40 protein-coding genes (1 of these 40 running past the window's edge) are annotated in these 57671 nt (G+C 60.1%); 15 read left to right on the forward strand and 25 right to left on the reverse strand.

Features of this window, described 5'->3' with window-relative positions; translation table 11 throughout:
- The 6 genes from IP79_RS05825 to IP79_RS05850 all read right to left on the reverse strand — a co-directional run.
- On the reverse strand, positions 1-551 hold a 551-nt coding region (locus tag IP79_RS05825), incomplete at its 3' end, for a hypothetical protein (RefSeq protein WP_156318137.1).
- Positions 552-1282: 731 nt separating this feature from the next.
- Positions 1283-1945 (reverse strand): hypothetical protein, encoded by a 663-nt coding sequence (locus IP79_RS15750; protein ID WP_233994100.1) that lies wholly within the window; start codon positions 1943-1945, stop codon positions 1283-1285.
- A gap of 251 nt (positions 1946-2196) precedes the next feature.
- On the reverse strand, positions 2197-2919 hold the full coding sequence (locus IP79_RS05835) for a hypothetical protein (RefSeq protein WP_054118348.1): 723 nt from the start codon (positions 2917-2919) through the stop codon (positions 2197-2199).
- Positions 2920-2983: 64 nt separating this feature from the next.
- Positions 2984-3748, reverse strand: a complete 765-nt coding sequence (locus tag IP79_RS05840) for a hypothetical protein (protein ID WP_054118349.1) — start codon at positions 3746-3748, stop codon at positions 2984-2986.
- A 214-nt stretch (positions 3749-3962) separates the two neighbouring features.
- Positions 3963-4868 carry a hypothetical protein gene (locus IP79_RS05845; RefSeq protein ID WP_054118350.1) on the reverse strand — a complete coding sequence of 302 codons (906 nt, stop codon included), beginning with the start codon at positions 4866-4868 and terminating at the stop codon, positions 3963-3965.
- A 100-nt stretch (positions 4869-4968) separates the two neighbouring features.
- A complete protein-coding gene (locus tag IP79_RS05850; RefSeq protein WP_054118351.1) occupies positions 4969-5910 on the reverse strand; it encodes an exonuclease domain-containing protein in 942 nt (313 codons plus the stop codon).
- A gap of 853 nt (positions 5911-6763) precedes the next feature.
- On the opposite strand from IP79_RS05850, the gene IP79_RS05855 reads away from it, so the two are divergent.
- Both IP79_RS05855 and IP79_RS05860 read left to right on the forward strand, forming a co-directional pair.
- Complete coding sequence (locus tag IP79_RS05855) at positions 6764-7765, forward strand: hypothetical protein (protein ID WP_054118352.1); 1002 nt, start codon at positions 6764-6766, stop codon at positions 7763-7765.
- A 5-nt stretch (positions 7766-7770) separates the two neighbouring features.
- Entirely contained in the window at positions 7771-10662 is a 2892-nt protein-coding gene (locus IP79_RS05860; protein ID WP_054118353.1) for a tyrosine-type recombinase/integrase, read from the forward strand.
- A 490-nt stretch (positions 10663-11152) separates the two neighbouring features.
- Here IP79_RS05860 and IP79_RS05865 read toward each other — a convergent pair whose 3' ends face one another.
- The 14 genes from IP79_RS05865 to IP79_RS05930 all read right to left on the reverse strand — a co-directional run bounded on the left by IP79_RS05865 (position 11153) and on the right by IP79_RS05930 (position 39905).
- Positions 11153-11956: an HNH endonuclease gene (locus tag IP79_RS05865; RefSeq protein WP_054118354.1), complete on the reverse strand. Its 804-nt coding sequence runs from the start codon at positions 11954-11956 to the stop codon at positions 11153-11155.
- A gap of 6 nt (positions 11957-11962) precedes the next feature.
- Positions 11963-14644, reverse strand: coding sequence for an ATP-binding domain-containing protein (locus IP79_RS05870; protein ID WP_054118355.1), 2682 nt, complete (start codon positions 14642-14644; stop codon positions 11963-11965).
- Between the two features lies 1 nt (position 14645).
- Positions 14646-15152: a hypothetical protein gene (locus tag IP79_RS05875; protein WP_054118356.1), complete on the reverse strand. Its 507-nt coding sequence runs from the start codon at positions 15150-15152 to the stop codon at positions 14646-14648.
- Positions 15153-15174: 22 nt separating this feature from the next.
- Positions 15175-19125, reverse strand: coding sequence for an Eco57I restriction-modification methylase domain-containing protein (locus IP79_RS05880; protein WP_054118357.1), 3951 nt, complete (start codon positions 19123-19125; stop codon positions 15175-15177).
- Positions 19125-21926 carry a DEAD/DEAH box helicase gene (locus IP79_RS05885; RefSeq protein WP_054118358.1) on the reverse strand — a complete coding sequence of 934 codons (2802 nt, stop codon included), beginning with the start codon at positions 21924-21926 and terminating at the stop codon, positions 19125-19127. The genes IP79_RS05880 and IP79_RS05885 overlap by 1 nt, the downstream gene beginning before the upstream one ends.
- Entirely contained in the window at positions 21923-27037 is a 5115-nt protein-coding gene (locus tag IP79_RS05890) for a DEAD/DEAH box helicase (protein ID WP_054118359.1), read from the reverse strand. The genes IP79_RS05885 and IP79_RS05890 overlap by 4 nt, the downstream gene beginning before the upstream one ends.
- A 69-nt stretch (positions 27038-27106) precedes the next feature.
- Entirely contained in the window at positions 27107-28084 is a 978-nt protein-coding gene (locus IP79_RS05895; RefSeq protein ID WP_054118360.1) for a helix-turn-helix transcriptional regulator, read from the reverse strand.
- A 9-nt stretch (positions 28085-28093) separates the two neighbouring features.
- Entirely contained in the window at positions 28094-29425 is a 1332-nt protein-coding gene (locus tag IP79_RS05900; protein ID WP_054118361.1) for an McrC family protein, read from the reverse strand.
- Complete coding sequence (locus IP79_RS05905; RefSeq protein ID WP_054118362.1) at positions 29422-30165, reverse strand: PGN_0703 family putative restriction endonuclease; 744 nt, start codon at positions 30163-30165, stop codon at positions 29422-29424. Before IP79_RS05905 ends, IP79_RS05900 begins: the two co-directional genes overlap by 4 nt.
- Positions 30162-33464 carry an AAA family ATPase gene (locus IP79_RS15755; RefSeq protein WP_233994101.1) on the reverse strand — a complete coding sequence of 1101 codons (3303 nt, stop codon included), beginning with the start codon at positions 33462-33464 and terminating at the stop codon, positions 30162-30164. Before IP79_RS15755 ends, IP79_RS05905 begins: the two co-directional genes overlap by 4 nt.
- Positions 33461-36904 (reverse strand): TM0106 family RecB-like putative nuclease, encoded by a 3444-nt coding sequence (locus tag IP79_RS05915; RefSeq protein WP_054118364.1) that lies wholly within the window; start codon positions 36902-36904, stop codon positions 33461-33463. The genes IP79_RS15755 and IP79_RS05915 overlap by 4 nt, the downstream gene beginning before the upstream one ends.
- A 136-nt stretch (positions 36905-37040) precedes the next feature.
- Entirely contained in the window at positions 37041-37667 is a 627-nt protein-coding gene (locus tag IP79_RS05920) for a hypothetical protein (RefSeq protein ID WP_054118385.1), read from the reverse strand.
- 14 nt (positions 37668-37681) lie between these two features.
- Complete coding sequence (locus IP79_RS05925; RefSeq protein WP_054118365.1) at positions 37682-39163, reverse strand: DUF2779 domain-containing protein; 1482 nt, start codon at positions 39161-39163, stop codon at positions 37682-37684.
- A gap of 40 nt (positions 39164-39203) precedes the next feature.
- Positions 39204-39905: a HEPN domain-containing protein gene (locus tag IP79_RS05930; RefSeq protein WP_054118366.1), complete on the reverse strand. Its 702-nt coding sequence runs from the start codon at positions 39903-39905 to the stop codon at positions 39204-39206.
- Between the two features lie 315 nt (positions 39906-40220).
- On the opposite strand from IP79_RS05930, the gene IP79_RS05935 reads away from it, so the two are divergent.
- From IP79_RS05935 to IP79_RS05960, 6 genes are all read left to right on the forward strand, one after another.
- Entirely contained in the window at positions 40221-40679 is a 459-nt protein-coding gene (locus tag IP79_RS05935; RefSeq protein ID WP_054118367.1) for a YbjN domain-containing protein, read from the forward strand.
- Between the two features lie 156 nt (positions 40680-40835).
- Complete coding sequence (locus tag IP79_RS05940) at positions 40836-41765, forward strand: AbaSI family restriction endonuclease (RefSeq protein ID WP_054118368.1); 930 nt, start codon at positions 40836-40838, stop codon at positions 41763-41765.
- A gap of 103 nt (positions 41766-41868) precedes the next feature.
- The gene (locus tag IP79_RS05945) at positions 41869-42801 is read left to right on the forward strand and encodes an ADP-ribosylglycohydrolase family protein (protein ID WP_054118369.1); all 933 of its coding nucleotides are present in this window, start codon (positions 41869-41871) and stop codon (positions 42799-42801) included.
- A 193-nt stretch (positions 42802-42994) separates the two neighbouring features.
- On the forward strand, positions 42995-43564 hold the full coding sequence (locus IP79_RS05950; RefSeq protein WP_054118370.1) for a cyclin-dependent kinase inhibitor 3 family protein: 570 nt from the start codon (positions 42995-42997) through the stop codon (positions 43562-43564).
- 159 nt (positions 43565-43723) lie between these two features.
- On the forward strand, positions 43724-44569 hold the full coding sequence (locus tag IP79_RS05955) for a hypothetical protein (RefSeq protein WP_054118371.1): 846 nt from the start codon (positions 43724-43726) through the stop codon (positions 44567-44569).
- Between the two features lie 353 nt (positions 44570-44922).
- On the forward strand, positions 44923-45732 hold the full coding sequence (locus IP79_RS05960; RefSeq protein WP_054118372.1) for a hypothetical protein: 810 nt from the start codon (positions 44923-44925) through the stop codon (positions 45730-45732).
- Between the two features lie 639 nt (positions 45733-46371).
- On the opposite strand, the gene IP79_RS05965 is transcribed toward IP79_RS05960, so the two are convergent.
- Positions 46372-47121 carry an NYN domain-containing protein gene (locus tag IP79_RS05965; RefSeq protein WP_054118373.1) on the reverse strand — a complete coding sequence of 250 codons (750 nt, stop codon included), beginning with the start codon at positions 47119-47121 and terminating at the stop codon, positions 46372-46374.
- 151 nt (positions 47122-47272) lie between these two features.
- Here IP79_RS05965 and parS point away from each other — a divergent pair, with 151 nt between their 5' ends.
- Positions 47273-47797, forward strand: a complete 525-nt coding sequence (gene parS, locus IP79_RS05970) for an antitoxin Xre/MbcA/ParS toxin-binding domain-containing protein (protein ID WP_197273754.1) — start codon at positions 47273-47275, stop codon at positions 47795-47797.
- Positions 47794-48279, forward strand: a complete 486-nt coding sequence (locus IP79_RS05975) for an RES family NAD+ phosphorylase (RefSeq protein ID WP_054118374.1) — start codon at positions 47794-47796, stop codon at positions 48277-48279. The genes parS and IP79_RS05975 overlap by 4 nt, the downstream gene beginning before the upstream one ends.
- Positions 48280-48367: 88 nt before the next feature.
- On the opposite strand, the gene IP79_RS05980 is transcribed toward IP79_RS05975, so the two are convergent.
- A complete protein-coding gene (locus IP79_RS05980; protein WP_054118375.1) occupies positions 48368-49642 on the reverse strand; it encodes an Hsp70 family protein in 1275 nt (424 codons plus the stop codon).
- Positions 49643-49828: 186 nt separating this feature from the next.
- Here IP79_RS05980 and IP79_RS05985 point away from each other — a divergent pair, with 186 nt between their 5' ends.
- The 3 genes from IP79_RS05985 to IP79_RS05995 are packed head-to-tail and all read left to right on the forward strand — an operon-like array spanning position 49829 to position 51577.
- The gene (locus IP79_RS05985; protein WP_054118376.1) at positions 49829-50701 is read left to right on the forward strand and encodes an ABC transporter substrate-binding protein; all 873 of its coding nucleotides are present in this window, start codon (positions 49829-49831) and stop codon (positions 50699-50701) included.
- A complete protein-coding gene (locus IP79_RS05990; protein WP_054118377.1) occupies positions 50698-51333 on the forward strand; it encodes a methyltransferase domain-containing protein in 636 nt (211 codons plus the stop codon). The genes IP79_RS05985 and IP79_RS05990 overlap by 4 nt, the downstream gene beginning before the upstream one ends.
- Before the next feature lie 31 nt (positions 51334-51364).
- Positions 51365-51577, forward strand: a complete 213-nt coding sequence (locus IP79_RS05995; RefSeq protein WP_054118378.1) for a DUF2805 domain-containing protein — start codon at positions 51365-51367, stop codon at positions 51575-51577.
- Positions 51578-52392: 815 nt separating this feature from the next.
- Here the strand turns inward: IP79_RS05995 and IP79_RS06000 are convergent.
- The gene (locus IP79_RS06000) at positions 52393-53268 is read right to left on the reverse strand and encodes a helix-turn-helix domain-containing protein (protein ID WP_082337045.1); all 876 of its coding nucleotides are present in this window, start codon (positions 53266-53268) and stop codon (positions 52393-52395) included.
- 63 nt (positions 53269-53331) lie between these two features.
- On the opposite strand from IP79_RS06000, the gene IP79_RS06005 reads away from it, so the two are divergent.
- Together IP79_RS06005 and IP79_RS06010 are read left to right on the forward strand one after the other, a co-directional pair.
- On the forward strand, positions 53332-54402 hold the full coding sequence (locus IP79_RS06005; protein ID WP_082337046.1) for an amidohydrolase family protein: 1071 nt from the start codon (positions 53332-53334) through the stop codon (positions 54400-54402).
- Between the two features lie 73 nt (positions 54403-54475).
- Entirely contained in the window at positions 54476-55162 is a 687-nt protein-coding gene (locus IP79_RS06010; protein ID WP_156318143.1) for a hypothetical protein, read from the forward strand.
- Between the two features lie 799 nt (positions 55163-55961).
- Here the strand turns inward: IP79_RS06010 and IP79_RS15425 are convergent.
- Together IP79_RS15425 and IP79_RS06020 are read right to left on the reverse strand one after the other, a co-directional pair.
- Positions 55962-56114 (reverse strand): hypothetical protein, encoded by a 153-nt coding sequence (locus IP79_RS15425; RefSeq protein ID WP_156318145.1) that lies wholly within the window; start codon positions 56112-56114, stop codon positions 55962-55964.
- Positions 56115-56288: 174 nt separating this feature from the next.
- Positions 56289-57671: the 3' end of a M16 family metallopeptidase gene (locus IP79_RS06020; RefSeq protein WP_054118383.1), read on the reverse strand. Its footprint extends 1509 nt past the window's final position; the window shows 1383 of its 2892 coding nt (coding positions 1510-2892); its start codon lies beyond the right edge, outside the window; its stop codon occupies positions 56289-56291.

The raw sequence follows: 57671 nt of genomic DNA on the forward strand, positions 1-57671 counted from the left end.
GGGGGGGGGGGGAGCCTCTGCCGCAAGGCTTCGGGCACAGGCTTGGTATTTTCATCGATTTGCCGGCGCGTGAACAGCGCCACGAGCTTATCGTCGACGACCGCAAAATGATCTCGACGCAGAGCGATGACCCCCTCGTTGCGAAGGATGACGACCGAATTGACCTGATCCTCAATCGCCACAATCCTACCGATAGGCTGACTGTCCACGCTGCGAACAAGCCGACCCGCCGCAATATATTCGTCACGTCGGGCAGCCTCCTTGCGCTGCTGCTCTTCGACCATCTCGACCAGCTCTTCCTTCGTGGCGCTGATTTCCAAAGTATCGCCCGAACGCAAAAGTGATCTCGCTGTAATCAATGCGACCGCGGTGCCCGTGTTCAGCAATACCGCCTCTCCCTGCACTTCGTCGATCGTGCCGACCGGCTCTCCGTCGGCACCCAGAACCCTCTCGCCCGCAGCAAGGGGCGGGTCGCCTGCAGCCCATGACGGTGCAGCAAAAACAAGGAATGCGATCGTGAAGGCGGAGCTCGGAATTGTGAACAGTGTCATGACGTGCCTGACGTTGAATTGCGGCGAGGTTCTGAAGGTGACATGAAAGCGACCGTTTCCGTGCCATGCCGCCTCAATTTAAGGAAGTCAGAGCGGGTGGCAATGCCAGCGAGGTATCTCAGCGCAATGATGCTTCACTCTGCCGATTTCCCATGCTCACATCGCCCGCATGCGACTTTCAGGGCATTTCGCTATGGTAGACGACACTGCAATGCGCGCGCGCACGTCCCCAAAAATCGAGATTGCTGACGGCTAGGCTGGCATCATCGTGCCAGCCCCGCCCTTCACCTTACCACCCAGCTTCGGTCGTAAGCGGTGCCGATCGGCGATCTCAACAGCAGCGTGGCGGCTTTTGGCAGAACTGGCCGTTCAACTCGGCGGTCGTCATTGGCCGGGTCTGTGTCGACAACTGCCGTCGATGCGTGCGGGGTTGAAAGGTGGCAATATGCTTCTTGTTGCCCCATCGATACAGTTGCTAATCAGCCCGCTGGAAGTGGCGGAAGAACCTATGCGAAGCTGCAAAGAAAAGGCCGTATTTGAACGTCGCACGGCAGCAGTCCTGTAATGTCAGCCGGAAAGCTGCCAAACAGTCGCCGTTTAAAGTTTCGGATGCCGAGAGGCGTCGGAAAATCGACGATGTCCGAACCCGCGGATCGCATGCGATGCGTTGTAGGGATCTTCTCCTCATCAAGACAGTCGGGATCGAGGGAGTCGCTGCAGGCGCGCTGCCGCTATCCAGCCAATCTGACATCCACACGATCCGTCACCTCGGTCATCGCGTCGCGAAAAAACGAGGCGAATGGCACGAGCAGTTCCGATTCCTTGCGTCCATTGAGAAAGGCAAAGACGTCGTCCCACTCTACCTGCATGGAGACAATCATCGGCTCCCGCTCGATGCCCCATCGTTTAGGCCAGTCCAACGCATAAAATTTGGCAATCTCGAGGTCCAACGTCCAGCTGACACCCTGCGCAACCTCGTCGATGCTGCCGGTCCCTCCCCGATATACAGTAAGGGGGAATTCCATTGCCTCGAACTTCTTTTCCTCTTCGGAGGTCATCAGGGTCGGTCCCCAGGCTTCGGCGAACTCATCAATGTTCCAATAGATATCGATGTCATCGTCGTGCGCGACCTTGCTCACGAAGGACCCGCACCGCATCCCACCCAAATATGGTTCGCTTTCCCAAGCTTGTCGCAGTGCGCCGCTGGCCATCGCCCGGTTCAGTGGAAGCTCGAACTGCCATGCTTGGATGAGATCGGAAGTGAGACAGCAGCGCGCCCAATCATTGAGGCGCAAGAAGATTGAGACGCCATCGTCAAAGTCCTTGTTCCAGCCCTTTGCGCCGCGCCTTGCAGGACGTTCGAAGTCCTTCCATTGTTCGCTGATCTTGAACACGCCTGAAACTCCATCTTGCTTGCTTGGAAGGCCGGCCGGTTTTCCTTACCATTGCCAACCGCCGTGCTGCCGGTTTAGGCATTGATTCTAAAGAAAGTGCGACCGCGATTGCGGCAGGCTGATGCGACGCAGACCTCTAACGGGGCCGGACGGGTTGGGTTGGAAACTTCACCTGCCTACTTCGGTTCTGTTAATGGCGGCGATGAAGGGGAATGGTGGGGATGCTGATCAACGAACAGCACCCCCGCCCATTACGCTAGGTCTATCGGCTCGTCAGCAAACCGCAGGCGCAGAAGATGTTCGCTGAAGGCCCGTGAGCCTTCGACGGCCGCCATTTCGCCCCAGAATTGCCAGCGATCGAGACGATCCGCGAGCCAGGCGAACAGGCGATCACGCGCGTAATCGTCTGGAAACGCGATTGTCCACAGCACCCGTGTGAGCGGGATGTTGTTGCCCATCTCGAACCCGATCAGCTTCAAGCCGGGCTTTCCCGCAACCGGCTCTCGGACAAAGCGGTAACGCAGCGCCCTGCCCATGGCCTCCCGCATTTCCATCACCTGCTCGCGCCGTTCGCGGGTTATACCGCGATCAAGCCCGTTCCAGCTCGCGGCGAAGTCGATCGGAGCAATATCGGGGGCGTCGACCGGACGCGTGGCGGCCAGCATTCGCACTGCAGCCTCGCCTTCTATGGTAACGTGAGAGTTATCGAGGAGGCCTTGGCCATAGAGCCACGATTTGTAGTGGCGCCCCCCCTCCCAGCTTTCACCGAACAGGTCTAAAACCCACTCCTCATACCCAACCGTGCGGTTCATCTCGGCATGCAGGACGCTGAGCAGCACATCGCAGCCCCGATCGACCGAACCTATTCCGCTTCCTGGCATGCCGAGGCGATGCACCCAGAAGTAGTGTCGCAAGCTTGGCCATACGCCGCCCTCTTCATCGATCAGCCCATCGACGTCTGGGTCCACTCGCATCCAATGGCCCCATGGAAGATCAGGGTGGCGGTGGGAAGCATAGCCGCGCGGATCAGGTCTCCAGTTATGCTTCATGGCTACCTCCCTTGCGAGGAAGCAGCGCTTTGGATTTGGAATGAAGGGTAAGCGGCACGCCTCGGTCGGGAGCGCCCTCGCCATCGATGCCAGGCGCCTGATCGTCGAGTGCCCAGAGCTTATCAGCAAGGTGCACGACCTGATCTGCGACATAGCCGATGTCGCGGTATACGCGCGGGCCGACCTCCCGGTTCTTGTCGTTGCGAAAGTTTCCTTTGGGCAGAAGGTCGCCGTCCTTGTCGCAGGTAAAGCCGAACCACCAGGCGTCGGGAGAACCTGCCGCATCGCTGTCCGATGCCATAGGCGCGCTTTGCTGCACCCGCGTAACATGGCGCACGTGACAGATCTGGAGCGCAGGCGGGCCGTTTTGATTACACAGCGCCGCATAATCGATCCCCTCGTGCGGCCGTATGCCAAGCTCGGGCGGGATCGCATCGTGCTCATAACCCCACAGCGGATGCGACGATCCGATGGCAACATAACCGGCCAGTGTTCCGTCCTTTTGGCGCAGGATCAGGCAGGCGTAGCCGGTGGCGGCGTCTGTCCACGCCACTCTGTCAGGCTCATCTTTCCACGGCCCCTCCCCATAAGGTCGGCGTTCCGAGATGTTGAGGATCTGCTCGGGGTGGATTTCGTGGTCACCGAGGGTCAGGCGTTGGGGCAACGCGATCGCGGTAGATGGGCGATTGCTGGGCACCAGACTGCGGCATGTGCTGCTGGCACGGCCGCGACGCGGTTTGGTAGATTTGGGCATTGTAGGTTTCCTTTGGATACAAAAAAGCCGCAGCGTCCGGAATGGACTTGCGGCGGATTGGCTCCCTGATTGCGGGAGCCGAATGGGTGGCGCTTGATGCTACGGCGACGGGCATGCGCAACGCGTCCGGGCGGTCAGCGTGGTGATCAGGTCATGGGGTTCTCCTTATTTTGGGTAGGGTCAGGTCGAGGATATGGAGAATTGCCGCAGCGTTTCACTCAGCCCGGTGCACCACACCCTTCAACTTTGAGGCGGCAACCTGATCGCGGGACCAAGGGGCAAAGCTATTGCGGACGAACCGGCTGGCGGGCACCGCCCTCCCCGCTGCCTCCGCCAGAACCTCAAGGCTGCGAGGCGGATGACAGGCGATCACCCCTTGCGCATGCAGATGCCGAAGGGCGACAACACATGTCGTCAGCACGTCGGCGAGGCACTGGTCACGCACCTCTAGCCACTTACCCTTCTCGACCAGCGGGCCGATGTCCTTGCTCGGTGAAGGCTTGCACGGGATGTGCGTGCCCATCGCGTATTCGGGCAGATGCACTGGCTTCGCCTTGCCAGTTACCGCTTGGCACAGGTCAAGCCGCGCATAGGCATAGGGGTTGAGGTCACGCAGCTGATGGGGAAGCTGCAAGCCCAGTTCGCCCGCACATTTCCGTAGCACCGCCAGATCCTTGAACTCCCCGGCCCAGGTTGTGCAGATCGCATCAGGGTATTGAGACAACGCATCGAAAAAGCGACTGACGAGTCCCTGCTCATCAGCTTCATCGTTGGCAATGACAACGCATTCCTCGATCGCCGGCAAATCGGCCTGCGGGTCAAATCGCAGCACCATCCATGACGCAGCCGCGACCCGGTGAAACGGCCAGCGCAGATCAGTGCGACCGCCCTTTCCTTCGCTGACGGTATACCCGGCATAAGCACTGCGATCATACGCATATTCGAAATCGCAAACGATCAGGCGCAGCGGTCGGTGCTGCTCAGGCCCACTGCTTTTGGGCCGGGAGACAAACATGGCCGCATCACGCTCAAGCGCTGCTGCCAATGCGCTTTCGTCGGCGGTCGAAACCGGATCGGCAAGCATGCCAGTTACATTGGCGGTGTCGTTGAAACTGTTCACTTCTATTCTCCTCAAAACGCATCAAGCCCGCACTAGGCGGGCCTGATGGGGTGATTGGTTGTTGGATGTTTGGGTTATGGGATGACCGGCGGTGCGCCGATCAACGGTGGCGCTCATGTGCGCCGATCGGCACGCATCGCGGTTCGGGCAAACCACGACGGCTGAACCACACTTGCTCGGCCTCGACATCTTTGGGGTCCAGCTGTCGCCACCAATACCGGCGCTTCAAACCGGGATCCCAGCGATAGCCTCGCTGCGCCAGCAAGGCCTTCTTGCTGAACGGGATACCAATCGCTTCGATCTTGATGCTGGTCCGGCCGCTGGCTGCTAGCAAACGTTGCAAGTGGGTTGGCGTGGCCAGAGCAGTGCGATCATCAGCACTGATCTGACCAAGAGCGCCTTGCCCTTCACGTTCGGACCCGGATTGCAGGAGCAGCCAAAACAGCGACCAGACATCGCCTGCGGCCCGGTGCGCCCGAGAGAACCAACCATGCTGTTGGAGTAGATACTGCTGACCTCGTCCATCGAGCCCAAGCCCAAGCCAGTCGATCTCCTGGCAGGAACACGCCCAGGCACGCCCCGCTAGCTGCGGCCAACGTTGCTCGATCCAAGCCGCATCAAACGCTGCATTATGCGCGACGATCAGGTCGGACCGGTCCAATAATCGCGCCACGGCCTCGTCATCGATTTTCTTCCCGGACAAATCCGCGTCCCGCAATCCCGTCAAATGGACAATCTGCGGATCGAGCGGAAAGCCCGGATCTTCCAGCCAAGAGTAGATCGGGAAATGCCCCAAAAGCTTCCCATCCTCCGCAACCCAAAGCAGCTTGATCGCCACTTCGATGATCGCGCCAGTTTCTGGGTAAAGAGAGGTGGTCTCCAGATCGACCAGGGCCACGCATTGGCCTTCGGGAGGGCTGCCCTCCCCCATCATTTTAGAATAGGGCTGCGGAAGCGTCCGCAGGACTCTGTAATCGGGATTGTCAGTAAGCCGGTCAGCGAAAGCTTCGCTGACCGGATCGAGGTGGTGTGCATTCAACATAGATTTACTCCAGTTTCGGTTATCGAAACCGGCAGGGCGAAGGCCAAGCCGTTAAGCCCAACACTTCCTTTTCCTCCCACCTTGCCGATTTCACGGCAGGTTTCCTTTTCCCTTTTTGCCTTCATACGACGTCGAACTCGCCAGCTGCGACCATGAGCTGGCGATGTCGGTTCGTGCTTTTCAGCGCCGAACGGGACGAAACGGCAGAAAAAATTCCAACGGCTGTCAACACTGCTCAATTTTGAGGGTTTAGGACCTCATAAAACTCTCGTTTTGGCCGGCTTTATGGGGGATCGCGGTAATCACTTGTCCTTTTTATGCCTTTGTTAAGCCTGAACCGCCACTTCTGTGCTCTCTCCCAGAGGATTTGAAGTGACTGAAAATGCCTCAAATTGAGATCACGTCATCAGATAAATGCAAGGCCAGTTCTGCCGAGCGCAGCAACGCTCGAATTCTCCGCGGGTGGGGGCAAGCCTATGCTCGGCAGAACCAGATGCTTCCCTATGCCGGCACCAGCCTTACCGCAGCGGAGATAGAGGGGCTGCGCCAACATCTCGATGCCCGTGCGGTCCGCGCGACCCACTCTGAAATCACGTCAGCTGCACTCTTGTCGGCGGTTCTTACAACAGGGCGATCTGCGGGGTCCTTCGCTGGCATTCCAGTCCTATGCGAACCCGAAAGTATGCCAAGCACACCCTGCCTTGCAATTGGCTCGCAGTGGGTGTGGTGGCTAAAGCCCGGCCGACCAAGTAGTCAGCAGAAATTCCCCGAGGACCAAGAACCAGCACACGCAAAAAGGGGCGATCTTATCGCCCTGCCCTGTTCGGTGCGAACACGGCGTCTCCTTGAACAAATGGCCTCTCCGCCGACACCAGGCCAGCCGCTGTTTCCCTGGAATTCGGACGAGGCGCACGACGCTGCACATAAGGAAATCCGCAAGGCCGCAATTCGGAGCTCCTTGCGCCTCGCTGAAGGCTGGTTGTTTCAGCGGCTGAGCGAAATGGAGAATGGCGATACCGCGATAGCTGCAATCATCACTGGTAACGTCCCGCTCATTGCCAAGACGGTCATCCACTACACGTCTGTATCTGCTTCAAAGGCGGTGACCATCCTTGGCAAGGCATTGGACGGCTTCGACATCGTCGAACCACTTCTGAACTTCGATGACGAGCAACACTACGGAAGCCGATATGCGCCGCGGATTGGCGATGTTTCCGACCTTCTGGCGCAAATTCGTGCACCGCTTTTGATACGTCGCAAGCTCCGCAAAAAGCCGATCGTCGCGATGCATAACGCAATGACGCTTTACACCGTCCTGTTTTATCTGATCGCGACATGCGCACGGCCCACACGCGCGTTGTTGCCTTCGTTGGATCGGATTGATCCTCTCACAGGCTACCAAATGCTGGACGACAAGCCCACCAAAGGCCAATTTAAAACCCGTCTCATATGGGTTAGCGAGGAATGCCTGGAACAACTGGGCTTCTACCAATCTCATATGCGGACGATGCATGAACGCCATCCGCAGCTCGTGCCCGATGATCATGATGGCTCGCCTTACCTGATTGCGGATGACGGATCGCTTCAGGTTCTGGACCGAGCCCTGTTGCGCAAAACCTTCCGCGGAAAGGGTTGGCCCTACCCCCCGAACTTTGCCCGCCACTTTGCCAGATCCGCTCTGATTGGAACCGTTAGCAGCGAAACACTCCATGCCTTTTTTGGTCACTGGCACCAGGGGACTGAACCATGGAGCAAAACGGCGGGCCTTGACCCTCTAGCCTATCGCGCCGAGCTGAAACGAGCGATCACCGCACTCTGTCAATGTTGCGGCCTTGAGCCCCAGCGAGGACTATAACGACCGTGGCACTGCATGAACGGCTCCATCTACGGGGAGCTGAAAAAAATCTGCTCGACCTTGGTCAGATCGTCGAGCTCAAGCGTGCTGACCTCTTCGAACGCGTGCTAATCAATCGGCTTTCCGCATTTGAGCAGCCTTATGATGAGTTCAACGCCAAATGCTATGCATTCGCGAGCGCAGTCTTGTTCGGTGCACTGCTCGACAAGCGGGTCTGGCAAGAATTCTTCCGCGCGGCCTGCGCGCCTGTCATAGACTTTCGATCGACGCCTCGTGAGCGTGTCGGAAAAGAAACGCACATCCGAATTGCCGATCAGATCTGGATAAATTTTTCGTTGCCCGAAAAAAACGGCAAGGCTCACGAACGTCGTTGGGTCGCCGATCCACTAACGCATCTGATATTGCTCAAAATCCAATCGGCCGGTCCACAAAACTTCAAGCTCAAACCGGATGTGCTAGAGAAAAACACCGAGTTTGAGAACGATCATGTCCTTGAGAGCTGGTGGGGGGCGCCTGAAAGTCGAACGAGATATAAGCGGAAGGACAGAGGCTCAACAGCTGAAGCTGATCGTGCAACGCCCTTTGATCATGTGGAAGTCATCGCTCAGGCGTTTGGCGCCGAAACATGGCATCCTGACCGCCGAAAAGCACTGGCCAAGAGCTTTTTCGCTGCTGCAAAAGTCAAGTGGCGCACAAGAATGCCCGGCTTCCTCATCGAGAGCCTTCTAGCCGCCGGCCAAAGCACAAGCCTGCCAGAGCCGCACTGGGAGCGGTTGATGGGCAAGGCTGCGGTGCCATTGAACCGTCCGAAGAAAAATCTTCCGAATACACGGCGATGGCCTGCAAATGACCCTATCCTACGTCTGATGGATGATGTGCTACCTCAATCACGTGCAAGCCGTCCGACGGAATTCAAGAAAGCAGCACAAGCCCTTCAAAATGCGTCGATGAGAAACGACCTGCTTCCCGTTGAACGTCATGTTCTTACGTGGGCTGCGGCTCGCCTTGATCCGTCGATTGACCCCCGACAACGCAGGAAAGGCCTTGCTCCGTCCACAATCCGGCAACGCGCGTCTGTCTTGCTTTCCATGCTGCGCACAAGCTTCGGTAGCGACGACCCGTGGCTCTGCAACCCAAGGGATTTGGCTAAGGCCCTTTCCGACGGTGTCGAAGAAAGAGGAGGGAGCGACACAACATGGAACCACATGGCGTGCTTTCTCGACTGGCAGAACCGATCGCTCGGCTCATTCGCACTGACGATCGAGGACCGTGCGGTGAGGGAAGCTAACGTCCCTCGAGCCCAGGTCGTTACGGCGGAGGAGTATGCACTCATTTTGGACAGCTTCGACCGACAAAAGCCGGAAGGGGCGACTTCACGCATCCTCGTTATCTTGGGGTTCCGCGCAGGGCTGAGGTGGCTGGAAGCCATTCACTTGAATATCAATGATCTGGTGTTCACCGCGTCATGCGCCGAGCTTCATGTCAGAGACAACGAAGGAGCTAGGACAAAAACGCTCGCAGGACGGCGGGTTGTGCCATTGCATTGTCTGCTGGAGCAGCCTGAACTCGATGAGGTCAAAGCATGGTGGCTACACCGACGAACCGAAGTCATGGTGTTGATGGGCAGAGTGCATCGACCGCGCAATCGGCAGCTATTTCCGATAACCGATACCGATTTCTATCGTCGGATTAAGCGAGACGTTGAGCACGAAATCAAGCGGTTCACTGGAAACACAGGCGCCGTGTTCCATGATCTTCGCCATAGCTTCGGCTCCTATTTGATTGCGACGCTTGCGCTCCCTTTTGATGTGCCGGATGAAGAGCTGGTTCTTCCTATCGATAGATCAGTAGTTTCCCACGAGCGGAGAGGTCGGATCGCGGACACGCTGCTTGGAAAGGACAGGCTCGGGCTGAACGCGCTTCATGCTGCGGGAGCTCTGCTGGGGCATTCGGGCGAGCGTTCGACCCTCGTGTCATACTTTCACCTGCATGACTGGCTCGCTGGGAACTATGTCTCGCGCTCCGAGACCATGCGCGCCATCCCGACGAGGCTCGCGGCAAGGTTGTTGAGGATTAGCGATGAAGCAGCTGCCCAGGCCTCAAGCCGGAAGAGAAAACAGAAAGAACATGGGCAGACTGTCCGGCGTAAGCGGGGCCGGCCTGCGCAAAGCGATCATGCTCTAGATGCTATCATGCTAGGCGAACTTATCGAAAGGGGAGAGGCGGCCTTCAGCCCATCTCTTGGAGCGAAAGTCCGTGCCCCACTGTTGCCCGGAAACGGCGAGCCTAGCTGCGAAGTGCTGGCCGCATTTCTGTGCGCTTCCACACAAGACGAACGGGATCTCATCCGCCAGCACCCAACGCTGACCACCCTCTATGGCAAGCGCTTAGCTCGGGAACTGGACGACATTGTTGCAATGACCACTAGGGGTCGTAACGGGAAATCAAGTCTTCGGTTTATGGAAATCGACCTCACCGACCGCCAAAGGTCAGTGCGTCAGCTGACGGATGACGAGCATGCCGTCCTTGCGAAACTTTATCACGGGTTTCGACACCTTGATCCTCCGGTCATGGATCTGATCAGCCAATGTTTTCTGGCAGGTTATGACCGTGTGCGCGGCTATATCACGGTTCCGCAAACGGCCTGTGCCAAAATGATCACTGCGCTGCGCAAAGCCGGATTGTCGGCCGCTGAGATCAATGTCGAACCTCGTGCCCGGACCACACTCATTCGTATTGGAACAGCCGGTAGAATGCATCGTGGCTATGTCTGGGGCATTCTGTTCGCTTGTGCAGCCCATAAGGCATCGGCATCGATCATTAACGGCTCAAACGACATAGCATCACCCTCTCCGGGCAAAATCAATCCACAATCAAAATCTCATCTCTCCAATTAATCAGTCGATTACCATTTCCATCACTCCCTATTTGTTCTTTTAATGTTCTCATTCTATAAATAGGTGAGAAACCACTATTGGAGAACCTCTAATGAAGAGATCGAAGTCGAAAATCGCCAGTGCCAGCCAAAGATCAGCGGCTCCCACAGCCACACACTTGGGCACAGTCCTATATGACGCTGAGATATTGAGGAATCTCCTCAACGTTCTCGCTGACGGTGATGGTCTCGCTTCAAACCGGCGGATATCGGCGCTGGCTTTGGCCAGCCTAAAGTGTCTTGATGACATAGAAGAAGCGGTGAATGCCGCGCTGTCCCAGCCCGCTGAACCGGGCCCGAATGCTTCTTCAATCACAAACTACGTTCTGTGTGACTGTATAGACTGAGCCAGCCGACTGCTCACGCTGCTGCGCTGAAAGGACGGTCGCCATATGCCTATGGCCGATAAGTCGGTGCAGTGAACGTTGGCGAGCCGGCCCACGACAGTCTGTTCATGCTTCGAAGCCGAAGTGGCTGCGGTGCCACATCAGCGAGCGGCGGTGCGAGTCCTCAAGCGGGACTAACGGAGCGTGGTCCGGCGCGAGCAATTCACGTGCCGCCGCGCTCAGATCCGGCTTCAACAATGCCCGCCCGTCATCATCGAAGCTCACCAAACCACGATCAAATGCCGCATCCCAGTGAGCTGCCAAAAGTAGCCCGTTGAACACGTCAAGACGCTGCTCGTCGGTGTGACAATGGGCCCATGGCACGATGTGGCTGGCACGTAGGAGCGGCTCGTCACTGATCCCGGTTACGGGGCAACGACCTGCCCAAAAATCGAGCAACGCTCGGCGGAAATACCCTTGTCCCACCCGCTCTTTAACGATGCGCTCGACCTCGGTGTTGCCTAAACCAGCTACCTCAGCCTCGTATTGAGCGAGCGGAAACGTCGGCAGGCTGCGGGCCAGATGGAATGCACGGGACAGTGCAGAGCGAAGTTCAGCTTGGGTGACAAAGGCGAACGCACCCTTGAAATGTGCGGGCGGATTGACTGCCGCGTCCGCCAATTCCGCCCCTAGTTTGGCGGCCACACCCGCATGTTCGACCGCGAGAAACCAAGGCGAACCATCGGGATTGATACCACTGGCAAGTGCCACTTCCCCTGGCACGCCCTCATCGGATTTGAACCAAAGCCACCCGTCGGCGATGCCATTGGCCTTGCGGAAGCCGTGATTATAAGCTGCCTGATCAAGCTCGACCCGGAAGATGGGATGGGGAATGTTGCTTCGGAAATCGAGCCAAGCGTCTTGCGACATCTCAGCCTAACTCCACGCGAGGCACATGTCGGGCCGGAGTAGCTCAAGCACGTTTGGTAGCTGATTGTCCGACGACGTAAGGCCGAGGAAAGTTGCAGCTCTCGTAGCCCCGACGTAGATAAATCGGTCGAACAGGTCTGGCTGCTCGAGGGCGAGACGATCAACGTTTGTGAAGAAGACAGCTTCGAACTCGAGGCCCTTAATGTGCTTCACATCGAAGATCCGAACCTCTGTTGCCTGGCCCTTCACTTGGCCGCGCGGACATGGAACCACCGGCAGGTTGAGGTGCTCGACCATACCGCCCAACGCGACCGCGAGCTCGTCCATCTCGTCCTCATTTTCAACAAGCACGGCGATGGTCGGCATCGTTCCGGAGCTAAGCCTATTGATCTCGGCAATACGGGACGCCAGCCACCGCGCGCGCTCATCGATCGAGCTCAAGCCCAACCCAAGCGCAGGCGAGAAGCCCTCATTATCCATTCCAACAGGACCCTGCTCGTCAACTTCGCCACCCTGCAGCTTCGCGAGAGTTACAGCGAATTCGGCGAGCTTGCGGCTTTGTCGATAGCTGATCGAGATCGGATAAACATCGATGGCCGGCACGGCCCACCGAAGATCTTCTTGGCTTCGGCTGCCCCAGACCGTGAGACGTTGATTGAAGTCCCCCGATATGAAGACTGCGTCAGTTTCGATGCTCGCGAGGTTGCGCATCACCGCCAACTGGAGCGGCGAAAAGTCCGTCGCCTCATCGATGAGGATCTGATTTCGGCGGAGTCGCGCTACCGCGTCCAAAAGCACGGGTCTGCGCCCATCGAGCCGTGATGGAAGTAGCCGATCCTTGGACATCGCTCGGGCTTGAGCGACGATCGCGAGCAAAATGGCGTCGACCTCAGCCGGATGGGCGTCGCTACTGCCAATCGCGTTGTCGGAATACCATCGCCCTTCTGCACGCATCGCTCTGCGGAATTGTCGGTAACGTAGCGACACGCCCGACAGCCACGTTGCCGGTGCTTTCGCTATCCGCCGGGCAGCTCGCTGCACGAGGAGGCGCCCGCCAATGGCCTTCAGATCAGGTAATTCGAGCGGCCGATCGCGTAGAAACTGGAGAACCCTGCCGCTCCGGGTGCGTGCGCCCGGAGACCGGCCAGTTGCCTGTCCGATCGCGCGGGCACGCATCGCACTTCGGAATACGTCGACCGTCAGTTTGCGTCCGGAAACAGGGCGTCGAGCATCTTCATCCTCGTCGTCTTCATCGTCCACGTCATCGTCAAGGTCTTCGGCGACTTCCCCGGCGGCCTCAGACATCAGCTTGGCCACGAAAGCGGAAAGGTCATCAAGAAGGCCAGCATCAGCTCGTGCATAGGATTGCAAGGGAGCATCAAGCGCGGCTTGCACAGCGCCAGTCATTTCACTCGCCGCCTTTCGCAATTCTTCGGCAACGCCCGCAATTTCGCCGACGATCTGGAGCGGATTGACTGCGCCGCGGTCAAGCATTCCGATCACTCGGCGGCCGATGGCTGCAATGCGCGCGTCCTCTGCCACAGCTAGGCGCTCTGCCTCGGCACGCAGTTGCGCTACGAAAAGGTCCCTCTGGAATGCATCGAACGCATCGAACCATTCGATCTGACTCTGCAATGTTCCTGGCAGAAACACCGGCAAGTCGGGCTTGTAAACAAGGCCACTACGCGTCCCCGTGCTCAGGATGGCCAGATCATTCCGGCAGATCTCGTGACGGTAGACGTCCCACACTTTGAGCCGCTGATCGTGGACTGGGACACCTTCCTTCCCCAGAGCGTCCATCACATAGAGCCGAAGTAACTCAGTCGGCGTGAACATCGTCCAGCTGTTCGGGTGTTCAAGCCCCGCCTCATCTGTGCCATCGACGATCTCACGTTCATCATCGGAGAGGTGGTGCATGTCGACAGTCCTGCGCAGGCGCTTGATCAGGGTGGTCGTCTTCCCCGTCCCCGGCGGCCCGAGAACTGCGATCTGGCTATCGATGGGTTTACGGAGGATCTCGTCCTGGAACTGGTCCAGCAAGGCTGCGACACGAAGCTGCATCGCGGTCAGACTGTCCCGCATCAGCCCTTCGACGACGTTCTCCGATGCCTCATCGTCCGCCAGCCAGTCCGCCAAAGCATCAGCTTCTTCGGCGGAAAAGCCTTCGTCGCGCAGCAGTTCGCGCAGTGACTTAATAGTCCGTGGGCCCATGCCTTCCCGAAATTCGACCGCCGGACAAGAGTCCCACTCACCAGCGACCTGAGTCGGCTTGAAGGTCATTTTCTCGACGACGTCGAACCATCGATTACCGCTCGGCAGCCGGATATCCGTGCCTTGGCCGACTGGGAGCGAAGCCAGCCGCCCTTTAGGGCTGAGATAGCTGCATGATACAACACCGGCCGCGCTGACGGTCCCGACCGGAGAGATATAGATCGTCTCCTGCTTCTCGTCCTCATCGATGACGACGATGCGGGCGATGGTCGGTTCATACCGGAGCCGCTGACAGTCGCTATTCCGCGCCGCATTGCGGAGCTGCATATCCCGCGCGATCGTCTCTGCTGTCGCCTGATTGACCACGGCAAGGCTTTCTAGGCTCAGCCCTTTGTCGCGCAGAGTCTGACCGGCCGAATTCGATATCTTGGCGAATGCATCGAGCGCCTCGCGCGCTACAGCCTTCAGCTCTTCCATGTTAAGCCTCTTCCTCATCGCCGCCGGTGATTGTGTCTGTGATCGGCTCCCGCTCGCTCTTGGCGCCCGTCTCCGACAATGTGTCGATGATCCGGCTCAGACGGTCGAACGAGAACCGATCAAACTCGTCCTGCAACTTCATTGCTCGTCCCTGCACGTTGCACATCGGGGGCTCGCCGAACTTTTCCCGGAACGCCAAGATGAGCGCACGTTCAAGCTTCATCCACGACTTGAAACCCTGCCGGGGTCGGCACGTTACGATGCGCACGTCGGCCGAATGCACGCCGCGCGACCAGAGGACATCCCAAGATCGGAAAGCAGCACTGGCTGCGACGCGGGCAATGCCGTTCTTCGTCGTCCCGATATAGGCAATCTGAGAATAGCCGTTCGGATACTTGAGCTTCTTATCGGCGCAGATGACGTAGACCAGACGCTCGTGCTCGAGCGCGACCCTGCGCATCGTCAGCGCCGGCTTGGGCTTGAGCGAAACCTTCAGCCTTTGTGCCATGTTCTTCCCCCCTTTTTGAAATTCATCGATACCCCTCCACTCTCGGCCTCATGCCTTGGGCCGTCAGTTCGTCGTAGGCGGCGAGGACGAGGCGGCGGGTGCGGTATTCGCCGTGGCGGGCGATTTCGTTCTTCTGGAGGACGCGGAAGGTTTCGCTGGGGTAGTCTTCGCCCATCACGTCCTTGGGATCGAGGACGTAGCGCAGTTCGTCACGGGTGAGGCCGTAGGCGAGGGCATACCAGGCGTCGAGCTCGGCGCGCAGGTGGGCGCGGCGGTCTTCGTCCCATGCGAAGGGCGGGCCTTCGTAGCCGAGGTCGCGGGCGAAGGGGGCCATGGAATGGCTGGTATAGGTAAGCTCCAGCACACGCGGGACGATGAAGGCGAGCGCGGCTTCGTCGTAGGCGCTGGGGGGGAGGATGGGGAACTGCTTGACCATCTCCACGGTTAAGTGCGTCCCACCGACTTGTTGGCGAGCCACAAAATCGAGCGGAATACAGCAGGTGTTTCCGATGAAAGCGGCGGCCACTTCGGTCGGCTGACGCAGGAACAGATTTCGGATCGTGTGGCCTATCGCGAACGCCGGATAGACGCTGAATATCGCTGTCCGTTCATTGGTCGAGTTGGTGATATCGCGCCAGCCCATCAGCCAGCCTCGGTCCCAATCTTTCGTTTTCTGACGACCTTTTGCGAGGCTCACGCTCAGCCAGTATCGCGGTAGAGGCTCAAATGCCGGGTCCTTTTTCTCGGCAAGCGTTGAGTCGCGACTGCTCGCATTATCGAACGTCGCCCAGCGATGATCGTAATGATGGACCATCTTGGCCTCGTAGAGGGGCACGTATCGAGTTCCTGTCTCTTGCACCCAATCTGTGCCGTCTTTGACGAAGTTCTCGGCCTCAAGTTGTCCGATATCTCGGAACAGGTGGCTGCTATCCGCCATGTCGAACATCTTCGTCATGTAGTCGAACCCCCACGGATTGCCCGCTGCACCCCGCTCCTCCTCGATCAGCACCGGAACTCTTTCATAGATCGCCGAGGTCAGTTCAGCATCGCGTCGTGCGCGAAAAACCGGGGCGGTTTTAGTATTAGGGTTTATCCGAGAAATCTGAGATGGTGATAGAGTGAACCGCCGCTCAACATGTTCAAGCTGTGCGGGGTCGGTGAGGAAGAACGAGAACGTTGCCTCAGCCACGGCGCTGCTGATGGTCAGCAGACAGAACTTAAAGCTGCGATGGACGCCCTCGAACAGCGGCGCGCTGTTCTCGAAGTCAACCAGCCCCGCAAGCCGCCGGGAGTTGACCAAATAGCCAAAGAATGGCGCAAAGGTCGCATCGGCAGCAATCCCGGTCGGAACAATCAGCCCCGCCCCGCCACCTTCGCGCGTGAGATTAAGGAAGTGCTCGGCGAACAGGGCATAGGTGTTGACGTCGCCCGTGCCGGTGTAGCGGTAGCGCCCGCCACTTTCACCCAGCACGCGGGCGAAGGTGCTGGTCGCTTCGGCGATACGCTTGGCGATCTGGAAGGCCTCGTAGAGCCTGCGGTCAGGTGAACCTTCGGGCGCTTCGGCGAGCTTCGCGATGGCCCGGGTGCGGGCGGCGGCGTTAGGCTCTTCGGCCACCGGATGCCCAGCGAAGAACTCCTGCTCCTGAAGCTTGATCCGCTCCCACGGCGGATTGCCGAGCACCACATCAAAGCCGCCCTTGCCCACCATCACGTCGGGGAATTCGAGCGGCCAGTGCAGCACGCTCGCCGCGCCGGCGACTTCGCGGGCAGCCCCCTCCAGCGGGCCGTAGACCTGACCGCCCGCCAGCCTTTGCCGCACATCGCCGGTGGTCGGCACCATCGCACGGTGGTGGCTCGCGGGCACCTCGGTCTTCGGCATCAGGAAGGCGGCCATGTAGAGATCGCAGGCGACTTCTGTGCTGTAGCGTGCGGCATCGGCTTTCCACGCCTCAAACGCCTGCCGCTTCTTCTCGACCTGGCCGACGGTATCCTCGGACATCGCTTTGATCCGGCCGAGCCCCGCCGCAATGGGCTTGGAAGGCATGAACCCGCCGCCGCCTGCGAAATCGAAGGCGCCCTGCCCCTTCTTCGCGTCGCGGTTCAGCTTGAGATAGAACTTGGCCGCGTCCTTGCTGTCACCGGTGAGCGGCTTGTAGGCCTCGTCCGGGATGCCATCTTCGAGCACGGCGAGGTCGAACACGCCGAGCAGCGCGTCTCCGCAGCGGATGTTGGCATCGAGGAAGCCCAAGGGCTGGCCGGGCGAGACGGACTCGATCCACAGCGCGACCTTGGCGAGTTCGACCGCCATCGGGTTGCGATCGACCCCGTGGATGCAGCGGGAGACGACATCGCGCAGGGCGGCCTGCGTCTCTTCTTTGCCCGCATCCTCGTTGCGCAGGCGCGCGACCCGGTCGGCCATGCGGCGGGCGGCACCGAGCAGGAAGTGGCCCGATCCGCAGGCCGGATCGATGACCTTGAGATCGAGGATGGCGGCGACCTTCTCCTCGGGCGTTGCGCCGGATGCCTCGGCGCGTTCGAGCACCGGGTTGAGGGCGCTGTCGAGCAGGCATTCGACGAGGCTGTCCGGGGTGTAGTAGGAACCGGAGGTCTTGCGGTCGTTGCCCTTGGCCCCGGTGCCGAGCTGGAAATCGCCGCTAGCGGTAAGGCTGGGGCGGATTTCGAGGAGGCCTTCGTAGACGGAGCCCAGTTCCTCGGTTTTGAGATCGCGCCAGTTGATGCGGTGGGTGATTCCGTCCTTGCGGATGAAGCCGAGGCAGAACAGCGCGGCGAGGAAGGCGCGGTTGGGGATGGTGGCGGCGTTGAGGTGGCGGGTGGAGGATTGGGAGAACAGGCCGCCCAGCGCGGGCAGTCCGAGCATTTCCTCGCCATGTTCGAGCGCGGCGAGCGTGACCTTCATCGCCTCCCACGCATCATGATGGCTGTCACGCGCAACACGGCGGCGGCTGCGTTCGCGCCAGAAGGTGAAGCTGTAGCCTTGCGCATAAAGCTGGCGGGCTTCGCGCGGGGTGCGGCGGGGGTGGAGGAGGTCGCGGTCCTCAGCGACGGCGAGGAAGATGAGGCGGTAGACGGTGCGGAGCAGTTCCTCGAACAGTGCCTGCATGGGGAGCGCGCCGGTGGCGATCTGGTCGCGCAGGTCCGGGTTGGCGGTGACGATGCCCTGCCCCAGTTCCTCCAGCGCGGTGGCGACGTTGGCGTAGAGGTCCTTGCGGGCCTCGACCCCCTGTTTGAGCCCGGCCTCGCGCCACTGTTCCAGCGGGCAATCGGATGGGGCAGCCTCCTGCGCGCCGAAGCGGGTTGCGTGGGCAAGGAGCCAGAAGGCGGTGAAGTCCGCGAACATCTCGTCACGGAACATCGCCCCGAGATCGGCCTCGATCCAGGCGGGGCGTGTGAGGCTGGCGTTGTCGCGCATGATCCGCACGCGGTCTCCCGCGAAGACGAGGCCCCACAGGGCGTGTTCGGTGCCGTTGAGCCAGTCCTGCAGGAGCGCGGTGGGCGAACGGCGCGGGCGGCCGCCTTCGCCGTCGCCGAACTCGGGCTGGGATTTGGCGAAGCTATCGCCGGTCTCAACCGGGGCAGCGACGACTACCGGAACTCTGCCGCCCTTGCCTTCCCATGCGATGCGGTAACGGCGAGTGCCCTCGCGGTGTTCGACCGGGCCTTGCAGGTCGGTGAAGCCGAGGCACTGGGTCAGCAGGTCGCGGGCGAAGGCGGCGGTCCGGGCGATGGTCTTGGCGTCCGCCTGATCATAGTCGCGCCAGATCGCCTGACCGATGCGGAAGAAGCGCGCGATCTCGTCGCCGAGGCTGGTGCCTTTGGGGCAGGCGTAGCTGTCGGCAGTCTTGGGGGTGCGATCGGCGGCGATGACCTTCTGCACCTGTTCGGGCGCAATCAGTCCACCCTCGATGGTGACGGCGACAAGACCGAGTTCGGTGGAGGAAGAACGGCGTGCCATCAGTTGGCCTCCGGCACGAGGACATAGAGGCCGATGATGTCGGCGGGCAGAACTGGCTCGACGGTGGTGGTGACGCCATCCCCGCGGGTGGCGGCCTTTACACGCTCGTGATCATGCGAGAGAGCGGCGGCGCGTTCGGCGGCATAGGCGGCGATTGCGGGTTGGAAATCGGCGTGGCGCGCGAGTGCAAGGTCGATCTGGCGCTGGTTCGCGGGCGGCTCGATACTGCGGGTGGCTTCGTGCTCCAGTAAGGCCAGCGCCTCGGCGCCGATCGCAATGGGCTCATTAGACTGCGGGCCAAAGGCAATGCCGGTCGCTTCTTCGGCGAGCAGAGTGCGGCGCCCGCTGGTGACCAGCTTGAAGCGTAGCCGCAGAGCGAGAAGGACCGTCAGCTTGTCTACGCCGCGGGTCATCCACACGCCGGCCCGTCCAAGGGTCGCCTTACCCTCGACACCGTTCGGATCGAGCGCGCCCTCGGCCATTGTTCCGGCGAGCGTTGCCACAAGCGGATGGGTGCGGCCGACCTGCGCGACATTAGGGGACAACTTGTCACGGAAGCCAATGATGCGGGTGCCAGTCAGCCCCCGCGTCGCGAGCTTCTCGCGGAGCTGCTGCGGCATATCATCATAGCGCACACGCCAATGCTTGCTTTGCTGCCCTAGCGGCACATCAAGCCGTGCCAGCGCGCGGCGAGTGAACCGCTCAACCTCGTCCGGCCCTCCGAGCAGATCGCGCAGCTTGTGCCATTCGGGCAGCACTTCCTCGGGCTTCAGCGCCGTCTGGGCATAGCGGGTCTGCGTCTTATGAGCGTTTTCCTGAGCATTGCGCCACTGGGTCTCGAGCGTGGCCTCGGCGTCGCCGAAATCGAACAGGCCCTGCGCACGTGGCTTGCTCGAGTGCAGCAGCATGGCCTGCATCAAGGCATTGGATACGCTCGATGAGTCCTCGGGAACGGGGACGATAACCCCGGTTTCCTTCTGAATCCGCTTCATCTTCTCGGTGATGACCTTGATCACCGCGCCATCGATGATCGAATTCGCCCCGAACATCATGACCGACCAGACGTGCTCAGCCTGCTGACCGAAGCGGTCGACGCGGCCATCGCGCTGCTGGTGGCGCGTTGGGTTCCAGTTGAGGTCGTAATGGATCACGGCGTTGAACAGCGACTGGAGGTTGATCCCCTCCGACAGGCAATCCGTGGCGACCAGGATGCGATTGGGATGATCCTCGAGCGCCTCGACCCGCGCGCGCCGTTCCTCGGGCGTGAGGCGACCGGTGACAACCTCGACGGTGTGGGACTTGAAGCGGCCGCGCAGCGCCTCGCCCACAGCTTCGGCAGTGGCGATGAAGCGGCAGAAGATGACAGGGCGGGCTTCCTTGTTGCTGGTAAGATCCTTGACCTGTGCGAGAAGTTCGCGAAATTTGGGATCGTCAGCAAATCGCGCGCACAGGTCTTCGGCTTGCGTAATCAGTTGGCGAAGTTTTGTGATCTCTTCGCTGTCTCCGGCGGTCGCCGGCTCGATATCGGTATCGGCAAACTCATCGTCATCGTCGTCGAAAAGGACCGGCCCAAGTAGAGCCTCATCGGCCATGCCGGACAGCCGATTCCGCAATGCACTCAATGCCGCAGCAGGGGACGAGCCGACACAGCGCATCAGGGCGAGCGTGCCCCAGAAGGCCAGACGGCGAGCTTGCGCCCCATCGGCGCGTGTTGCGACGCCCAAGCAGTATTCGAGGACATCTTCCTGAAATGCCTGAAAATCGCCCGTCAAACTATAGGGTGCGTCAGCCTTCATGGGCTCGGCAAAAGAATCGCTCTCGCCCCACTTGCCAGCAATGTCGGCCCGGCGACGCTGGACGAAATGCTGAGCAAGCCGCCGCCGGTAGCGTTCGAGGGCGTTGGCATCGAGCGTATCCGGCGCACGTGACAGATCGGGATGGAGCAGGCTCAAGAGGCGGGCATAGGCATCCTGATTGCCGCTGTGGGGCGTGGCGGTCAGCAGGAGCATGTGGCGGGCCTCATCCTCGACGAGGCGTTGCAACAAGGAGAAGCGCTGCTGGGTGCCCTTCTCACTGCCGCCGACGCAGCTATGCGCCTCATCGACGATCACGAACTTCGGACACGCCTGCGCAAAGCCTTCGCGGCGGCTATCGGCCTTGATGTAGTCGAGGCTCACGACCGTGAAGGGATGAACGCCGAAGATCGTGTCGCCAAGAGCAATACCCTGCTCCAGCGAACGCGCACGCGCTGAGGTAACGGCCACAGCATCGATGTCGAATTTCTGGGCGAGTTCGCCCACCCATTGATCGACCAGATGCGGCGGGCACAGGACCGTGAAGCTGTCGATCTCCCCGCGGTCCAGCATCTCGCGCAGGATCATGCCGGCTTCAATCGTCTTCCCGATGCCGACATCGTCCGCGATCAGCATCCGTTTGACCTCGAGCCGCAAAGCCATGAGCAGCGGCACGAGCTGATACGCACGCGGTTCGACGCCGAGATGGGCCGCGCTGCGGAATGGCCCCGCCCCCCGGCGCAAGGAGAGCCGCAGTGCATCGGTCAGGAGCCGTGCGGCATCCTGCGTGTCTAGCTGCTCTGCGTTGGGCAGAGCAAAGCTCGCCTCACGCACGGGCTCGCGTTCCAGTTTCGGGGCGATGAGGATCGCATCGTCCTCCGAGCCCGACAAAGGCCGAACCCGCAGAAGGCCTTCCGACGGCTTTGCCAACACGATCCACTCGCGTCCCCGGGCATGCACCAGGTCACCGATCTGGAGCTGGCCGGGGGCAACGGAAACGGATGTCATGCAGAAACTCCCAATGCGATCGCCAGATCTGATGGCGGCGTGGTGCCGGGTTCATCGGGCAGCACAATCAATTCTCGGCCGAGCTCTGCGCAGCGATCACGCAAGGCGTCCGATGGAGATTGCGTAACCGCCATCACCATGTGGCCGGGCCAGACCATGGAATACTCGATCCCCGCAATGGTCTCGCTCGAGGGCGCAGGCAAACCCCAGCTGGCGAAGGCCGCAAGCCAAGGATCAGATTGGGTGTCGGCGCCCGCAGGACCGCTCGCAGGCCAGTCCCTCTCGCACGCGGCGAGCCCGACAAGCACATCAAGCACCCCTTCGTCACGCCGGTCGATCATCTCATGATCTGGCTGGTTGTAGTAGGACAGGACGCAGCGATAGCAGCCGGCAACACAGGCATCATCTTTCGCGACGAGCCTGCCCGCCTCGAGACGGTAATGCATCAGATCGAGCGCGACGGCGGCGAGGCGACGCCAATGTTCTGGCCCATCCATCAACCGCTTCAGAACGCCAGCACCGCCTTCAGAGGCTTCGTAGAACAGAAGCGCTTTGCGGTTGTCCTTGGTCGGCAGGGGTTCGCCCAAAAGCTCGCCCGCTTCCAGCACATGCTCGGCTTCGATGGCGCGCACTAGCGCATGCTGCAGTGTCGCCATTTGATTGTTGTCGAGCTCGATCAGATGATCGAACTTCAGCAGTAGCGCGTTCTTGGTGTCTTCGACGACAGGCACGATAGATTGGCGTTTGGCGCTATTGTCGACGTAGCCCTCATCCTCACCCTGCGCCTCATTCTTGAGCCAGCGGCCCGAGATCGTGTCGATATCGAAGCCTGTATGTTCCTTATGCGCACGGCGCCGCAAGCCGAGGTTCACACGCGAAAGCTTGGTCTGCGGGCCATAACGCAACGCTGCCAAAGGTCCGTCCGAAGTCTTGAGCAACAGGCTTTCCTGGCGAACCGGATCCCACTCAAAGATTGTCCTCAGGTCGAATCCGCGGCGTTGGCGGTCCTCGTCGTTCGCCGTAATGCGAGACCTCGGGGCCGCATCGACATTCTCGATCCGATAAAGCTTCGACAGTCGCCCTTCCTCGGTGAGCGGCTCATGACACACGATGCACCGTTCGATGGTCTCGCTGCTATGAGCGGCACCGCAGGCGTGGCAGCAGCGCATCGTCGATGTGATGAGCTTGTTATCGTTACCTCGAGTGCCAGCAGGAAGCTTGGCGCGGTTGCAGCTGAACGCCTTGCCCTCATGATAGACGAGGCTGTTTGGCCCGAACTCGGCAATTGCCAGAAAGCGCGGTCGCTGCAGCACTGCCGATCCACGGTCACTATCGACGAAGGCGTAGAGCGGAAGCCGCGGAAAATTGTAGCCAGGCAGGAAGCCTTCGGTCGCCAAGTAGCGATAGGCGTAGAAGTCCGAGCTTGCTGATGAGACACCCTTGGCCAAAAGTTCGACCTGTTTGTCGGCCGCCACGTAGCGCGACCGGGCATCCTTGCGTTCCTGAGCCGAAAGGCCAGGCCGATCAGCGATAGCCGATGCTTCACGCCGCTCTTCGTTTGCTGATCGATAGAGCGTGCGCCAGCGCTTGAAGGCTTGGTCAATGGCATGCCCCGCGATCCCCCACCGGGCCGTCACGAAATCCTCGGGGCTACCGGTCATTGGTGAACCTTCTGCCGGCAGCGCCGAGCCGACGATCCTGACCGCCCGCTCGCGCGCTTCTATATCGCTCGTCGCCGAGGCGAATGCCGAGATCAGCCGTGAACAGATCGGCAAAGCCTCATCATTCATATCGAGATTTTCGGGGATCGATTTGCCAAGACCTTCCTTCGCTGCCGCTAGCCACTCAGCATTGACGTGCGAGGCCAGCAGGTCCGGGTTGACCAGATCGATCGCGGGCGCCTTGACGATCCCAGCAACGAGATCGGTCCGACGCTCGAAATAGTATTGATCGTGAGGGCTCTGGGCGGCGCAGTAGGTGACGACCAGAGCGGCTTGGCCGCTTCGTCCCGCCCGCCCGGCACGCTGGGCGTAATTGGCCGGGGTCGGGGGCGCGTTGCGCAGATAGACGACGTTGAGCTGGGAGATATCGACGCCAAGCTCCATGGTAGGCGAGCAGTAGAGCAGCGGCAGGAAATCCCGCTTCTCTGCGATCACTTTGGCATCGCTGGCGATCTCGACCATGCGCTGCTTGTCGCTGTCCCCGAAGCGAAAACGACATTCGCGCATCTCGCGGAGCAAGGACTCGACCTGTGCGGTATGCTCGCGCGCTTCAAATGCCAGAGGCAACCCGCCGGGTGCAGCAAGCCGCACGGCAACGTCGGAGTAGAGCTCGGCGAAGAACTTGTTGTCCTGCCCCTTCTTCGGTTGCCCCTCACCCGGTATGATCCGCAGCGCGCCGGGCGCAAGCCGCCAACCCAAGAGCTGACCGGCTGCAAACTCCCGCGCCATCTGATGCCGCGCAGCTGCGAGGAGCATCGCTTCAATAAGTGGCTCGCGATCAACAAGGGGCAGGTCACCGACCTCAGCCGCGATCGTCCTCGCCAAACCACCGCGTGCTGAAACACGGACGATTCGGTCATACTTGCTGCCTTGCGTGCCCACGACCAGCGCTGTCTGCGCGCTGAGGTCGTGGTTCTGTTCCTCCTGCGAAATAGCCCACGGGTCCTTGAGGAACTGGCGCGACTTGATCGACACCGCTTCAAGCTCATTCGGATCGAGCGCATCGACTGCGATAGCCAAGCCCTGACGCATATGGTCGAACAACAGCCGGAACATCTTCTCGCGTTTGTCCGCCGGGACTTGCGACAAGATCGAGAAGCCGCGCTCTTCGGTTTCGCTCATGCGTTCGCGATGTGCGCCTGAGCATGTCGCCTGATCTTCGGCCAACATCCGAATCCCAGGATAGACGATCCTGATCAGATCGAGCTGGTCGAGGTTTGGGTTGGTAAAACGCCAGCCTCTGCGCAGGTCATTCCAAAGCCGGTGCGCGAGCACCCTGTTGATCGACTTCTTGGCTTCATCGATTGCGGAGAAACTCACCGGGTCGGGATCGAGCATCCATTCCGTCCGGCGCTCCCGCAGATCGGGATCGAACCCGAGCGCCTTTCTAAGCGCGTTTCCGAACTCCTCATGAGAGAGGCCATCTTCCCCCGCTGACCGCACCGCCTGCAGCATGGCGCCGCGCAGCAATGTTACGAAGATGAAGTCGTTGAAATGGCCTGACTGGAGGGCTGCGTCCTGCCGATTATCGGTAAAGCCGAGCAGTTTGCGGCGATGTATCTCGACCGGTTGACCTGCCCGTTCCATCCAGTCGAGCGCTGCCGTTGTGATCAGGGTCGTTGCGGAACTTCTGCCTTCTGCCGAAAGTCCTGCCAGCTTGTTGATATCGCGCGCTTGCGGCGCAGGCTGGCTCTTGCAGTGCGGGCAGAATCGAAACTGACCGGGGAAGAACCAGCATAGCAGGCCTTCCGGGTCATGCCGGCCATCCCGTCCAAGTCGCATCTGACGGCCATCGTGCTTACCGCGATGGGAATTCTTGAGACGCAACTGCCCCGTTGCGGTGGTCTCCTGCCAACTGGCGGGATAGTCTTCGACATCGCCTGCAAACTCGAGATCACCGCTCGCATCGGGCACGAGAAAGCCGTGTTCGATATCTTCGCCTGTCGCGTCAGGGCGAGGAGCGACGTCGATAGGACGAGCGATGACACTGCCCCAGTTGTCGATCGAGACGCTATGGACTTCCTGACCGCAGTCCCGACAGAAATAGACGGGATAGAGCCGGGATCTGGTCTCCTCTCGGTCAAACTTCTCGCCAACCAGAGAAACACGGCGGCTACCGGATGGCGCAAGCGTTGTATGCGCAGTCCCTGCACCCGACAGAAAGCGATGAATTTTAAAAGCCATGAAGGCCTGATCGCGGTCATTGCGACATTCATTCATGGCGACCAGCCGCTCAGCGATAGCAGCGCGGCACTGCGTCGGCTCTAGCTGCGTCACTTGTGCAAGCGCGTCCGCCGCCTCGGTCATCGTGCTCGGGGTCGCACGTTTCAGGACTTCGCCGCCATCAAGCCCGATGTTCATCTCGATCCAGCAGGCGAGCGGATCGCAAGCGAATTCTTCGAATGTTGCAGCTTCGGCAGACTCGAGGATGGCGGCACGCAGTGCAGCGTCTGACGGCAAGCCCTGAGTGCGCCGAACAAGGCTTTCCGTGATAACATCTTCTGAGAAAACAGGACTTCCGAACAACGTGCTTCCGACCTTGGATACCGCATTTCGTCCTGCGTCTTCGTCGCCCGATGCCATAGTAGCCGATGTGCCAACGCACAGCATCTTGTTCGACCCCATGCGTTCGCGCACCCGGCGAACAAGCATGGCAACGTCCGCGCCTTGGCGACCGCGATAGGTGTGGAGCTCGTCAAGAACGAGAAACTCGAGCCCTTTCATGTTTTCGATAACTTGCTGGTCGAGTTCATCCTGCCGCGTCATCAGCAGCTCGAGCATCATGAAGTTAGTCAGGATGATATCCGGCGCATTGGCGGCCACTGTCCTGCGTTCGCTGTCCTGCTCCTGACCGGTGTAGCGCGCGAAGGTCGGCTTTAGGTTCGTGTCCAAGCCGCAGTGTTCGATGAATTTCTCCAACTCCTCACGTTGCGAGTTGGCCAGAGCATTCATCGGATAGATCACAATCGCGCGTGTCCGCCGCGGCTCACCAGCACGCCGCGCAGCAAGGATCCGGTTGATGATCGGAACGAAGAAGCAAAGCGATTTGCCAGACCCGGTGCCGGTCGTGACGATGTAGTTCCGGTTTTGCAGCGCCTTCATCAGCGCCTGCTCTTGATGGAGATGCAAGCTGATAGGTGTGCGAGGAGACCCGAGCGAAAAGACAGCTTCAAGATCCGGGTCGACAACCCCTTGCTGGGCTAAGTCAGAAACTGAGCGTCCGCGCTTGAACTCGGGGTTGAGCCCGATGAGCGGTTCGGGCCAGAACTTGCCACCTTCATAAACAGCATCAATCTGCTCTCGAAGGTCTGAGGCACGGATCGAGGTAAACGAACGCGCGAACTTCTCGTATCTGGCGATCAGATCAGCATCGAGCTCGAAAACGTTCATGGCAACCCCTTGAGTATTATGCCCATCATAGCCGCCAATGGGCGGATTGCAGCGGTTAATCTAGGAAAGCTAAGCGAAACTCTGAGACGCTGCAGACAGTCTCTCCCGCATCACCGCCCGAAGTTCGTCCGGGGACTCGATCCGCACCGCACCACCCCACGTGAACAGATGTTCTGCGATCTCGCGCAGGCCTCCGGAGCAAAATCGCACCACCAGTTCATCACCATCCTGTTCGATCACCTGCTGAGGGTGAAAACGCCACCGACGCGCACGTTCGGCGCTTTCCGGAGCAACTCTCAACACGATGTCGTGGCCTTGTTCGCGCCAGATGCCGAAACTGGCGCTCATCCATTGGTCCAAATCCCAATCCTCGCTCGCCGCACCGGGCTGATTGCTGACCCGAGCTTCGGTAATGCGATCGAGACGATAGGGGGCAGGTTCCAGATCGCGGCCGGGGATCTTGCCGATCAGATAGGTCGCAGGCCCGTGGATCAGGCCCAACGGAATGACCCGCCGCCACTTCGGCTCTGTCGCACCGTCGGCAAGGTAATCAAATTCAAGGCACATCCCGGCCATCATCGCGCCCTGAACCTGCGCCACGGTCTCCGGCGCATGTTCGATCATCGGGCCAGCGGGGACATGGTGGCGCTGAAGCCGCACTAGCGGGTCAAGGTCTGGAGCCATACGGCTCTTGACCTCGCGCCTCAGGCCCGCCTGCACTTTGCCAACCAGGGTTTCGAGCAGAAGGGCCTGCGCCGATCCCGCCTTCCGAGCGGTATCGGCGAGCGACTGCAGAGCGGCGATCTCGGCGACATTGGGCTGGGTGAAAGGCGACGGCAGCGCGCCCGGAATGCGGAAGCGCTTGTGGCGGTCATCGACGCTTTCCTCGAGATCGAAGTGCACGAGGATGAGATCGCGCAGCCGCTCGGCGGTGCGGCGGTTGGCGCCGATCAGCTCGGCCATCTCGTCGAGGGTCAGACCTTCGGCACTCTCTCCCAGCGCCTTGACCAGGGTGAGCAGCCGGTCGAGTTTTGCATTGCGTGCCATGGCGTCTCGCTATTCTGTTGCCAGAAGTAATGGGACCGCATCGGCGGCCGAGGGCTCCATCACCAGTGTCCTGAGAGCCTCGATCAAAACCTGCTCGTCCAGCGAGACATCCGCCGTTGCGATCCTGAGACGCTCGCTCCCGCCCGCCATGCCGAACTGCGCGCGCTCAGCGCACCCCTGCCCCGGTCGTCCGGGATAGAGCAACATCAGCTCGGCCGTTCGATAAAGCCGCGCATAGGCCATCAGCTGATAGACGTCGGCCTGGCTTACCCCGTGCTTGCGATCGAGCGGGTCGGGGCTGAGCTTCTTCCACTTAGTGTCAATGATCGCCACGACCTGGCCACGCTGGCAAAGCATGATGTCGGGCTTTGTGCGGAAAACATTGCCGCTTTCGAGATGCTCGCCGGTGAAGGCGCCGAGGCAGGCACGGTGGCCGCCTTGGTCGAGCACTTCGATGTCGCTGCCCGCCAGCGCCCGGCGCAGCAGCACCGCGACATACTTCTCGAACAGGTCGTTCATCGGGAACAGCAGCGTCAGGCCCTCGGGGGCCTTTGCCTCATGGTGGGTCGCTTGCCAATCGCGCTGGAGCAGCAGCCGGGCGAGCCGGAACAGCGCCTCCCAGCGCCGGTTGGTGCGATCGATTCGCACTGCCTGCCATGGCAGCCGCGTGATCGGCATCAGCGGGATGTCAGCCAGGGCGTGTCGCAGCTCGTCAAGCTTGCGCCGGGTGCCGAGGGAGCGGGTATGGCGGGCGAGGAACACGGTGGCCGCCGCCATGATCCGCATCAATGGCGTATCAGCCTCAAGCTGATCGAAGCGGCAGGCAAGCCGGTCGGGCCGCACTGCATTGCGGGTGAATTGGCGGGTCACATCAAGCCGGCCGCGCAAAGCCGGTAGATCTTCTTCGCACTGGATATAGGCGCGCGGCAGGCCGCGCCGCACCTCGGCAAGCAGGCGGGTGGCAAAGGCGTCGATCAGGATTTCCAGCAGAGTGCTCTTCTGCCGGGCAATTGCAGCCTCGGCCCCGCTATCGAGGTCGAGCCCGAGCGCCACATCCAGCATCCGCACGAGGCGGCTGCGCACGGTCTTGTCGCTCTCCTCTGCCCCGGCATCAGAATCGACCTTGGGCAAGATCTCCAGGCTGCATCCCTTGGCCGAAACCATCCCGACCATCTGGCGCGCGATGATCCGGTCGCGCCCGAGAACGAGGATATTGGTCGCATCATCATGCGCCAGCGGGTGCTCGCAGGCAGCCGCGTGAAGCGCGTGAGCGTGGGTTTGGGTCAGCCCATGATCGCCAAACCGGACATGGCCCCACTCGTGGATCGTCAGATGCGTCACGGGGCAAATGCCTCGCGCACCGCGCGGGCATGATCGGCTGCCTCACCGGTAAAGCAGGCCAACCATCCGCCCCACGAACACGTGGCAAAGCGCACTCGGTTGCCCGCGACGATGCCGTGAAAATCTTCGATCTCGCGGCGGTGGGCAAGGAAGGCCTCTAGCGAGTTGCGGCAGGCATCCTGCGGCTCGGCGTAGAGGTAAACCAGCGCGGGGGACAGGCCTGACCGGGTGCTTTCGGTCGCAAGGCCCAGCGCATGCTTTACCAGCTGCGCGGCATCGAGATGCTTGTAGCGCCGTGGTTCGGCCCGCAGCAGGTCCCGCATAGCGCACCAACCCTGCATGCCCTCACCCCAGACATCGCGGTCATAAGCGTCGGACAACTCTGCAACCTTGCTGTCGCGATAGGGCTCGTAGCGCTTGGATTCGACGCCGATGACTTGAGTGTCGGTCCACACCACCGCATCGAGCCACGGATGACGCCCGCCGCTCCACGGGAAGCGCAGCTCGCGTTCGATTGCGACCGCAGTCACCGGGCCACCAAGGTCGGCAACCGACGGAAACAGCGGGCAATCGGCGGGCCGGTCAAGGAACCACCCGAAGCCATTTGCCGCCAGTGCCGCGCTGCTCTGCGGACTGGCAAACTTACCGCTGGCAATCTCATTGCCCGCCGCCCGCCCAAAGATCTCGCGCACCTTGTCCTCGGGCACGCCCGGAAGGAAGACCGGCTGCGCCCCGCTCAAGCTTCATCCTCCAAATCGGAGGGCGTTGCAGCGCGCGCGGACACGAGCCGGGTATAGGCCCCCTCATCGAAATGCGACCGAACCCGCCAGCTTTTCAGCGGCTCCCCGCCCTCGCCCATCGGATCCTCGATGATCTCGCAGGTCAGGAAATTGCCGCCCTTGTCCTTCTCGCCCAACACAGCTGCGAGCCGGTTCCAGTCGTCGAAGAAGTATTCCTGGAGCAGCGGGATGACCTTGTCGCGCATCACCGCATCGACGTCAGCCTTGGTGTCGCAGCCGATGAAGAACGCATGGCCGATACGGTGATCCCGGTCGACGAGGTATTCTATCCGGCGATTCATGGTGTTGAGGACGGCACCCAGCGGCAAGCCGGTCGAGTTCTCCGCAGCGATGAAGGCAGGGATCGAAGTGTCAGGCGCCATCTCCTCGAAACGGAACCGCCGGCGCAGCGCGGTGTCGAGCAGCGCAATCGACCGATCAGCGGTGTTCATGGTGCCGATCATGTGGAGGTTGGCCGGCACCCCGAACTCGCGCTTGGAATAGGGCAACCGCACCTTGAGGGGATTGCGCATGCCGAGCCTTTTGTCGGGTTCGATCAGCGTGATCAGCTCACCGAACACCTTGGAGACATTGGCACGGTTGATTTCATCGATAATCAGGACGAATTGCTGTGTTTCTCCACTGTCAGCAAATCCATTATCCGATGCTGCAACGGGCTGGATCAGACGGGCCAATGCATCGTGGTTCACCCTTCTAGCAGGGATCGAATAGAAGGATCGCATCATGAAATCCCCCTCGATGATCGTATCGAGCGGAAGAGGTTCATCCAGGACAACCAACCACCGGACGCGGCGCCTGTGGTAATAGGTCGGCTCCCCTTCCGGCTCATAGTAATAGTCGCCGACCACCTCACCGACAGCGCGGAATGTCCGGTTGCTGGCAGGAACGATCACAATATCGCCGATCTTCAGCTCGTTGCGGAAAGGGTGAAGCTGACGGTAATTGCTGGGACGGTCATCCTCGCGCGGAGCACTCTCCCACTCATTGCGGATCGCATCGAGTGTCGCAAAACGCTCATCCGACCAGTCAATGTCCCTGCCATAGCCAAGGGAAATGTGCCCGTCTTCGATGGCCCGATCATAGACGCTATCCTGCTGGCCCACCCTGCCAAGGCTCATCTTCCAGAATTTGCGTCCAGTGAAATCGAAACCGGGTTGATGGGCTTTAGGGCGCTTGCGAGCCTCCTCCGCGACTGCACACAGTTCACGAAAGATTCCGGGAACCGGTTCGAGACGAAACCCGCCCACAGACCCTTCTTGCTCATCATTAAGGGCGGTCTCTGGCCGCAGCCCTTCAACGAATTCCTCGTAGGAAAAGCTCTGGTGGAACGTCACGAAGCGAATGCGACCTGCCTTGGATAGCTCCTCATAACGCCGCATGAGCTCGTCGCGATCGTCAGGCGCTGTTTCGCCGCACAGCCGCACAGCCTCCTGCGCTGTGCGATAGGTCTTGCCCGTTCCCGGAGGGCCATAAAGGATGAGGTTCGTGGGTTGCATGGTCGGCATCTCGTCGCTTGCTCCGGCACCGAACAGCCGGTCGCGCCAGAAGGGATCATTCAGAAACATGGCGTGGTCTTGCGGCTCGCCGTCGAGCAGGAAGCGCCGCAGTTGATCGGCATAAACGCTGTCGCCGGGCTCGCGCAGCCGCCAGACCGCGTCGTTGTTGGTGTAGAAGAACCAGGTGCGCGGCTCCGGCCACGTCTGCCAGTCGACACCGACCCGGAGGCCATCCTCACTCACCTCAGTGATAGTGCCCTCGGCGCGGAAACGCAGCGCGGTGACGATCCCCGTCCCGACATCGAAGGGCAGATCGCGGGCGCGCGGCACGAAGTCCTTCAAGAAGATGCGATCGCCAGCATGCATTTCGCGAACGCGGCGGTTGTTGGCGCTTCCGGTGTCGGTAAGCAGGCTCCACTCTCCGCGCTCGACAAAGCGCGGCAAGCCGTCTTCTTGTCCCCAAAGCGAAGTGACCATCCATATTGGCACCGGATCAAGTTCGCGGGGCGCTTCCAGCTTGTCCTTACAGGTTACCCAAAGAAAGCCTTGGACGTCCCACATGTCACGCGGGTTCCAGTTCCAATCTTCATCCATGATCCGCAAAATTTCGCGGGCCATGGCATTCACCCGTTCGAGTTCACCGCGCGCAAGGGGCGCATTTGCGAAAGCAGGACTGCCAAGCAGCAAGCGCGCGGCATAGTCGGTTGGTGTTGATCGGATCGGCAATACCCCATTCGGCTCAACAAGGGCCCGAAGCATTGTGGGGAACATCCTGCTTTCGGCGTAAGGATTGCTCGGCAAATCCCCGCGCATGACCGGCCAGACGGTCGCCAGATAGGCGACGACGCCTTCAACAGAATCTTCAGCGCGCGCCAGTCGTCCGGTAGCCGCTTCAACTAAGCCTGGATGCGACGTGCGCGCATTATCGATGACCTTTTGCGCCCGCCAATCGATGAGATTGCATTCTACCCCTGCTCGCCCAGCCAAGAGGTCGATGAGTGCAGCGCCAAGAGCTTCGTCGCTTTGACCTTCCACAGCGAGGGTCAAGGCAGCCTTCAGCACAACTACATGCTTATAGTCCCGCTCCAACGACGCGAAGCTTGGACTTTCATCGAAAGTCTTGAAATCATGATGAATTGAAAGGAATTTATCCCTCAGGCGCTCCAAAGCGGCGCGGTCGATCTGGATATCGTTCCCGCCCTGCAGCCCGAAACGATAGCGAATAGTCGAGCTGGGCTGATCGCTGCCAATCGGGCTGCGTCGATCAATCAGGGTAACCTTAGCTCTTTCCGCAAACATCCGCCCTTCCAGCGCTCCGCAGACCGCAGGCATAGCGTTCTCAAGGCCCATACGGGTGTGAACATCACCAGACACGACTTCGACCACACGCTCGCGGCTCTGCCGAGCTGGTTCTATGAAGTTGGTGATTACAAAATCACGAATTCGGTCAGCTTGGGTTTGAGACACATCACCGCGCCGATCCACGATGCGAAGGCCAAGCCGCGCTAGATGCTCCCGAGCTTCGGTGCCGTTGCATGTTTCGCTGTCACGAGCTTCCCCGTCGGGCATGTAGGCAAATGCTGCGCCGAAGATTGCTTTCGATGGATACTTTTTGCCATCAATTTCAACTTCATAAGTGATGTTTCGGTCAGCAAATTGGTATTTCTTCATGAATGCGCCGCGCCCGAGCCGATCGAACTCAGCTGCAGCTCGTTCTACGGCCTGAATATCAGGTCTTCTCACTTGCACCCCTCCTCGGCTACCCAGGCCAGCGTATTCACAAGTCTCAGATGTTCAATGCTTTTTGCATCGAGCTCCAGCAGTTTCGGATTGGCCAGCACGAGCGCAAGCGTGCGCGCGCGGCTGATGGCGACGTTGATGCGGTTCTTGGAGTAGAAGAACTCAACGTTGCGCGGCAGGTCATCGGGGCTGGAAGTCGCAAGCGAGACGATCACCACCTCGGCTTCCTGACCCTGGAACTTGTCGACCGTGCCCACCCTCGCGGCTTGCGGCAGCGCAGCCCTAAGCGCGTTGACCTGCACGTTATAGGGCGCGACGATCAGAATGTTGTTCCAGCCGATGGTCCCTTGAGAACCGTCGCGCGCGGTAAACGGCGTGCCGATCAGTGCTTCGGCCAGCTGCTTGACCCGCGCCACCTCGGCATCGCTGCGCTGGCCGCATCCCGTATGATCCATGGCTACGAAGCTGATGCCGCTCTCCGCCAGCGCCGGATCATGACCACGCGAAAGGTGCAACCGTTGGCGTGCGCAGTCGGGATGCGCCTTGAGCCGCCCATCGTAGACTGCCTCGGAAATAAACCCGCAAATCGAAGGATGCATTCGCCAGCTGGTGTCGAGCAGGATTCCCCGATCGGGCGCCACAGTTGCTTCGCCCTGCAACAAGTAATCGAGCGCTGATAAGCCGCTCTCGCCCGGATGCGCGCCTTGGATCGGCTGGGATAGCTGCATCTGGTCGCCAACGAGCACGACATTCTTGGCCGCCGAACCCATCGCCAGCAGATGGCCAAGAGACACTTGCCCCGCTTCGTCGATAAACAGGTAATCGAAATGCTGATCGAAATCGCTGTCCGCAAACAGCCACGCCGTGCCCCCAACCAGATCCGGAAGATAATCGTGGACGTCCTGCACGGCTTCAACGTCGGTGATGATGCGCCCGTTAAGCCGCTGATCCTCCTTGCCTCGCGTGGACTTTTTGACACCGCAGAAGTCGAGCCCAGTTTCCTCGGCAACGTCCTCAATCTTGGCTAGCAGGTTGTTGATCGCCTTATGGCTGTTGCTCGACACACCAACGCGCTTGCCTGCCGCCAGTAGCGCGCAGATCACGTGGGCCGAAGTGTAGGTCTTGCCGGTGCCGGGCGGTCCCTGAATAAACAAGGCTGTCTCGTCCATAGCAAGGCAGCGCAAGGTTGCGGCCTCGACAAGGCTTTCGCCTTCACGAACCAGCGGTCCGCCCTCCCATCCGACAAGGCGCGGCGGTTCGCGTTCAATCAGATCGAGGAGCGCGCGGTAGGGCGGGCCGTCTGATAGACCGCAGGACCATGTTTCCAGACCGTCGGGATCGGTATCGCCGTGCAGCCACTGCGCCTCGTTCATCCCCGCCCAAGCCATTGCCACGCGGCGGACTGCAGAGACGAGGATCTCGCTGGGGACGGTCGGCTCGGGAATAAGGGATCCGTCCTCGGGCCAAATACCCTTCGCACCATTGCCCCGCTTGACCTCGACCTGCCCGGCTTCCCCATCGAGCGCGACGATCGTTCCAACTTTCGACAGCGTCGGCGCATGCAATACGACATCGCCTTCGCGCAGCTTCGTCTCTTGGGGCGGAAAGCGATAGCGGGCGATGGTGCTACGTTTCTCCGGGCGCCGCCATACCCCGTCGCCGTCGGGGTCAGGCTCAATCGCACCGATGCATTCGGTGTCCTCAACCAGCTCGTCAACCTCGCGCTCGCAACGATCGAACATTTCCCAGAGGGCAGGCTTGTCCGCCCTGCGGTGAAATTCAGTCAGGTGTCCGACCAGAGCACGGCCCGCGGGTGTTGTTGGCAAAGTGCCTGCATCAATTGCTTCGATCAGCCGCCTTGAGCGTTGCTCGGCCTGCTCGCGCTGTTCAGACTTCTCCTCGCTCACGGCAACCGGCGGACCGATGTCTCGCCAGGGTAGGTGATCCATGCGGAGCGACACCAGCCAGTCGCGCAGGCCTTCGGTGTTCTCGCAATCGACCTTGTTGTATTCGAGGATGTCATCAAGGATCCGTTGTTCGCCGGTCTGCTGCCAGCTCTTGTATTCGACCACCGACTGGTCAGCCTTGGTCACAGCCCCGTCGCGCTTTTCGGCAAAGAAAACTTCCATCGTCTTGAGCGAGAGGTTGGGTTCCGAGGTGCGCACGGCCTGACGCAAAACGGCGTAGAGATCGACAAAGCGGCGCTCGCGCAGCAGGCGATCAAGCACAGCCTCGCGGCTGGCATGCAGCGTAGAAAGACGGCGCAGCGCGGTAATCTCATAAGGCGCGTAGTGATAAATGTGGGCGCCCGGATTACGGACGAGATGATCAGCCATCCAGTCAAGCGTGTCTTCGAAGGCGCGACGCTCCTCGGCCGCATCGTGACCCCAGCGGAAGCGAAACTCGGATCGTCCGCCATCGCGGTAATGCACGCCCCAAAGATAATCACGACCGCCGTCCTCCAACGGATCACCCTCGAGATCGAAGAACAGATCCGCCGGATCCGGCGGTGGCAGCAGGGCGAGGCCTCGCCCTGTTTCCACCGGCAGCGCCACGACCACAGGCTCGCCGCCGGCCCGCCGCGCCAGTTGCAGCTGGGCCTGGGCGCGCAGCTTGTCCAGCGTCGCGGGCGCCATCCGCGGCACTTTGATACGATCGGGCAATTGTGCAAGCGCCGCCAACGTCTCGATCCCGGCGTCCTTGAGCTTCTGAGCCTGCGGCCTCCCGAGCCCGGCGACGAGCGAAAGATGCTCCTCGGTTTCCCACACCGCGCCGCAATGCTCGCGCCACGGGCACAACGGACAAGCGGCGCATGGCTCGGGGCTCGTGGCGCCGGGATCGCCTGACACGAAGTCCGTGAACCGTTCAATTGCGGCCGAAAGCACCTTGGCGAAATCGACGAACCGGTAACTTTCGCGCCGTCCGTCACCGAGTTCGACGTGAACCCGCCGCGGGCTGCGACCCTGAATGGTCGCGATCATTCGCGCATAAAGCCCGAGCTGGACGAGATGTGAAGCCTTGGCCGAGCGGGCGAGCTTGGTGTCGACCGGTTCATAGGACCATGCACCCATTGCAGAGGGCTCCTCCACCCGCACCAGAAAATCAGCAAAGCCGCTCCACGGGGACTGCAGGAACGCCGCCTGAAAAATTGCGGGCACGCCCCTCTGGATGGCTTCGGTCGTTAGCCGGGCACGTTCATCTAAAGACCGATTAGTGGGAATTTCGACGAGCTCGCCCTCGCCCGCAAGCTGCTTGCGGAACCGTTCCTCGTGCTCGAGTCCGGCTTGCTGAACCAGCTTTGCCATCGCATCGTCTTGGGCCAGTGCGGGCGCACCGTCCGGATCGGCCAGACGCACCAGATCGAGCGCGGTGGCATGGTTGCAACCGAGAAACCGCACAAGGTCGGTGGGCGAAAAAAGTGTTTGTCCTTCGTGGAGGCGCATGGATCATCCCTTCGATCGCAGGCTTAGGGCAGCGATACGACAGAATTGGTCATCGAAATGATAATGAACGAGAATTGCAAGGATCTACCGACTGGCGCTACCCTTAAGGCGGCCCGCTGACGCTGCAAGCCGGGGGTCAGGCCTCAGCGCCTGCTTCGGCAAGCCACGCTTCATGGTCGCCGATGTGCGAGCTATTGTAATTGCCCATTCCCGGCTTGGTCAGCCACCCCTTCGGAGCCGCATAGCTGTAGATGCTGCGCTCTGCCTTTTCGTGCCAAGAGATGTTGAAGGCCGCGAGCTTGGGGAAGAACGTCAGCCCGGCATTCCACGGCACATGATCGTGCACCCACCACGCCAGCGCCTGCCAGTTTCCGGTGCGCTCATAGTAAGGGAGGAAGCTGTGCACCACGATGCACGCAGTCGCGCCCATGTGGCCATCGGCGTCACGCCGGTCCCAGATATGGGCGGCGTAGTTCGCCTCGTTGCGCGCGCAATTGTGCTTACCTACCCCCGCTTCGTTGACCGCGCAGGAGCGGAACGCCGAGCGGATCGAGATGCGTCCCAGCTTTTCCCACATCGGCTCAAGCAGGTCCTCACACAGCCGGGTCCCGGCCGCGATCGCCAGGTCAGGATCATCGGGGATGTTGGGGATGCCATAGAGATTGGCGATCTCGGAATAGAGCATGTCGCGCATGAAGAAGTTTTCGGACAGGCGCACTCGGCCAATATCTTCGAGCGCGGAAACTGATTTCGGTCGTCGCATAACTATCAGCCCCATCAGCTGCCAGCCAAGGATCGGGCCACCGCGACCATGGCCCACGTGTCCCTCGCGCAATAGGTCTTGAGCGCCTCTTCCAGCGCCTCGCGCCGCAGCGGATCGCAAACCGGATCGGCAGCTTCGAACCATGCCGCCTGCGCATCGCCGCCATCCTTCACTTCAAGCGCGCCATAATCTAGCTCGGGGGCGATGGTCGGGAGCACCGCCTTGATCGACCAGCTGCCGCGCTGATCGCGGTGATACCAGTGATTGCGGGCGACGGGCAGGAGATCGACAGTCGCCTCCGCCATCGTTTCGAGGCGCGGCGCAAGATCGGGGAAGGACGTCGCCAACGCTCGCAGAACGCTGCGCTCGAACGCGGCATTGTAGGCGATAATCGTGGCGCCTGTGGGGATGTTCGCCACCAGCGCCTCGGCGCAGGCCCGGCGCGGGTCGCTACCGTCGCAACTCAGGAACTCGTGATGGGTCATGCGCCCGCCGCGCCGTTCGAGGTGAAGCGAGAACTGGAACGGAACCTGCTGAAAGGGGCGCGTGCCTAACCACCGAGGAATTGCAGGGGCGACGGTCTCGAAGTCAAGCCAGGCACGAGGCCAGCCCCACCCGGACATCGCTTTGCGTGCGCCTTCGGCATCGTGGAACGGGATGCCGTCGCGGGTGGCGGCAAGGATGCGGGCGTGGCGGTCGTTCAGATCGGCTTCGGCAAGGTCGAGCAAATCATCGACCCCGCGCTCCAGCCAGCGCTTGCCCCCGCCATAGGGGAGCAGGGTCACAGGCCATTCCGGTCCTTGCGGTAGGTCGCGGCTGCAATAGGCAGCAAATTCGCAGATAAAGGGTGCATTGCAATGATCACCCATCTCCTTCCGAGGTTCATCGCCAGACAAAACCGAGCGTGCCTCCGCCACCACTTCAGGGCGTGCGGAGATGGTGTCATACAGCTCGCCGAGCAAATCGGCGTCGGTAAACAGCCCAGCGTAATCACCCTCCCGCGACAACACGAAGCTGGTGTCGATATGGCGGATGGCGGCGCGTTTCAGCTCAACCCCCGCCTCGCGCATGACCCAGATCTGTGTGGCAAGATCGCCGCGGTGGTAATCCTTGACCTTGCCCGAACTCTTGACCTCGGCTGCGGTCCAGCCCCCGCTTTCCAGCCGTTCGAGCACGTCGACCCGCACCAGCACGCCATCATGCTCGAAGGTTGCCTCGAAAATCGGGCCGGGATGGCCACCCATGATCAGCGAAGACGTCTTGGCCAGCGCTTCGGACAGTGACGGGGGGTCGACCATCACACCCCCTGGATGCAGGGCGCAAGCAATCTCGCCCACGGTGTTTCCAGTGGCAAACCGCGCTTCGGCACCGTCATCCTGTTCGGCTACTTCAGGCCGATGGACCGAAAGCCATAGTTTCTTCGGACATTGTTCGAAGGCAGTTATCTTCGATTTGGATAGGCCGAAGCGGCGATTGGAACTGTGAGTTTGTATCATGCTGGGTTTCCTACAGCCATGATACGACAATAACGGTCACTCATTCTTCAATCACCGGATACATCGGCATCGCCCAGTGCTCGTCCGGGTTGTCCATCATCAAATCAACAAAGAGCGGCAGCAGATGGTCAAGGATCGCAGCCCCGTCACGAACTTGCGCCCGGTTTGCAGCGCTGTTCCAAGTCGCACCGCCGTGGAGCAACTGGTTGCGCAGGACATAGAGCCGATCGAACAGAATTGAGAGAACCACCGGGGTATTGCCCGCCGCCAGTGCGGAATTCGCCGCACGCTTAGCTGCCTCGAAGGTGATCTCCCACCCTGCACCGCCGGGCGAACGCGCGTGGTGCTTCCAGAACGGCGCGAAGACGAAACGGTTGTCGAGGAGAATGCGAATTTCCTGCGGAAAGCGCGTCCACAACGCCTTGTAGATCCGCCCGTCCGTATCGAGCCTCACGAGATCGCGGAAGAAACCGTCGAAGCGCTCCCGCTCGTTGGCAGCCTCTGGGCGTCGCCCTCCCCCCTGGTCGTCCAAGGCGCGCTCAAGATTGCCAGCATATGCCGCGTTGAAGCCGATCCACAGCATGATGAAGCGCGTGTCGAAATCTTCTTCCTCGCGATGTGCCCGAAGCAGCCAACTCAGCGCGCGGTGCACGCGCAATGTGAGTGGCAAGGCGAAGCCGTCACGCAAGGCGCGCTGCTTGTGCTTCAAGATGAGGGGGTGAAGCGGATCATCTGCAGTCATGTTGGTCCCGGCCCTGAGTTATACGGCAATGCCGAACATCATGGCAGGCACAAAAAGAAAATCGACTTAATTTTTCACTTCGATACAATTAGATGAGCACGAAGGCATCGTATCAGAAGGACAGCTAAATCGGTCCGTGAAGCGGAAAAGCCGGTGCCTGAGCAGCGTAAGCCGCCACAAACCAATTGGACGCAATTGGACGCAATCGCTCTCCATACCAACCCAACCGATGCGTAAGACATGACCAGATTTGTCGCAGCTAACTACTAGAGGCCATTTGCCCTGACGCACAAAGGAGCACTGCCATTGACGCCAATGAACCAAATCAATCCTGACCTTTTGAGCGCCATCCTTGCCGATGCAGCCATTGATCATGAGGTCCGCGGTGACAACGATATCTATGTCACCGCCCTTGCGTTCAACTTTTGGATTCGGCTCGACGTCGAACGTCCGATCCTGATCTTTTCCACCTACTGGGATTTCACGGACGAGCCGAGCGAGCTTGAACAGCTGCTCTGCATCAACACGTTGAACTCTGACTTGCTTATGCTCCAATTCTTCGTCGGCGACCAGAGCAACCGGCTTTATGGGCACTATGCCCTGCCTATCCATGATGGGCTGGACCAAAGGCAATTTCTTCGCATAGCCCGCATGTTCGCAGAGATTTTCCGCTCTTCCATCAGTTCAGACGAACACGGCCACCTGTTTGAACCCTGGCCTGATGAGCCGGAAATTGCCGCGCTAGCCCCGCCAGCACCGAAAATGCTCAATTAGGTCTCGTAGGGACGAACAGCGTTCGCTGAGCGCCGCAGCCTATGTGTTCGCAGCATTTGCTAACCTAAACCCATCCAACACCCCATGCTTCAGAAGGGCGATTGATCAGCCTTGCGTCGATCGCAGTCCAAAAAGACATTACATTGGGAGACCAAAATGACCACAAACAAGACCAATTTTATTTTGAAAAGCTTGAGGAAAATCTCGCATAAAGGCTGGGAGCTCTTTGTCATATCGAGAATAATTCACAAACTGGACGATCCCGAAATTGAAATTGTTACTCAGCAGCTGGTAAGATTGCCGAATGGCAAGAGAGCGTTGACTGATTTGTATTTCCCTCAGTTCGGCATTCATATCGAGGTTGATGAGGGGCACCACTTTCAAAAAAATGCGGAAGGTGAACTTGGGCTTGCCTATGTGCCAGATGACGAGATGAGGGAGCAGGACATCGTCCAGATCACTGGGCACGAGGTCCGGCGCATCCCAGTTGTTGACGGCAAAGGCGCTCACATGGATTATTCCGATGTCGCGGCTTTAGTAGACGTGGAAATCGACTTTATCAGGTCAGAGAAGCAGGTGCAGCTTGCACGAGGCCTCTTTGAACCTTGGGATTTCGAGTCGCGCTATGATCCACAGCGGATCATTGAAAAAGGCAGCATTTGCGTCGCCGACAACGTGCTTTTTCGCCGCCAAGTCGATGCATTGCGATGCTTCGGCTTCACGGGGGTCAATTTGCAAAGAGGGGTTTGGACAATCCCAGATGGTAGCGGCGATACAGTTTGGTTTCCGCGCCTTTACCGCCACGATTGCTGGCTGAACGAACTGACTGATGGCGGGAAAGTCATTTACGAACGGGCCATGGATGATCGGGGCCGGTCATCGATTCAGGATCAACGGCGCGACTACGAAAAGAACCCAGATCGCAGGTTCATAGTTTTCGCTAAGGGTAAGGATGCGCTCGGCGCCAACCTGCTGCGCTACGTTGGCGTGTTCAAGCCCGATCTACAAAACTCGACCGACGAAGTGCTTCAATTCAACCTTGTCCAGGACGAGATCAAAGTTCGTCAGCCTCAACGGCGAACATGATTCCGTGTGAAGCCGGCCGCGGTTCATCTTTGAAGCGGCCAGTGAGATGGGCCTAACTCCGACGAACCATCCCGCTTTGAAGGTTGAAGGGGGAGGAGGACAGATGATCAATGATAAAGCCCCTCCATCAGGGTGGGCAGACGTTCGCTGCCGAGCGCGGGGTGCCTTGCTCGGGCTTGCAATCGGCGACGCAGTTGGCACCACTCTTGAGTTTAGCATGCGAGACAGCACAGCATTGCTAACTGACATGATCGGAGGCGGCCCGTTCAATCTTCCCGTCGGCTATTGGACAGATGACACGTCAATGGCGCTAGCTTTGGCTGATAGCCTCATCGCGCATGATGGTTTGAACCCGAATGATCTCATGCAGCGGTTCTGCCTATGGTGGCGTGACGGCGAATACAGTCCGACCGGCGATTGTTTCGATATTGGACATGCGACAAGCTCGGCATTGGCGCAGTTTGAACTAACCGGTGACCCGATTGCTGGATCAAGGCATCCTCAATCAGCGGGTAATGGTTCTTTGATGCGGCTTGCGCCAATTGCGATCCGCGGCGCCTGGCGTGATCCGCAGGCTATGCGCGATGAAGCGCGTTTGCAGAGTTCCACGACGCACGCGGCCTCCGCCTGCCTTGATTCTTGCGAAGCATGGGCGGTCATTTTGCGTGCGGTGATCTTGGGCGCAGATATCGGAGACGCAATCGAACAAGCAAAGTCGCTCGATCATCCTGACCCGATTGGCCCGATCATTGCCGGCAGCTGGCAAGAAAAGTCGCGCTCGGAAATTTCCAGCAGCGGCTATGTTGCTCATTCGCTTGAGGCTGCCTTGTGGTGCAATGCACGCGCGACGAACTTTCGAGAGATCATCCTACTCGCCGCCAATCTTGGCGATGACGCCGACACGGTGGCGGCAATTGCAGGACAGCTCGCTGGCGGGCGTTTCGGCATCGATGGGATCCCTTACGAATGGCTTAAGAGGATCGCTTGGAGCGATCGGCTAATCGACACGGCCGACCGGCTGCTGGAGATTTCGTGACCCACGTAAGTCCTGCAAATTTGGCGTCGGGCTTGTTTCGCAGTTCGCCGGGCCAGCCAGAGTATAGGGAAAAGCCGATTTCTCTATCGCGATCACCCAAGCAGCTCAGAAGCGTTTTTCACAAACGTCGGCTGGCTTCCAATGGTGACGCCTTCATCGACGGAACCCCACCGGCATTGAAGGAAGGTTGCGAATGAAGACTAGCATCACTCACCCACTACTAATCGCGGAAATCGTGCCCTTCTCCGGCTCGGGCCGAATCGGCATCACATTCTGCCCGGGAAAGCACCAGTCTGACGCACTCTCTGGATCATGGACGCGCGATCTCGAGTTGGATTGCGATGCAATTACATTTTGGGGTGCTGCTGCCGTTGTCACCTTGGTAACGCAGCAGGAGCTCATAGATCTGCGTGTCGCAGGCCTTGGTGAAGCGTTTGGCGCGCGCGACCTCATTTGGGCGCATCTGCCGATTGCCGACGTGTCCGTCCCCTGCGATCACTTTGAACGGGAATGGACCGATGCCAGTCCATCGCTTCGCGCGTTGCTCCGCGAAGGGGCAAACATTCTGATTCACTGCAAAGGCGGTTTAGGCCGTGCCGGAATGATCGCAGCCCGCCTCTTGGTCGAACTAGGCTGGGAGGCCGAAGCAGCGATTGCCTCGCTGAGAGAGGTGCGTCCTGGAGCAATCGAGACCCTCGAGCAGGAAGCTCACGTCCGGGCAGTGCGACACGACGACATAGTTCGGGGTGTGCATAAGGGGTGACAAGCGTAGCAGAGCCGTAACGCCGCTCGCGCTGTTCGTGGCTGACAGCGACGAACGAGCTTTACAAATCTGCTAGACAATCTGCGACCATGACCATGTTTTTCGTTATTGGCTGTCACACACCGAAATCAAATAATCGTGGGAAGAGTTTCCGCTGCCATGCAAGATAATAAAGCTTCGAATAGCCGCCCTTCCGGCTATTCGATCGATCCAACCGCCTCGCGCGTCCTTGCCGAAGCATTGGTGAAACACTTTGCGACAACGAGCTTCACCTACAAACCGAAGCGGGGCGCGGCTGGCCCTGAAGCGTCGAGTTGGGCTGACCGGTTCCTTGCCTACCAATGGCGTAAGGCTGGTCCGTTCAGCACCCTCAAAGCGCTGCTGCCGATTGAAGATATTCTTTGCGCTGCGGTCGATGTTCTTGAGAATGGAACGTCTTGGGCGCCCAATGAATCCGTTCAAATTGCCGGTGCGGTCGAAAAGCTTTTTGAATGGGGCGGCGTCTCCAGAGGGAAAGGACATCGAAACCCCGATATCGACGTCATCCGAGCCGTCATGTTGACCGCTATGACTGGCGAGAACAAATTTGGAGCTCCTCTGGACTCAGCGTGGACCAAGCTAGCAGCGGTTTGCTCCTCACGACTGGCCAACCCGCACGTTATCTTTGACAGTCGCGTATCCATTTCCCTGCTACGGGCAATCGAGCGAGCGACACTCGATCACGGGCACGTCCAACAGCTAGCGCCAGGCTTGAAGTCGGCTCTCGGGCTCGTTCCTGGCCGGGGTGGAAGCCGCCCACAGCACATCTCGGATCTCCGATCGAGAGGCTGGAAGTGGGGTTATGGGAAATGGAGCTGCCAATTTGCCGCATCACAAATTGTTCGTGAGATGGCTGCGGTTCTTAACTACAAGCGGGAATTTGGCCCCATGCCCGTCCGAGACGGGGGAAGCTCCTCTTGGACGGTGCGAGGCGTTGAAATGGTTCTTTTCATGGATGGATACTGACGGGAGGCTCCGCTTCACTTATCCATGAGGTCCACGCCACATCAGCGAAGTCATGTAACGGGCGCCCCATGGCCTCGAAAATCGCCGTGATCGACGAGTTCTACACCACGATCAGGACCCATCAGTTTCGCATAAGCGTCTGAGCCACCGGACAACAGATGTCCTACGTTCTGGAAGCATGGTGACGCAGTTGAATGAATGGCTAAGTGAACGGACGAAGTCCGTCCTTCGTAAGGGTAAGATTCAGGAATTCTGCCTGCCTGACGCGAGGCAAGCATCAACCATTAGCGGGTCATAATGGAACGAGGGTGCCGCGAATTGCTCGACGGCCGAAGCTAGCAGCAGGGATAGTGATGAAAGAGACAGGCTCCGACGGCCTCGGCGACTGCGAAGAAATTTCGGGCGAAGCTGTTGCTTCATGGCTTTCAGAAGAGATCGGCGCTGAACTCGCCGATGCACTTGTAGGCTGCAGGTTCTACCGACAGGATCCCGAAGATCCGGTGACGATCCTACACTGTGATCGCGATTCTCACTTGTTGACGGTTCGTGATACGAGCGGTCGTCGGCGAAACTTCGCCCTCAATGGCGGTTTTGTATATTTCGATCCTCGCCTTGCGCCCGTATTCCAGAAAAAGCAGAATCTTCGTGCCGAAAGTGAGCGGCAGCGTAGGGAAATCATCGCCGCCTTTGGCTTCGCGGGTGAGATCAACTCGTGGGATTTAGATACGCTAATTGACGCCATCGCATCAACCAAGGACGAAGATCCCCCTCACCTTGAGCGAAGACGAAATCTCGTTTCGGTCATATCAAGATATGACCGAGCGGAGGCCCTCGCAAAGATTATGGGCAACTGGGCCGACGCTGCTTATCCCAAGATCCTTGTGGATGTCCTGATCAATTTGGTCCCAGCTCTCAGGAAAGCTGGCCTTCACAAAGAAGCAATATTCCGCACTGACTTTCTACACGACCGATCATACGACCTGAGCGTGGAAGAACGAAAAATATTGCTCACTACTCGCGCAGCGGCCTGCCTTGATCAGTTTGAGGAGAACCACGATCAGACTGCACTGGATAAGGCTGCATGGTGCATCAATGAATGTGAAGGGATGACCCCGTCGGAGCATTTGAGCAATGTTCAAAGGCGCCTTAATCGGCTTCGTTGAAGATCAGCAGGAACCCTGCAGAGGGAATTTTCATGAGATTCGGCAGAGCGAATTGCCGCTTTCCTCATGACCAAGATAGCGAGCGATTAAGCGCGAGATAAAAGGTCCTGGCTATCTTCTTTTGAGTCGAAAAGCGCTAGCCATCGAAATCCGAGTAGATGTTCCTGCGATACAAGACTTGGAAGTTATAGCTGGTTGGGACGCCGAACAGAAAATGCCTTCCCGATTAACAGCCGACTTTGGGTAAGAGACTGGGCATGTCGCGTAAGGCGGGCCCGTCTGGAGAGAGCGAAAGGTGAAAGAGGAGCCGGCTAGCTCGCATCCGGAAGCGCCTTGGCATCAGCTACCAACGGATCCGGTGCCGACTGTCACCCACTAAGAGTTCGTAATATGTCTATTTCGGGGTCGGTTGCTGAAGGGTAGTAATTTTTCATGGCCGGGGCAAAGTCCTATGTCACCTGGTCTGAGTCCGACCCAAAGGGCATGTTCCAATCCGCGGTTTTCTAGGCTTTGGAGGTGGTCGGAAAAGTGGACCCGCATCCTGTCTTACAAACCAAAATAAAGAACGACGCCAGCGTTCGCCCCACACATTCCTTCACCCTTAGCGGGCACCAGATCATATAGCCAAGCGTGGCAAGATCACGCGGCGTTAGTGCTCCGGATAAATACCTTCAGGTTCTCCCGCCTGACATCGAAAGCGCCCGACTTCTCAATCAGCGTCAGCAGCTTCGGACACCCGTAGGTGCGAGGGTCAAAATCGGGCATCAGGGCTGCAAGTCGTTGACCGACAGCGCCAAGGAAGTGCCAGCCATCCACGTCGTCCATCTGGCTCAGCGCGGTTTGGATCAGTGGTATAGCGGCAACGGGCGGCTGCTTGGGTGACGCCCCAGTCGATACAGTTTCATCCGCTCCTGTTCCGGAAGGCGCCGCGTTATCGGCAGGGGAAAGCAGGTTCTCGGTGTAGATGAAGCGCTTGCATGCCCGTCGGAAGCTCTCGGGGGTTTTCTGCTCGCCGAAACCATAGACATCCAGACCCTGCTCCCGGATCCGGGCGGCAAGCCGGGTGAAGTCGCTGTCTGATGACACGAGGCAAAACCCGTCGAAGCGGCCACTGTGGAGCAGATCCATCGCGTCGATGACGAGCGCGATGTCCGAAGCGTTCTTGCCTACCGTATTGGCAAAATTCTGCTGCGGGATAATGGCAAAGGTGGCCAGCACTTCTGCCCAGCCCTTGAGGCGTGTGCCTGAAAAATCACCATAAATGCGCCGGGCACTCGCCTCCCCGATCGTCGCAATCTCCTCGAAGATCGCCGCCGCCGCTCGCGGCGACGCATTGTCCGCGTCGATAAGGATTGCGAGCCGCTGAGGACGATCAAGTTCTGTAGCCATGCCGCTTTATCACCCATTTGTCCTAACGTCTTGTTTCGACGAACAAGGCGGCAAATGGTCGCTCGCCATCGCAAATCACTGACGGGAGCGACCAGCCAGCTTCTCATTGCTCTTCTCGCTCAAATGAACTATTTAAATGCTCAAAGGAGCAATGATGGCCACCTCTGCCACCTACACCGACAAGCCCATGACCAGCCGCGGTAAGCCGAAGGCCACAACCGCAGGCAAATCTGTAACGGGCAAAGTAGGCAAAACTTATAGCGAAATCTTCGCCGCCTCCCCGCAAGCGCGCATTGCCATGATCCGCGATGGTGTGCCGGCGATCGAGGCCAAGCGGCTGGTTCAGGCGCTTGGGGTCGAGCAGAAGGTGCTCTATCAGGCGCTCGGCCTCAAGACCGCCACCGTGAACCGCAAGATCACGCAGAGCGAGCAGCTCGCCAGTGATGAAAGCGAACGTCTGCTCGGCGTGGCGCGTCTGATCGGGCAGGTCGAGGCGATCATTGCCGAGTCCGGCGAACCCGAGGATTTCGATGCCCCCGAATGGCTGTCGCGCTGGCTGCGCGAGCCGCTGCCTGCGCTCGGCGGCACGCTCCCGATGGCGCTGCTCGATACAATGGAGGGGCAATCGATGGTGTCCGAGGCCCTCGCCCGGATCCAGACCGGAGCCTATGCATGAGCATATCAGTCTGGCGGATTGCGTCGGACACCCGGGATTACGAGGCCGATGACCTCAGCGGCAAGGGGGCCGAGATCACCGGCGGGCGCTGGAACGACAAGGGCACGCCGGTGGTCTATACCTCGGCCAACCGCGCGCTGGCAGCGCTTGAGACGATCGTCCATCTCAACGCGGGCGGCCTGCCGCTCAATCGCTACCTTATCGAGATCACCATCCCCGGCGCGGTCTGGAATGCAGCCGAATTGATCGACTCGACCTCTGCCCCGGTTGGATGGGATGCCGAGCCAGCCAGCAAGACGTCATCGGACCTCGGCACGCGCTGGGCGCGGTCAAATGCCAGCCTGTTGCTGCGGGTGCCTTCTGTCATCGTGCCGGAGGAAAGCAACGTGCTCATCAATCCGCGACATCCTGACATCGTGAAGGTCACCGCGCGGAAAGTTCGCAAATGGCTCTACGACCCGCGCACCGTTCGGAGCTTGTAACGGCTGCACCACACTTTCCGAGCCAAAGCGAAGAGCGGTTCCCGCATTTGCGCCCGATCCAACCGCGCCAAGATGGCGGGCAAGGCGGCTATGCTGCCCAACGGTCTGGATCGGGCAGCGCGCCGATCATGGCAAGCCCGTGCGCAATCGATGTGAGTTCCCCGCCCGAGGCAATCCGGTCGGTCCCGAAGCGCCGATCGAACAGACGGCGCACAGCAGGAATCAGGGATGAGCCGCCGGTCAGAAACACGCGGTCAATCTGCTCCGCCGCGACACCGGCCCGAACAAGCGCATGATCGAGAGCTTGCTCGATGCGGGCAAGGTCAGGGGCAATCCAACCCTCAAAAGCAGCGCGCTCTACCTCAACAGCGATTTCGAGCCCTCCCCCGTCGAACCGGAATTGCGCGCTTTCCGCGTCCGACAGCGCCCGCTTCAATTGTCCGACCGCTGCATAGAGCGGATAGCCTTGCTCATGTTCGATCAGCGCGATCAGCCGCTCGATTGCCGCCGGATCCACGGCGTTACGCTGTAGGCGCCGCAGTTCCTCAAGCGTCCGGCGGTTGCGCATCAAAGCGAGCCGCGACCAGTCGGAGAAGTCCGCGAACCAGCCGTTCGGAATATCTAACAGTTTGTCGAACGACCGGTATTTGCCGCCCTTCCCCAGCATCGGCAGCACCAGCCGGTCGACAATCCGCTGGTCGAAGCGATCACCTGCAATCCCGATCCCGGACGAGGCCAGCGGGGTGCAGCGTTGCGCCGCGCCGGGTTCTGCAATCCGGACGATCGAGAAGTCTGTGGTCCCGCCACCGAAATCGGCAACCAGAACCGTGGCAGGCTCGGTCAGCCGAGTCGCATAGCTGAACGCAGCACCCAGAGGCTCGTAGACGTAGTGGACTTCAACGCCAAACTCGCTGAACATCGCCCGGTAACGCTCGCGCGCGAGATCGCTGTCAGGCTGGGCGCCAGCATATTCGACCGGGCGCCCCACGATCACGCGCCTTGGGCGATCATCCAGCTTCCCGCCCGCATGGGCCACCAGTTTGCGCAGAAACAGTTGGCCCATATCCTCGAACCGGTATGGACGGTTGAAGATGAGAGCGCGTTCAAAGGACGGGCTCGCCACCACAGACTTGAAGGACTGGACGAAGCGGCAGTCGGAGGGGCTCTCAAGGTATTCCTCGATGGCCCATGGGCCGGCCTCACTGGCAACCCCGCCATCCTCCCAGAAGCACAATGCGGAGCGGAATGTCGCCCCGCTCGATTGTGCACTCTGGAATTCGATCAGTTCGGACCCGCCCGCGCCGTCCACCAGTGCGGCGACGGTGTTGGTCGTGCCGAAATCCAGGCCGATAGCCTCGGTCATGTCGAACTCCGTTTGCAGGTTGGGCTCTCGGGGCTACCGGCCAATTGCGTTCGCGCGCCCTAAGGCCGCCCGCAAAAGTTGCAAGCAGCGCGTCACCGATAGAACCCGCATTCCAAAAGCATTTTGTCGCCTGCTGGGAGCAAACGGCGTTTGACTAGTCCGCAACCGCCTGCGACCCAATCGGCCATGACACATCTGCGCATCGCTCTCGAATGGTTCCTCAACCCCGATCACCTGCCCTTGCTGGCCGCAAGTGAACGGTTGCAGGCCGATGGCTGGAATATCGAGCTGGTGATCCCTGACGATCACTATGATGGGTTTGCAGCGCTGGCTGAGGGCGCCGTTGATCTGGTGGTCAATGAACCGCTTCACCTTGTGGAGCAGCGTGAGCTAGCGCTGACATCACATGGCTGTTTCTTTGCGACCGAGGGCGGCGTGCTGATGCATCGCGCCGCGCTGAAGCAGCTGATCAAGGGCGCTCCGGTGCGTATTGCATCGCCCGTTTCCAATCCGACAACCGACAGCCTGTGTGTCGACATCCTGCGCGGGTGGATGGCAGGGCGCGGCGCGGTGCTCGGCAGCGGCCAGGTCATAATCGAAGCCGCTGGCTTCAGCCATGTCGATAATCTTGCCGCTGGCTTTGACGGAGCGTGGCTGGCGTTTGCCAATGTCGAAGGCGTCTCGGCGCAGGTGCGCGGAATGAATACGCAGATGATCACTACCGCGGAGGCGGGTATTCCCAATTTCTCGGCGCTGGAACTGATCGGCGCGAGCGATGCGCCTCAGGATGTGCGGGCGTCTATCGCAGGCTTGGTGGCCACGCTGAATGCGGTGACGCCCGGTCTGTGCGCCGACCCGGCTGCCGCTCGCGCGCTCTGGTATCGCGCCAGCGGCACGGAGCCGGATGCAGAGGCCGATGCGATTGTAGAGGCCTCCCTGCCCCGCTTCCTTGCGCCGGTGCGCCGGAGTGCTGACATGTGGCGGCCGATGTGGCGTTACCTGCACAGCCGGGGCGGCGATGTGGTGGATGAAGCGACATTCGAAGCGATATTCGCATGAGCGATCATCCCTTCCCCGAATGCCCGCCCGAGGCGTTTGCCAAGCAGGATATGGGCGATGATCTGGACTTCTACGCCCCGCCCCGGCTGGTCACGCATATTGATGAGGGCGCGGTTGCCGCATTGACGCATCTCTATCGCAAGCTACTTCCCGCTGGCGGTAGTCTGCTGGATTTGATGTCGAGCTGCGTCAGCCATCTGCCCGATGATCAGGGCTACGTCGAGGTCGTCGGCCACGGCATGAATGCCGTCGAACTGGAAGCGAACCCGCGCCTGACGCGGTGGTTCGTGCAGAACCTCAACCAGAAGTCGCTGCTCCCGCTTGGCGATCAGGCGTTCGATGCGGCAATGGCCTGCGTGGGCGTGCAATATCTCCAGCAGCCGCTGGCGGTATTCACAGAGGTGCGGCGTGTGCTGGCACCGGGCGCTCCGTTCATTATCAGCTTTTCCAATCGCTGCTTCCCGACCAAGGCGGTGGCGATCTGGCAGGCGCTAGACACGGGCGGGCAGGCCGCCTTGGTAAAGCTCTATCTGGAGCGCGCCGGGTTTGTGAATATTAGCGCCAACTTGCTGGCGGATGGCGCGGCGGGAGATCCCCTGGTCGCTGTCATCGGCCTGACACCGCAGCCCTGACCCTTGCGCAATCCAACCTTCGGGAAGACCGATGCCGAAACACAATCTGGACGATGCCACCTTAAGTGAGATCGTTGAAATGGCGTTGAGCGATTCAGCAAGCTTTGCCAGCATTGAGGCCCTGTATGGCCTGAGCGCGGATGAGGTGCGCGAAGTCATGCGCAAAACCTTGAAGCCGGGCAGTTACCGGGCGTGGCGCCGGCGTGTGCGCGCCTTTTCGGACCGCCGCGAGACTTACAAATGACCACTGTGAGAAGTGACGATCGTGTTTGGAGGCAGATCAATGCTCATGGCGTCGCATCCCAGCCAGATCCTCGGCCCCAGGCGGATTACGACGAAGAGCCGGTGAACTGCCCGTCGGATTACAGGTGAAGCTCGACCCGTTGCGGCTGACCGATGTGGGGGGAGAGTCGAATGGCGGCACGTAGCTATAGTTGCGATCTTGAGTTGGTCTGTTGCTATTAATCAAGCGTTGCGCATAGTCTTGCACCCTATTGATTTTTTGAAATAGTTTCTCGGATTATCTGGGGGAGAGTTTGTTGGAGAGGTATCGTCAACTCGTCCCTTCGCGCCCCCTCTGACCTCGCCTTTGGGGCAGGGCTCGCTCTTGTCAGCGCGTATACGCTTCGCGCGCAAGACCCGATATGCCCGCCACCTCAGCGGGCCCGCAAATAGCGAGGGGGGGATTAGCTCCGGTCACCTATCTCACTATGGCACCTTGGCCTCCAATGTGAGCGGGTTGATCTTCCTATTTCGAGCACCTTTAGCGTAGCTTCTCTTTCGTCATCTCCGGCAGGTCGAGTAAATCCGGATTGCGGGCTTTTGGCGAACCCTGCCAATAGGCGGGCGACTTCGGAACAGCGGCTTTGTCTCATGACCTTCCGGCCGTTCGCGACCCACAATGCGCCATTCTGTTGAGCCGGCGCGAGTGGCCGCTATTTTCGAAACCAGCCACTTTATGAGCGTGCAGTCGCATCATGGCTTTAGGGTCCACCTTACCGCTAGACTTCAGCGAAGAACCCGCGTGCAGCCATTCCAGACTGGTAATCAAGGGCGTGATCACAGCCCCAGAGTGCGACGCAATTTGGAAGGCAAAAGACCAAACCTACTTCGGGTCGCGTCAATGAAGCTTGTATAGGTTTCAAACCCGGCAGCGGCAGATACGACTGTGAGACTCAAACCGGAATCCTGCATCAAGTCGAATGCCACGCGCGCGCGCTCATGCAGGATGTAGCGCCAGAGCGATGTGCCCATGACAACGCGAAACTGACGGTTGAGATGAAACGGGCTAGTTCCGGCCGCCGCGGCAATTTCCGGAATGGTCATCGGCTCGGTCAGATGGGCATGGATATATTCTAATGCTCGCCGAACCCTCCAGTCTGGTGTTCCGGGCTGAGCCCGACACGCCCAGTCGTGTTCGGGCACCACAAGTGCAGACGCCAGTGCCACGAACACCGCATCGCCCACCAGCGCACCATGTGGCTGGCCTGCTGCAGCATCGGCCTGGAGTGTTTCGAGCAACCGCCTGATATTTGATGACCGAAAACCCATTGCACTGCGCACCAGGTGCCCGCCCGGATCGACATCGCGTCCGAGAGCGAGAGCTAATGATTCGTCAGTGAAGTAAAAACAGGCCGATTCGAACGGTGTGTCCCACCAGGACGTTCCGCCCACACCGGCCTCGATCACTGCCATATCACCCCGGGCGAGAGCCGCGCCGAGCGGGCGGCCATCACCGGACATTCCCGCACGGACCGGGGCACTTCCCATGCAAAGTCCGAAGTGATGAAACGGCGCACCGGGGTCGGTCAGATGGACCGCTCCGATCAAGGAATGCTCCATCGCGCAAAGCGACCACTGGCCGCGATGCAAAACCGCATCCTGCATTTCCTGAGGAATGCGGCGCAATGCTGAGGCGGGAGTAGCTGTCAGCATGTCGGACGTTCCTCAAATGCGGAGAGTCAGAAAAGCACGATTCCCAAATACGCGCAGCCCGTGATGAATTACAAGGAGCCCGACATCACTCCAACCAGCGAGGGCATAATGGCATGTGTGTTTGCGAACAGGCTTCTGAGCTCGATTTTGCTGGCGGGGATGCCATACTTTGCCCACGCTCAAACGCCGCCTCCGATCATCGACATGCATGTCCATGCCGAACCTGTCGCACTAGCTGGACCTTCTGTCTTTTGTGCGCCGTATGAAGTCATGCCGGTCGCAAATTCGGGCGCGGAGGCGCCGGCAGCAGTTATGGAGTGGATGACCAAGCCGGATTGCGAGAACCTCGTGACGATGCCGGCCGACGATGCCGAGCAGACCCTGCAGTTGCTCGCGATCATGGAGCGGCGCAACGTTATCTCCGTGGTCGGCGGAGACGCTGGCCTCATTGCCGAATGGACTGCGCGCGCGCCTGGCCGGTGGCTCAAGGGCATCCCGTCGTCGATGGACGTCCGAAAGCCGGAGGTCATCGCGGAATTGCGCAGGCGGCATGCTGCGGGCGAACTGGACGTGATCGCCGAAGTGGCCACGCAATATGAAGGGGTCGCACCGGACGATCCTTCGCTCGAGCCTCTATGGGCACTAGCCGAAGAGCTGGACGTGCCGGTCGGCATCCATGTCGGCACCGGCCCTCCAGGTGCCCCCTATTTCGCCTTTCCGCAGTATCGTGGGCGGCTGCATAGCCCCCTTGCCATGGAGGAAGTGGTGATGCGACACCCCAAGCTCCGCGTTTGGTTGATGCATGCGGGCTGGCCGATGCTCGATGATCTGCTGGTCACCCTCTACACACATCCGCAAATACACGTCGACATCGGGGCAATCGCGGTCGGTTTCCCCAAGCCGTCCTTCTATCGTTACCTTCAGGCGATCGTCGACGCCGGATTCATCGACCGTGTGATGTTCGGCTCGGACATGTTCTTTGCTCCGGAAATGCAGGAGCGGGCGATCCAGGTTGTCGAGGAAGCGCCCTTTCTCGACGAAGCCCATAAGCGCGCGATCTTTTACGACAACGCCGCGCGTTTCCTTCGCTTTGACGAAGATCGCATCCAGTCGCACCATCAGGGCCAAAAATGAATTTGCCGCGACGGGCCTGGTGATCGCTGTAACCCTCTCGAACCCTTCCTGATAATGAGCATTGGAGTAGAGTATGGCTATCGTGACAGCGGGCTTTATGTCGCTGACCATGTCGATGATGCAGCCTGTCGCACCCATTGATGCGCTGGCCAGCGACGTTCAACTGATCGGCGCAAATTTCGCTGCGGCCTACAACAGATGCGGCGCTCGACCCAGTTTCCTACCTAATCTAAAAGTCGAAACTCACCCGGCGCTGATTTCTTATGAGCCGAGTGACCGCACCGTGCGTGTGAGCCGTTACAGCGAATTGCCGCCTGAGCTTCAGGGGCTAATGACTGGTTGGGCCGAAGCCGCAGGCATGGAGGACAGCCAAACGTTATTTGTCGATGTGTTCAACAGCTTGCTCGTTCCGCACGAGCTTGGGCACTGGGCGCAGCATGTGTCGGGGCGCCTCGCTGGTCTCGACCGTTGGGAAAGCGAGCTCGAGGCGAACCGCATCGCAATCGCTTTCTGGCGTATCCATGAGACGACCGGAGGCGCGCTCCCGGCGCGGATCGATGCCTTCACGGGCTTTCTTGGCCGACTCCCCAATCCGGTCCCGGACGGGCAGGATCCGCGTGCCTTCTTCAACGACAATTACGAAACGCTCGATTCCATGCAATATGGCTGGTTCCAGGGTGCGCTGATGCAAGAGGCATGGACCAACCCAGAAAATGTCAGCTTCTGCGAACTCGTGCAGCCGGAAGCAGTCGTGCCCTAATTCGGCGATGGCATCTGCGATACAGGAGGCCTGAAGTTTACCGCAGTGCCCAGCATCGCGTCGGTTGTCACAAAATAGACCGGCATGTTCGGCTCAGCGTTTGCAATTACCCTTGCGCTAAATCCTTCTGCGCGAAGGACCTTAAGCTTGCCGTGTTAGGCACTGCTAAAGACCACGGAAACGAAGCCAAGGTATTCTTCGGAACAATGCCTGAGCGAGCGGCAAGGCAGTCCACAGGCCCAAAATGAAGGCAAGGTCAATCCCGAGAAGGCTGACCTTCCCTATCCCCGGTAGCAATCTGAATAAAAAGGTCAGGGCGAGCGTGAGACTCGCGGTGAAGACCACGAATGCAACGCCTTGCAAAAAGTTCAGCAGCATTCCTGCAACGTAGCAATGTGGGAACCTGAATCAAACGGCCCATGCTACGTCGAGAATGGGGTCGTTTCCTGAATGGCAGGGATTTTTCAGAAGCGAGGCAAAGCCGCCACGCCGCTTTTGGGATCGAACCGTGGCGCCGCTTATGACCATTGATGGATGGAGATCAGAAGGTCTGCTCTGGAGCAACGCCAGCATGCGAGCGGCGCAATGCGAAAGTTGATATGCTTCCTCGTGCGCTGCATCATTGACGACATCCCGAATGGCCCTGCTCCAACGCGTGTTTTGACCCGGTCACGCTCAATTGTTAGGCACCTGAGGCCGTCTGCCCCCGGCGCCGCGAGCCCAGTGACAGCCCATCGAAGACCGCAAAGCGGCGCACCTCGCTCCAAGCGTCCGCCTCGGGCCAGCGGCCACGGCCCTGTCAGCTGGCCTCGAACAGGGCGTCGTGTTCGAGCACGACACCGTCCAGTAGCACGCGGCACACCACATGGGTCGCCTTCGCGCGCATTTCCACAGCGAGGATGCCGTCGCCCAGCGGGGTGAGCCACGGTTCGTCGAATGAGCGGCGGAACACCCACCACCCGCTGGTCGCCCGTATGGCCTCGCCATTGATTTGCCAGCGCTCCTGCGCCCAACCCCATCAGCTGAAGGCGTTGTCGACGACAACCTCGGCATTGCAGACGCGGTAAAGCCGTCGTTGCCCGTGGATCTTCACCGCGCCGCCCCTGTAATTTGGCCCGCGCCCCGATCAGGGCTTCGCTTCGGGGACGACGCGCAGCTCGATCGGGGTGGCCCCCGCCAGATAGCGCTGCGCGGCGGCCTGCAGATCGGCCGAGGTGATCGCGTCGAGGGTGGCAGTGCGCTTGCGCCGCCGCTCAAGCAGCACCGGATCGCTTTGCGCTGCCGCGACGATGCTGACCCAGCCCTGGTTTTGCGTCTCGCCCCGCTCGAAGCTCGCGCGGATCGGGTTGCGCGCCCGTTCGACCAGATCTGCCGAGGGGGGCGCGGCTGCCAGTTCCTGCGCGATGGCGCGGATTGCCGCAGCGGTGTCGTCCATCCCTTCAGACGGCAGAGTGGCGATCGCCACGATATAGCCGAATCCGTCGTAGGTGAGCGGCGAATAGCTGAGCGCTTGCGGCGAATAGGTCGCGCCCAGCTCCTCGCGCAGCTTCTCGGTCAGGCGCAGGTTCATCACGGCGGCGAGCAGATCGCGGGTGTAATCGTCGCTCTGGTCGCGGCCGTCGGTGGTGGGCCAGGCGAGCGCCAGCGCGCCCTGATCGGCAGCGCCCGTGTGGGTCAGCACCCGCGTGGTGCGATCAGTGACAAAGGCGACCGGTGCGGCGCCATCCAGCGCCTCGCTGCGAACCGGGCGGGCCGGCAGCGCGCCCAGCGTCGCCGCGACCTCGGCAATCGCCGCGTCAGGATCGAAGTCGCCGACCAGACCGAGCGACAGCGCTCCGCTGGCCAATTGCCGCGCGACCACGGCCTTCAGGTCATCGACCGTGACCTGACCGATCTGGCTGACATCGCCGAGGCCGAAGCGCGCGTCACCATCGGCCAGCACCGCGCCCAGCGCCACCGAGAGCACTGGCACAGGGCCGGAACGGATATTCTGCACCACGATCGGCGCAACCCCGGCCCATTGGGCCGCAGTTTCAGGCCGCCAGCCGGTCGCGGTCAGCCGCGCGCCGAGCAGATCGAGCTGCAGTTTGAGATCGGTCGGCGTGGTCTGACCTTCCGCCACCAACGCATCTTCCTCGGCGCCGAGGCCGATGCCGACCGCCTTGCCCGCCAACACGCGGCGCAATTCGTCAATATCATGCTTTTCAAAGCCATCGATACTGGCGACCGTGGGGAGCATCTCGCGCAGGCCCTGCCGGTCCTTGGGGAAGCTCGCCAAGCCGTCGCCGATGCGCAGTTCGAAGGCGACCTTGCCCGGCTCGAACGTGGTCGTCTTGAGATTGAGCTGGAGGCCGTTGGCAAAGCGCACCGTGCGGATGCCGAGATCGGCGATAGTCTTGTCCTCTACCACCGTGCCGGGCTGGCCCCACTCGCTATAGGCGAATTGCACCTCGGCCGCCTCGGCCGGCGCGGTCACAGCGACAGCGGCGCTTTGCGTAAGCGCGGCGGC

Source organism: Porphyrobacter sp. AAP60, from assembly GCF_001296025.1.
Classification (GTDB): Bacteria; Pseudomonadota; Alphaproteobacteria; order Sphingomonadales; family Sphingomonadaceae; genus Erythrobacter.

What these genes read in the sequence shown, in the direction of transcription:
- IP79_RS05835 (WP_054118348.1), bottom strand. Translation starts at nt 2,919, where the DNA reads ATGCGAGTGGACCCAGACGTCGATGGGCTGATCGATGAAGAGGGCGGC.
- IP79_RS05840 (WP_054118349.1), bottom strand. Translation starts at nt 3,748, where the DNA reads ATGCCCAAATCTACCAAACCGCGTCGCGGCCGTGCCAGCAGCACATGC.
- IP79_RS05850 (WP_054118351.1), bottom strand. Translation starts at nt 5,910, where the DNA reads ATGTTGAATGCACACCACCTCGATCCGGTCAGCGAAGCTTTCGCTGAC.
- IP79_RS05855 (WP_054118352.1), top strand. Translation starts at nt 6,764, where the DNA reads ATGGCCTCTCCGCCGACACCAGGCCAGCCGCTGTTTCCCTGGAATTCG.
- IP79_RS05865 (WP_054118354.1), bottom strand. Translation starts at nt 11,956, where the DNA reads ATGTCGCAAGACGCTTGGCTCGATTTCCGAAGCAACATTCCCCATCCC.
- IP79_RS05870 (WP_054118355.1), bottom strand. Translation starts at nt 14,644, where the DNA reads ATGGAAGAGCTGAAGGCTGTAGCGCGCGAGGCGCTCGATGCATTCGCC.
- IP79_RS05875 (WP_054118356.1), bottom strand. Translation starts at nt 15,152, where the DNA reads ATGGCACAAAGGCTGAAGGTTTCGCTCAAGCCCAAGCCGGCGCTGACG.
- IP79_RS05880 (WP_054118357.1), bottom strand. Translation starts at nt 19,125, where the DNA reads ATGGCACGCCGTTCTTCCTCCACCGAACTCGGTCTTGTCGCCGTCACC.
- IP79_RS05885 (WP_054118358.1), bottom strand. Translation starts at nt 21,926, where the DNA reads ATGACATCCGTTTCCGTTGCCCCCGGCCAGCTCCAGATCGGTGACCTG.
- IP79_RS05890 (WP_054118359.1), bottom strand. Translation starts at nt 27,037, where the DNA reads ATGAACGTTTTCGAGCTCGATGCTGATCTGATCGCCAGATACGAGAAG.
- IP79_RS05895 (WP_054118360.1), bottom strand. Translation starts at nt 28,084, where the DNA reads ATGGCACGCAATGCAAAACTCGACCGGCTGCTCACCCTGGTCAAGGCG.
- IP79_RS05915 (WP_054118364.1), bottom strand. Translation starts at nt 36,904, where the DNA reads ATGCGCCTCCACGAAGGACAAACACTTTTTTCGCCCACCGACCTTGTG.
- IP79_RS05920 (WP_054118385.1), bottom strand. Translation starts at nt 37,667, where the DNA reads ATGCGACGACCGAAATCAGTTTCCGCGCTCGAAGATATTGGCCGAGTG.
- IP79_RS05925 (WP_054118365.1), bottom strand. Translation starts at nt 39,163, where the DNA reads ATGATACAAACTCACAGTTCCAATCGCCGCTTCGGCCTATCCAAATCG.
- IP79_RS05930 (WP_054118366.1), bottom strand. Translation starts at nt 39,905, where the DNA reads ATGACTGCAGATGATCCGCTTCACCCCCTCATCTTGAAGCACAAGCAG.
- IP79_RS05935 (WP_054118367.1), top strand. Translation starts at nt 40,221, where the DNA reads ATGAACCAAATCAATCCTGACCTTTTGAGCGCCATCCTTGCCGATGCA.
- IP79_RS05940 (WP_054118368.1), top strand. Translation starts at nt 40,836, where the DNA reads ATGACCACAAACAAGACCAATTTTATTTTGAAAAGCTTGAGGAAAATC.
- IP79_RS05945 (WP_054118369.1), top strand. Translation starts at nt 41,869, where the DNA reads ATGATCAATGATAAAGCCCCTCCATCAGGGTGGGCAGACGTTCGCTGC.
- IP79_RS05950 (WP_054118370.1), top strand. Translation starts at nt 42,995, where the DNA reads ATGAAGACTAGCATCACTCACCCACTACTAATCGCGGAAATCGTGCCC.
- IP79_RS05955 (WP_054118371.1), top strand. Translation starts at nt 43,724, where the DNA reads ATGCAAGATAATAAAGCTTCGAATAGCCGCCCTTCCGGCTATTCGATC.
- IP79_RS05960 (WP_054118372.1), top strand. Translation starts at nt 44,923, where the DNA reads ATGAAAGAGACAGGCTCCGACGGCCTCGGCGACTGCGAAGAAATTTCG.
- IP79_RS05965 (WP_054118373.1), bottom strand. Translation starts at nt 47,121, where the DNA reads ATGGCTACAGAACTTGATCGTCCTCAGCGGCTCGCAATCCTTATCGAC.
- parS (WP_197273754.1), top strand. Translation starts at nt 47,273, where the DNA reads ATGATGGCCACCTCTGCCACCTACACCGACAAGCCCATGACCAGCCGC.
- IP79_RS05975 (WP_054118374.1), top strand. Translation starts at nt 47,794, where the DNA reads ATGAGCATATCAGTCTGGCGGATTGCGTCGGACACCCGGGATTACGAG.
- IP79_RS05980 (WP_054118375.1), bottom strand. Translation starts at nt 49,642, where the DNA reads ATGACCGAGGCTATCGGCCTGGATTTCGGCACGACCAACACCGTCGCC.
- IP79_RS05985 (WP_054118376.1), top strand. Translation starts at nt 49,829, where the DNA reads ATGACACATCTGCGCATCGCTCTCGAATGGTTCCTCAACCCCGATCAC.
- IP79_RS05990 (WP_054118377.1), top strand. Translation starts at nt 50,698, where the DNA reads ATGAGCGATCATCCCTTCCCCGAATGCCCGCCCGAGGCGTTTGCCAAG.
- IP79_RS05995 (WP_054118378.1), top strand. Translation starts at nt 51,365, where the DNA reads ATGCCGAAACACAATCTGGACGATGCCACCTTAAGTGAGATCGTTGAA.
- IP79_RS06000 (WP_082337045.1), bottom strand. Translation starts at nt 53,268, where the DNA reads ATGCTGACAGCTACTCCCGCCTCAGCATTGCGCCGCATTCCTCAGGAA.
- IP79_RS06005 (WP_082337046.1), top strand. Translation starts at nt 53,332, where the DNA reads ATGAATTACAAGGAGCCCGACATCACTCCAACCAGCGAGGGCATAATG.
- IP79_RS06010 (WP_156318143.1), top strand. Translation starts at nt 54,476, where the DNA reads ATGGCTATCGTGACAGCGGGCTTTATGTCGCTGACCATGTCGATGATG.